Here is a 55,754-nt window from a genome sequence, read left to right as displayed (position 1 = left end):
TGGTAGCCGCGAACCTGGTGGGCGGTCTCCTCGGCCCTGTCGCCGTCGAACACCACTCCCCCGATCGGATACAGGGAGCGGTAGAGGCGCTGCCATCGCTCGTCGAAGAACGTCGAATGCTGTTCGACGCCCGCTCCGAGGCCCGGGTGCATGTTCTGCATCGACCCCGCCCACACGCCCTGCAGCATCCCGCGCCAGTCACCGAAGTACTTCCAGGTGAGCGAGTCGGGACCGAGTGGGACGGGTCGATCGAACTGACTACGCATGTTGTCAAAGTAGCCTCGACAACATGCGTAGTCAACAGTTGGAAGAGCGCAGATCCAAGCGATACGACGCGTTGCTCGATGCCGGGATCGAACTCCTCGGCGCGCAGGAGGGACCTGCAGTCAACGTGCGCGCCGTGTGCCGCGCAGCCGGTCTCACCGAGCGCTACTTCTACGAGAGCTTCACCGATCGCGACACGTTCGTTCGCGCGGTCTACGCCTGGGTAGGGGCCCGAGCGCAGGAGGCCCTGGAGAACGCCGTCGCCGGAGCATCACCGAAGGACGCTGTGGCCGCGCCCGTCCGGGCGTTCGTCGAAATCGTCGTCGACGAGCCTCGGATGGGACGAGTGCTGCTGATCGCTCCGTTGGCCGAACCTGCGCTGAGCCGACGCGGACTCGACCTGCTGCCCGGGTTCGTCGAACTGGTTCGTGCCCGGCTACCCGAGTCCGCCGAACGGCAGCTCGTCGCCGTCGGAACCGTCGGCGCGTTGACGGCTCTGTTCATCGGTTTTCTGGACGGCACCCTCGACGCCACTCGCGACGCTCTCGTCGCGCACTGTATTCGCATCCTCGAGCAGGCCGCCGTGCAAGGATGACGGCACCTACAGCCGAAGGAGCTCGTTCATGTCCGATCTCGACCAGTCGTTCGCCGATGCGCAGGTTGACGTCAAGAAGCTCACGTCCAAGCCGAGCAACGACGATCTGCTGCGCCTGTACTCGCTCTTCAAGCAAGGTTCGATCGGAGACGTGACGGGTAAGCGTCCCGGACGGCTGGACATGGTGAATCGGGCGAAGTTCGATGCATGGGCGAAGCTCGAAGGTACGAGCCAGGATTCAGCGAAACAGCAGTACGTGGATTTGGTGACCGCGCTCCTCGCCGGCTGAGCCTTCGGGCTATTGTCGGTTTTCGGGGGTAACGCAACGAAGGGACCCGCATGAGACGCACCGACAGCGACGTCGACGAGGCCGAGCTCGATATCGAGAAGCCGAAAACCCATGCGGCAGGTGCCACCGCCGTCGCGGTGTCGATGAAGCGCGCGCTGGGACACATGGGTCCCAAGCGCACCGCGCAGACGCTCCTCAAGCTGAACCAGGCCGAGGGCTTCGACTGCATGAGCTGCGCGTGGCCCGATCCCGATCCGGGTCATCGGCACGCCGCCGAGTTCTGCGAGAACGGTGCCAAGGCCGTCGCCGAGGAGGCGACGACCACGCGAGCCACTCCGGAGTTCTTCGCGCAGCACAGCATTGCCGAGCTCGATGCGCACACCGAACACTGGTTGGGTCAGCAGGGCCGCATCACGCATCCGATGATCAAGCTCCCCGGCGGCAGCCACTACGAGCCCATCGAATGGGACGATGCGTTCCGTCTGATCGGCGACGAGTTGAAGAGCCTGGCCAGCCCGGACGAGGCCATCTTCTACACCTCGGGTCGTGCGTCCAACGAGTCCGCGTTCATCTACCAGTTGTTCGCTCGGTCGTTCGGCACCAACAACATGCCCGACTGCTCCAACATGTGTCACGAGTCGACGTCCATCGCGCTGCAGGAATCCATCGGCATCGGCAAGGCCAGCGTCACGCTCGACGACGTTCACAACGCCGAACTGATCATCCTGGCCGGCCAGAATCCCGGCACGAATCATCCGCGCATGCTCTCCGCCCTCGAGCTGGCGAAGCAGAACGGCGCAAAGATTCTGTCCATCAATCCCCTTCGCGAAGCGGGACTGCTGAACTTCAAGAACCCCCAGACCCCGCGCGGCATGGTCGGTCCCGGTACCGATCTGTCGGATCTGCACCTGCCGATCAAGCTCAACGGCGACCTTGCTCTGTTCCAGGCCCTCGGGGCGCTGTTGGTGAAGTGGGACGCCCTCGATCACGAATTCCTCGGCGAGTACACCGTCGGATTCGACGAGTGGAAAGCACACGTTGCCGAGGTCGATTTCGATCTCGTCACCGAGGTCACCGGCCTGTCGATGCAGCAGATCACCGAGGCCGCCGAGATGCTGCGCGACTCCAAGGCCACCGTCTTCTGCTGGGCGATGGGTCTGACGCAGCATCGCAATGCCGTCGCCACCATCAAGGAAGTCACCAATCTTGCGTTCGCGCAAGGAAACATCGGTAAGGCCGGTGCCGGTTTGCTTCCCGTCCGTGGCCACTCGAACGTGCAGGGCGACCGAACGATGGGCATCTGGGAGCGCCCTCCGGTGGCCTTCCTCGACGCCATGGCGGCGGAGTTCGACTTCGAGCCGCCCCGTGAGCACGGCTTGGACACCGTCGACTCGATCCGCGCCATGCGCGACGGCAAGGCCCATTTCTTCCTCGGCCTCGGCGGCAACTTCGTACAGGCGACGCCCGACAGCGACGTCACGTTCGAGGCGCTGCGCAAGATGCGCATGACCGTGCAGATCTCCACGAAGATCAACCGTTCGCATCTCGTGTGCGGCGAGACGGCTCTCATTCTGCCGACCCTCGGACGCACCGAGAAGGACGTGCAAGCCAGTGGTGAGCAATGGATTTCGGTGGAGGACTCCACCTGCTCGGTGCACTCGTCACGAGGACCGCTGAAGCCCGCGAGCCCGTACCTGCGCTCGGAGGTCGCGATCGTCAGCGGAATCGCCGAGGCGACACTCGGTGATCGATACGGTCTCGATTGGAAGGGTTTCCGCGACGACTACCGCAACATTCGCACGCACATCTCGCGCGTCGTCGCCGGTTGCGAAGGGTACGAGGTCAATGTTCGACGACCCGGCGGCTTCGTCCTTCCGCATCCCCCTCGCGACAGCAGGACGTTCGAAACCAAGAGCGGCAAGGGCGAATTCGCCGTCTCGCCGATCGACGTGCTGCAGGTTCCGTCCGGCCATCTGATTCTGCAGACGCTGCGCAGCCACGATCAGTTCAACACGACGATCTACGGCCTCAGCGATCGCTACCGCGGAATCGAGAACGGCCGACGCGTCATCTTCGTGCACCGAGAAGACATCTCGACGCTCGGCTTCCGCGACGGCGACATGGTCGATCTCGTCACCAAGTGGGACGACGACGACGTGGAACGGTGCGCGCCGTCGTTCCGCATCGTCGAGTACGACACCCCGCGTGGGTCGGCTGCTGCGTACTACCCCGAGACCAATCCGCTGATTCCGTTGGATTCGACTGCGCTGCAGAGCAACTGCCCTACTTCGAAGTCGGTGATCATCTCGATGGTTCCGGCGGGAACAGGAGCGCAGGGCACGTCGAACGGTCATCAGGACAACGAGGGCTCGGACGAGGGGCACAAGTCGCACCCCCAGCCGCATCACCTGAGCTGAGCGGACTCAGCTGAACGATCGAACCAGGGTCGCTGCGTCGGTGAACTGATGTCGCATCAGTTCACCGGCGGCCCGGTGATCGGCTCGACGCATCGCCTCGATCAATTCCTCGTGGCCGCGTACCGCCCGTCGTCCCCAGTCGGTGTCGGACGCATGTAGATGCGTCGGGGTGTACTTGACGGCACCGAGCAGAAACCACGCCAATGTGGTGCCGCCTGCGATCTTGTTGATGGCGCGGTGAAACTCGAACTCGCACCGTTCGACGGCATCGGCGTCGGTGCGTGTCACGGCGTCGCGTAGGTCGTCGTTGAGGGTGGTCAACTGCTGGAGATGCTCCGCGGTGACCCGGCGGGATGCCCGCTCGGCCAAGGCCGCGGCGATCGTGCCCTGCAACCAGAAGATGTCGTCGATGTCCTGCCGTGTCAGTTCGACAACGCGGTAGCCCCGATGCGGGACCGATTCGAGCAACCCTTCGCCGCGCAACGACACCAGCGCCTCGCGTACCGGGGTGGCACTGACTCCCAACTCGGCTGCGGTCTCGTCGATGCGGACGAACGCCCCCGGCTTCAGCGCACCGGCGACGATCCTTCGGCGGATGCTCACTGCGACGTCCTCGGACAGCTGCGGTCGTCGCGCAATCGGCTGTTTCGAAGACGCCGTGCGTTTGAGATCGAGGCTCATTCCACATCTCCTGCACAGCGGGGCTGCGGGGGTTGTTGCAACGGTGGCGGGCGCATAGTGTGTCCTGGACAACATTGAATCACATCAAATATATGTGATGCGATCTGCTGGAGGATAGAGCCCGTGACGGACCAGATCGAACGAACGAACGAGAGCACCTTCGAAAGCCTCGATCCCAGAACGGGTCTCGCACTCGCCACGTACCCGATCGCCGACGCCGCCGAGGTCGAGATCGCCGTGACCCGCGCCCGCTCGGCCGCCCGGTGGTGGGACGCGCAGGGCTTCGAGGACCGCAAGCGGTGGCTCCTCGAATTCAAGACCGCGATCGCCCGCGACGCCGCGAGCCTCGCCGCCGTCATCGCCGCCGAAACCGGCAAGCCGGACGAGGACTCCCTGCTGGAAGTCATGTTGGGCGTCGAACACATCGATTGGGCGGCGCGCCACGCCGGCAAGACCCTCAAACAGCGCAGGGTCGGATCGGGTCTGCTCGCCATCAACCAGAAGGCCTACGTCAGCTACCGCCCGTTCGGCGTCGTCGGCGTCATCGGGCCGTGGAACTACCCGCTCTACACGCCGATGGGGTCGATCGCGTACGCCCTCGCCGCAGGCAACACCGTCGTCTTCAAGCCCAGCGAACTCACCCCGGGTGTCGGAGTCTGGTTGGCCGAGAAGTGGCAGTCGCTCGCCGCTCCCCACCCGGTGTTCCAGACGATCACCGGCGACGGTTCCACCGGCACTGCCCTGGTCGAAGCCGGCGTCGACAAGATCGCGTTCACCGGCTCGACCGCGACGGCCAAGAAAGTCATGGCCACGTGCGCGAAGTCGTTGACGCCGCTGATCGCCGAGTGCGGCGGTAAGGACGCGATGCTCGTCGACGCCGACGCCGATATCTCTGCGGCCGTGGAGTTCGCGACGTTCGGCGCGATGGGCAATGCCGGGCAGACCTGCGCCGGAGTCGAACGTATCTACGTCGCCGCCCCGGTGTACGACCGGTTCGTCGCCGAATTCACCAGGGCGGTCAAGGAATTGAAGCCCGGTGGATCGAAGACCTCGTCCTACGGCCCGATGACGCTGGGCAAGCAGAGCGACATCGTCCGCGGCCAGATCGAGGATGCGTTGGCCAAGGGCGGCACCGCATTGGTGGGAGGTCTCGACTCACTGCACGGGCCGTACATCGACCCCGTCGTCCTCACCGACGTTCCCGAGGATTCGACCGCGATCACCGAGGAGACGTTCGGGCCCACCGTCGTCGTCAACAAGGTCCGCGACCTGGACGAGGCCATCGCCCGTGCCAACGCGTCCTCCTACGGTCTGGGTGCATCGGTGTTCACCAAGGACACCGCGGTCGGTCGACGCGCCGCCGAGAAGCTCGATTGTGGTGTCGTGACGGTCAATTCGGTGCTGGGCTTCGCCGGCGTCCCGGCCCTACCGTTCGGCGGAACGGGCGACTCGGGCTTCGGGCGCATCCACGGCGACGACGGCCTTCGTGAATTCAGCACCGTCAAATCACTGACCGTGCAGGGCTTCGCGGCACCGATCGATCTGCTGACGATGAAGCGCAAAGCCCGGAACATGAAGCTGTCGGTGCTGGCGCTCAAACTCCGCCACGGACGAGGCTGACCATGGACATCGCGCCGGGTCGGGGTCGATACGGGTGGTTGCGCCGCGTCGAGGAACTCGACCCGGTCCGCGACTGTCACACCATTCACCGGATCACCGCGGGGTACGAGTTCCCCTGGGATTATCAGCGGGCCCTCGAATTCGCCTTGTTCCGAACCTATTGCGTGCCGACGATCTCCGCTCTGCTGGCCCGGACCGGCGAGTTCGAGAAGCGACCGCAAAAGCGGTACGACGACACCTCGCTGCTGATGTCGGAAATGGTCGAACACGGATACGACTCCGAACGAGGTCGCGAATCGTTGCGGACGGTCAATCGAATGCACGCGCAGTACGACATCTCCAACGACGACATGCTGTACGTGCTCACGACGTTCATCTACGAGCCCATCGAATGGATCGACACCTATGGGTGGCGTCGCCTGCATCCCAAGGAGCGGCTCGCAACCTTCCACTTCTACAGCGAAGTGGGTAAACGCATGGGCATCAAGGACATTCCGGAGTCGTACACCGAGTTCGCACAGTTCAAGCTCGATTACGAAGAACGCACGTTCCGCTTCAGCGAGGACAACCGTCGCATCGGCACCTACACCCTCGATCTGTACTGCTCGTGGTTTCCCGCCGCGCTCACCCCGGCCGTCCGGCAGGGCGTGTTCGCGTTGCTCGACGATCGGATGGCGAACGCATTCGGCTTCCCCGCCGGCTCACCCATGCTGGAACGGGCCGCGGTGCGGGCGCTGCGGACCAAGGCCCGCGTGGAGCGCTTCCTGCCGACGAGAAAACACTCACGCACGACAGCCGACGCGGGCAACAAGACCTACCCCGGCTATCCCGTCGGGTACAGCCCGAAAGATCTGGGCACCCAGGCCGCATCACCGATTCGCGGTTGTCCGGTAGCGACGACGTAACTGCGAACTCGACGGGTCAGAGTCCGTCCACCCACCGACCGAACGCATCGCGAAACTCCCCCGAGAGCGGCAGCGGTGCCAGGGCGGTGTTCGGATCGGCGGGCAGCGGGCCGAGCTCGCCCAGCATGTGCGAGCTGTTGGCGAAGTGCGCGAAGTGGAGATCGGTGTGGCCCAGGGCCACTCGCACGTTCTCGACCTGGCCGCAGGACACGTTCAGGTCCTTGTCCGAGCAGGTCAGGAACGAGGAGTACGAGTCCGGTAGCGCGGCAGCCAGATCCGCCGGGTCCGTGGCATCCGCTTCCCGCAGGAAGGTGGCGCTCTGCCGCAGTCCCAGACCGTCGACGATCGGGTCGGGTTCGGCAGACAGCGGTCGTCCCGCGCGAATATCGGCGACGGCCTGCGCGAAGCGATCCCGCGACGACGCGGCCTGCTCCTCGGTGAACTGGCCGACCGCCACGGCCTCGCCGATGTTGCGATCGACCTGCGCGGTCAGCAGATCCAGGTAACGGATCGACAACGGCTCGAGCAGGCCGACATGGGTGAACGCCGCGCTGTCGGCATCAGCAAGGCGCAGTGCCGTCAGTGCACCCTCGCTGTGCCCGATCACCGTCGTGCGATCCGCCCCGACACCGGTGCGCTGCTGCAGGAAAGCCAGTGCGTCCGCGGCATTGTCGACCTGCGCATCGAAGCCGGGCGGGTTGTTCGGATCCACCCCGGCCAGGCCGGTGCGGCCGCTCCCGAGCTTGTCGAAACGCAGGCTCGCAATACCGCGTCGGGACAACTCGTCGGCGACGTATGCGGTCGTGTTCAGCTGCAGATCACCCGAGTTCCCGTTGCGATCGGTCGGCCCGCTGCCCGGCAGCACCAATGCCACGCCGCGGGTCTCGCCGACCGGCATGCGAAGGCTGCCGTAGAAGGTGATGCCACCGGACTCGAAGCTGACCTCCGAATCGAGCGCGTCGTCGGGTGACCACGGAACGTTGATCGGAGCAGCGGCCGCGGTACCCGCGCCGACGAGCAGGAGCATCGATGCGGCCAGTCCGGCCAGCAGTCCTCGGGTGCGCATCATGCCGCCAGAATAACAATCCGACCGACCGTTCGGATATGGGTACGCTGCCCGTAACCCGCGGCACGGCACTCGACGTCGCCCCTCGAAAAACGCACGCGACCGCTCCCGACCGAGCCGGCTCGAGGCGTCGAACACCCAGCACACACCGGCTCCGGAAGGCCGAAGTGCTGGTCGGGGCACACCCCGAATCGGATAGGACGTAGCCTGGCGAGGGAGGTTCGGTGGTTCGACCGTGAATGACACCCGTGTTGTTCGGTTAGATTGGAAGAGCCACCAGGCACGATGCAAGAGGGTCGAGACCTGTCAACGAGCGACGGGTCACCACAATCGAGGAGAACAGGCCATGGCTTTACCAGTATTGACACCGGAACAGCGCACCGCGGCGCTGGCCAAGGCGGCCGAGGCACGCACTGCGCGGTCGAAGCTGCTCGCATCCGTCAAGTCCGGCGAACTGAGCGTCGCTGACGTCCTCGCCAAGGCGGAGAACGACGAGATCGTCAAGAAGACCAAGGTGTCCGCGCTGATCAAGGCCCTGCCGGGCGTTGGATCCGTGCGCGCCGCACAGCTGCTCGAGCAGCTGTCCATCGCAGATACGCGCCGCATCGGCGGCCTCGGCGCAAACCAGCGCGAAGCGCTGCTCGCTGCCGTCGCATCCTGATTCACATTTTCACGGGTCGTTCCTGCAGGCTCCACGCCTGATCCTGCGATAACGCGTTGCCTGCAGGGCTAGCATTTCGACCATGAACGTCGAAGTGACCCTGCTGCCCGGAATCGGGGTGCGGAAAGATTTTGCCCTCGCTTCCGGGCGCCGCATCGGCGTCATCACCCGCAAGGACGGCGCGAACGAGTTGATCGTTTCGCGCAAGGACGACCCCGATGCGACGCAGGCGTCCATCACCCTGAGCAATGAGGAAGCGGCGGCCCTGGGCAATCTGCTCGGGTCGCCGCAACTCATTGCTCAGCTCGGGGAAGAGCATCGCGATCTCCCCGGAATCAACACTCGTCAGCTCCCCATTCGCGCGAATTCACGGTTCGTCAGCCGCACACTCGGCGACACCGCCATGCGCACCAAGACCGGAGTATCCGTCGTCGCTGTCATGCGCGCCGGCCAGGTACAACCGTCACCCACCCCCGACTTCACGCTCGCCGCAGGTGACCTGCTGGTCGCCGTCGGCACCGCGGACGGACTGGACGCAGCAGCCAAGTTGCTCGGCAATGCCTGAGATCAGTCGGGGCTGACCCGTGGCCGAGAGCGCGCTCGCCCTCACCGAGCTGGGTGCCGTGTTCTTCGTTCTCGGACTTCTCGCTCGTCTCGCCGGCCGGATCGGCGTCTCCCCCATCCCGTTCTACCTGCTCGGCGGACTGGCCTTCGGCAACGGCGGATTCGTCAACCTCGGCGGCATCGACGAGTTCAGCGAGATCGCCAGCGAAATCGGCGTCATCCTGCTGTTGCTGCTGCTCGGCCTCGAATACACCGCAACCGAGCTCGTCACCGGCCTGCGTCGATCGTGGATGGCCGGTCTGGTCGACATCGTCCTCAACTTCGCGCCCGGTGCCGTCGTCGCGCTGCTGCTCGGCTGGGGCGGAGTCGGGGCGCTCGTGATGGGCGGCGTCACGTACATCTCGTCGTCGGGCATCATTGCCAAAGTTCTCACCGACCTGGGCCGACTGGGAAACCGCGAAACCCCGGTCGTGCTGTCGATCCTGGTGTTCGAGGACCTGGCCATGGCCATCTACCTCCCGATCCTCACCGCCGTCCTGAGCGGAGTCAGCTTCCTCGGCGGACTCGAAGCCCTCGGCATCTCACTGTTCGTCATCACCTTCGTGTTGGTCGTCGCGCTGAAATACGGCAGATTCGTCTCGGCGATCGTCGACAGTCCCGACCGTGAGGTCGTGCTGCTCAAAGTCCTCGGGTCCGCCCTGCTGGTGGCCGGCATCGCGTCGGAACTGCAGGTCTCGGCGGCCGTCGGCGCGTTCCTTCTGGGAATCGCGATCTCCGGCTCGACGGCCGACAACGCGACCCGCGTCCTCGAACCCCTACGCGACCTGTTCGCCGCGATGTTCTTCGTCGTGTTCGGCCTGGGCACCGACCCGTCGACCATCCCGCCAGTGTTGGGCTGGGCCGTCGTACTCGCCGTCACCACCGCCGCGACCAAGATCGCGACGGGCTGGTGGGCAGCAGGTCGGCAGGGAATCGGCAGGCCGGGACGACTACGCGCCGGTGCGGCTCTGGTGGCGCGCGGAGAGTTCTCCATCGTCATCGCCGGACTGGCCGTCGCCGCGGGAGCTGTCGAAGGCGAACTGGCGGCCCTGGCGACGGCGTACGTGCTGCTGATGGCCATCCTGGGGCCGATTGCTGCCCGCGTCGTCGAACCCGTCGCGAAGGTTGTGCTCCGGACCAAGCCCGCGGTGTGATTGGCTTTTCGACATGGCAGACAAGCGGACGGCTCTGAGGCGACGGCCGCAGTTGTCCGAGGAAGTCGCCAGCCACGTCCGGCACCTGGTGATGTCCGGAGAGGTGAGTCCGGGAGACTTCATCCGGCTCGACGAGACCGCAGCCCAGCTGGGCGTCAGCGTCACCCCGGTGCGTGAGGCGCTACTGACCCTGCGTGGTGAGGGCATCGTCGAGCTCGTCCCCCACCGCGGCTATGTGGTGTCTGCGCTGACGCCGAGCGACATCGTCGACATCTTCTGGCTGCAGGGTGAGATCGCGGTCGAACTCGTGCGCCGGGCGGCACCGAAGATCACCGAGGTCGAACTCGACAGGCTCGCCGAGCTGACCGCTGCCCTGTCGGTCGCCGTCGAGAACGGCCGGGCCGAGGACGTCGAGAATATCGAGTTCGAGTTCCATCGCGTGCTGAACCGTCTGGCCGAGTCGTCCAAATTGGCGTGGTTTCTCAACAACGCCACCCGCTACACCCCGACCCGTCTCTACGCCACCGACCGTGACTGGGGCCGAGCAGCCGTGCGCAATCACGAGGATCTGATCGCGGCCCTGGTTCGAAACGACATCGACGCCGCCTGCGAATTGATGAAGCAACAATTTACAGACGGCGCCGAGAGGTTGATCGCGCATCGCGGTTGAGTGCGCTACGCGCAGTGGTGTGGTTATGTGCGATGGGCGGCACATAACCACACCACTGCCTTGGCACTAGCGCAGCGAGGCGGGAACCTGGAAGCGATCGCCGTACTTCTTGGCCAATTCGTCTGCACGAGTGACGAATCCGGCCTGGCCACCCGGGTAGCCGACGACGTACTGGTGCACGCCACCCGTCCACGCCGGGAAGCCGATGCCGAAGATCGAGCCGATGTTGGCGTCGGCGGTGGTGTTCAGGACACCCTCGTCGAAGCACTTCTGCGTCTCGATGGCCTCGATGAACAGCATGCGTTCCTTGAGGTCCTCGAACGGGATGTCCGCCGAACCCGACTTGAACGCATCACGCAGTCCGGGCCACAGGCCGGCGCGCTTGCCGTCTTCGTACTCGTAGAAGCCCGCGCCCTTGGCCTTCGACGGACGCTCGAACTCGTCGACCATCTTGTCGATGACCTCGCCGGCCGGATCCTCCGGGGGCGTTCCACCGGCGGCCTTGATGGCGTCGTAGGTTTCCTTGCGGATCTTCTGCATCAGGTTGAGCGTGAGCTCGTCCGAAAGCTGCAGCGGCGCAGCCGGGTAACCGGCCTGCAGACCGGCCTGCTCGATGGTCGACGGCTCGACGCCCTCGCCCAGCATCGCGATGGCCTCGTTGATGAACGTACCGATCACGCGAGAGGTGAAGAATCCACGACTGTCGTTGACGACGATCGGGGTCTTCTTGATGAGCTGCACGAGGTCGAATGCCTTGGCCAAGGCCGCATCCGACGTTTTCTCGCCGCGAATGATCTCCACCAGCGGCATCTTGTCGACGGGTGAGAAGAAGTGGATGCCGATGAAGTCTTCCTGACGCTTGATGCCCTGAGCGAGGCTCGTGATGGGCAGCGTCGAGGTGTTGGAACCGAGCAGCGCCGTCGGATCGACGAGGTCCTCGATCTCCTGGAAGACCTTCTGCTTCAACTCTTCCGACTCGAAGACGGCCTCGATGACGAGGTCGGCACCTTCGACGTCCTTGGCATCGGCGGTCGGGTGGATGCGTGCGAGCAGAGCGTCCGACTTCTCCTGGGTGGTCTTGCCACGCGAGAGTGCCTTGGCCTCGATGGCCTCGGAGTACGCCTTGCCCTTCTGCGCCGACTCGATGGCAACGTCCTTGAGCACCACGTCGATTCCGGCCTTGGCACACACGTACGCGATGCCCGCGCCCATCATGCCTGCGCCGAGAACCGCGACCTTGGTGAAGGTGGTCTTCTCGATGCCGTCGGGACGAGACTTGCCGGCGTTGATCGCCTGCAGGTCGAAGAAGAACGCCTGAATCATGTTCTTGGACACCAGACCGGTGACCAACTCGGTGAAGTACCGCGACTCGATGGTGCACGCATTGTCGAAGTCGACCTGCGCACCCTCCACTGCCGCAGCGAGAATCGCGCGCGGAGCCGGCATCGGTGCGCCCTTGATCTGCTTGCGCAGGTTGGACGGGAAAGCAGGCAGGATCTGCGCGAGCTTCGGGTTCGACGGCGTGCCGCCGGGGATCTTGTAACCCTTGACGTCCCACGGTGCGACGCCACCCTCGGGGTTGGCCTTGATCCATGCCTTGGCGGTGGGCACCAATTCGTCGATACTGCCGACCAATTCGTGCACCAGACCGATTTCGAGAGCCTTGGCCGGACGGAACCGAGTGCCCTGAGCGAGGACCGTCATGAAGCCGGTCTGAATGCCGAGCAGTCGCGTGATGCGGGCAACGCCGCCGCCGCCGGGCAGGAGACCGAGCGAGACCTCGGGCAGACCGATCTGCACGCCGGGAACATCGGCCGCGATGCGGTGATGCGTCGCGAGCGCGATCTCGAGTCCGCCGCCGAGTGCCGCGCCGTTGATGGCGGACACGACCGGCTTACCGAGCTTCTCGAGCCGACGCAGCTGTCCCTTGACTTCCTGGACCTCGTCGAACACCCGCTGGGCGTCCTCGGGCTTGGCTTCGATGAGGGTGTGCAGATCACCGCCGGCGAAGAACGTCTTCTTGGCGGAGGTCAGCACAACTCCGGTGATGCTGTCCTTCTCGGCCTCGAGGCGGTCGACCGTCGCGCCCATCGAGTCCTTGTACAGCTGGTTCATCGTGTTGGCGCCCTGGTTGGGGTCGTCCATCGTCAGAACGACGATGCCGTCGGCGTCCTGGTCCCACTGAATCATGTTGTCAGACATCGTTCTACCTCAGACTCGCTCGATGATGGTGGCAACGCCCATGCCGCCGCCGATGCACAGGGTGATCAAGGCGTACCGGCCGCCGCGGCGCTCGAGCTCGTCGAGCACGGTGCCGGTGATCATGGCTCCGGTGGCACCGAGCGGGTGGCCCATGGCGATCGCGCCGCCGTTGACGTTGAGCTTCTCGTTCGGGATCTTCAGATCCTTCTGGAAACGCAGCACCACGGAAGCGAACGCCTCGTTGAGCTCGAACAGATCGATGTCGTCGACGGTCAGTCCTGCTGTGGCGAGAACCTTCTTCGACGCCGGGGTCGGTCCGGTCAGCATGATGGTCGTGTCGGCGCCACTGGTGGCCGTCGCGACGATGCGGGCGCGCGGGACCATGTTCAGGTCCTTGCCCGCCTGCTCGCTGCCGACGAGGACGAGGGCTGCGCCGTCGACGATGCCGGAGCTGTTTCCGCCGGTGTGGACGTGATCAATCTTCTCGATCCAGTGGTACTTCTGCAGCGCCACGTCGTCGAACCCGCCCATGGCCGCGATACCGGTGAATGCCGGGTTCAGCTTGCCGAGCGACTCGACGGTGCTGCCCGGACGCATGTGCTCGTCCTGATCGAGGATCAGCAGACCGTTCTGGTCGGTGACCGGAACGACGGACTTGGCGAAGTAACCACCGGACCACGCCGCTGCGGCGCGCTCCTGGGACTGGACGGCATACGCGTCGACGTCCTCGCGGGTGAATCCTTCGATGGTGGCGATCAGGTCGGCACCGATGCCCTGCGGGGCGAAGTAGGTGTCGTAGTTGGTGGCCGGGTCCATGGCCCAGGCGCCGCCGTCACTGCCCATCGGCACGCGAGACATCGACTCGACGCCGCCGGCGACAACCAGTTCGTCCCAGCCCGAGCGCACCTTCTGCGCGGCCAGGTTGACGGCCTCGAGGCCCGACGCGCAGAAGCGGTTGAGCTGGAAGCCGCCGACGGTGTCGGGCATCTTGGCTGCGAGCACGGCCGTGCGGGCGATGTCGGCACCCTGATCTCCGACGGGCGAGACCACGCCCAGGATGAGGTCGGAGATTCGGTTCTCGTCCATGTCGGGGAAACGTCGACGAAGCTCGTCGATCAGCCCGGTCACCAAGGAAATCGGCTTCACCGAATGCAGGGAGCCGTTCTTTCCTTTACCTCGGGGAGTCCTGATGGCCTCGTAAATGAATGCCTCTGTAGTCACAGCGCGCAGTTCCTTCCACATACTCGATCTTGTCGCGATCGCCGTGCCGGCCGATCGCGTCGGTGCGAGGCCATGACAGACCTCAGCTCATGCCACAGTAAGTTGGCATACCGATCCGACATAAGGACCGAAACGAGCGTTTCGCATGACCCACGATGCGGTTCAGGTTTGAACGACCCCGTCGTGGGAAATTACGATGCGTCAGATCGACCGAAGGCGAAAGAAGACCGACCATGGAAACCGACAACGAACCGACCGTGGGCGCTCGCGTCAAGGTACGCACTCGCAACGACGACAAGTCCGGAGCCGACAGTTCTGGATCCGACTCCTACGAGACCGGCGCGATCGTCGACGACTTCGGAGTCCAAGCGACCGACAGCACCTCGCGGGACTGGGCCGTCGCCAAGCGTTGGGCCGTCGCTCTCGACAGCGGCCGATTGGTATTCGTCGACACCGACGACCTCACGCTTGCTTGAGTCTCAGATCTCCTTGAGCGGTACCGCTCCGAGTTCGCTCACCAACAGCTCCATGGCGACGGTTTCCGGGTCCCGGCGAACCGACGGGTCCGCAGGCTCGGCCGCGGCCTTGAGCAGTTCTTCCTCGTCCTCCGGCGTCTCCGGAGGCGGCGGACCTACCGGCTCGGGATCATCGGGATAGTCCGGGGCCTCGGGCATCGGAATATCTGCGTCCGATCCATCGCCCGCTGAACCGAAACCGTCCGACGTCGGACGGGGAGCCCCTGCCTGGCTCGGCCTCGAGAACTTCGGCAGCGACGCGGGTTTCGCTGCCGGTTCATCTTTTTTTGCTGATGACGGTTCCGGTGGTGCCGCAGCACCCACCAGACAGACCACCGACCATTCGACGCCGAACACGTCACGCAACGCGTCCCGAATGACGTCGGCGTTGCGGGGTTCTTCGAGACGCTTCGCGAGCGGTGCCGAATCGTGGCCCAGAGTGATGGTGCCGTTCTCGACGGTGCGTACCGACGCACCGGACAACATCACCTCGACGGTTCTGCTTCGCTCTCGTACCTTGGTTCGCACCTCGGACCACACCGCGCGGACGGCCGCCGCATCGGGCTCGTTGGAGGCCGCCGCGGGTGCCGCGACAGGCTCGGGCTCGGATTCGTACACCGGCTCGGGCTCCGGGCCGTACTCGTCCTCGGGCTCCGGCGGAAAATCCTCGTGGGCGAGTGATTGTTCCGAATGCTGTTGCGCTGCAACGGGAGTCGTGACCGGTGCGGGCTCGGGTTCCGGTTCGGGGGTCGGGACCGGTTCGGGGGTCGGGACCGGTTCGGGGGTCGGAGCCGGTTCGGGGGTCGGAGCCGGTTCGGGGGTCGGAGCCGGTTCGGGGGCTGCAGGCTCGGGTGTGGGAGCGGGCTCGGGTGTCGGAGCTGGCTCAGGTGTGGGAGCGGGCTCGGGGGCTGCAGGCTCTGGCACCGGAGACGGTTCCGGGATCGCCTTGGGTTCGGGTGCCGCGGCAGGCGCGGGTGCCGGAGACGGAGCAGGAGCCGATGCTGGTGCCGCGGCTGCGGACTCTGCGGCCGGCTGTCGTTGGGACGGTCGCTGGAATTTGTTCACCGGGGGTGGGCCGGAGGGCGCAGGCTCGTCGGTCGCGGGCAGCTGTGGTCGTGTCGGGTCTGCGGCTGCCTGTGCCACTGCCGCCTGCTCACCGGCAGGGAGCGTGACGTCCAGGCGACGTTCGACGCGTTCGAGCCTCTGCAGTACGGCCGATTCCGCATCGGAGGCCGAGGGCAGCAGCATCCGTGCGCACATCACTTCGAGCAGCAGGCGCGGCGCGGTGGCCCCTCGCATTTCGCCGAGGCCCGAGTGCACGATTTCGGCGTAGCGAGTCAGCGTCGCCGAGCCGAGCAGGTCCGCCTCGTCGCGGAGCCGTTCGAGGACGTCGCCCGGCACGTCGACCAGGCCACGTTCACCGGCGTCGGGTACCGCCTTCATGAGGATCAGGTCTCGCATGCGGTCGAGAAGGTCGATGGCGAAGCGACGTGGGTCGTGGCCCGCGTCCATCACCTTGTCGACGGTGCCGAACAATGCGCCGCCGTCTCCCGCGGCCAGTGCGTCGACGGCCTCGTCGATCAGCGCGACGTCGGTGACGCCGAGCAGCGACAGAGCTCGCGGGTACGTGACGCCTTCCGGTCCGGCTCCGGCCAGCAACTGGTCCATGACCGACAGCGAGTCACGCGGAGAACCGCCACCCGCGCGGATGACGAGTGGATAGACCGCGTCCTCGACCGGTACCTGTTCCTGACCACAGATCTTCTCGAGCAGGCCGCGCATCGTCGACGGCGCGAGCAGTCGGAACGGGTAGTGGTGGGTTCGCGAGCGGATGGTGGGGAGCACCTTCTCGGGCTCGGTGGTCGCGAAGATGAAGACCAGGTGCTCCGGCGGTTCCTCGACGACCTTCAGCAGCGCGTTGAAGCCGGCCGGGGTGACCATGTGTGCCTCGTCGATGATGAAGATGACGTAGCGCGACTCGGCCGGGGCGTACACGGCTTTGTCTCGAAGATCGCGGGCATCGTCGACGCCACCGTGGCTGGCTGCGTCCATCTCGACGACGTCGAAGTTGCCGGGTCCGCCCGGTGCCAGTGCGACGCAGGAGTTGCACACACCGCAGGGGGTGGAGGTCGGTCCTTCGGCGCAGTTCAGCGATCGAGCGAGGATGCGCGCCGAGGACGTCTTTCCGCAGCCACGAGGGCCTGAGAAGAGATAGGCGTGGTTGATTCTGTTGGAATCGAGCGCCACGCTGATCGGTTCGGTGACGTGCTCCTGACCGACGACTTCGGCGAACGTCGCTGGACGGTACTTCCGGTAGAGGGCCACGCCCGAAAGGGTACCGGCGACCGACGACAAGGTTGCATCGCGCGTCGGTGTGCGCGACGGAACCCACGGCTCGGTTGCATCGTGCATCAGTGTGGACCGACGGACACCGCTCTGATGTTCATGATCGCGAAGCTTTCCCGGGCGCCGGTGGACGTCGACAGCGCGAGTAGCCAGTTGCCGTCCTGCAGCGCGTCCGAGATCGCGTGCCGCACGATTGCGCCTTTGGAGTTCTGATAGTCGATCGAGACGGGTGCGCCGCGCGCTGCGGCGTCGGTCAACGCATCGAGCTCCCGTGGCAGCAGTCTGCTGTGCGTGCTGAGTGCGGAACGCACCCGCGCGTCGTCGACGGTGCCGGAGTCGCCCGTCCGCAGCAGCTGTGCCAGCTCGCGTGATTCGCGTCGAACCGGTGCTGCGGGTGCGCTCGGGTGCGGGGTGCGGGTGGTGTTGGCGCGGACCTTGGTCGCGCTGGCCAGCTCGAGCCGGCCGGTGTCGGAATGTCGCACCGGGGAGTATCCATGCCTGCGCAGCACCGCGAGAGTGTCGATGGGTGTGGCAGAACTGATCAGGACTGTCGGCGCGAGCCGCTGGAACTTCAGCACCGCCAATGCCTCGTCCGTCTCGATGTTCGTCAGCAGTACGACGTCCTCGGAGACGATGGCACACGGGATCTTGCGCACGGCCAGTGCGCCGTAGGTGCGCCAACAGTCTCGGATCGTGTAGGCCAGGGCTTGGGGAACGTCGGTGGCGGCCATCTCGGCGAGGGCGTCGATCAACTCCTCCCCGGTACCACCGGTGTCGAAGAAGCTGCGGATCGTCGCCGGCGTGAAGCGCCAGACCGACGCCACTTCCCGCGACTCGGGTTGCGCGGCCGCACCGAGTATCGACGCCACCTCGGTGCTCGGCGGCCCGGTGACCACTGCGGTCGAATCGGGCAGCAGGCGCACCGAGAACGGCACCCATTCGGCCAGATCCTGTAGCTGCGTTGCCAGCGCGGAGGCGATCTGGCGCGGATCGCCGTCTCGACCCACTCGGAAGTCCGTCAGGGTGGCGCACAGATCTGTCGGTGCGCCGTCGACCAGAACTCCGAGGCGGGTGGCCTCGGCCCAGAGTGCGCGCACGTGGCCAGGCCCGGCGCTCGTCGAGACGACCGGAATATGCCACTCGAGGTAGCGGGCGAATTCGTCGGGATCGGACAACACCGGCGTCGGGCTGTCGGATCCGCCGAGGCGCAGAAGAGCCGCCAAGGCAGTCGAACGCACGTCTGCGGCTGCGGGATCGTCGAGCATCTTCTTGAGTACCGGCGAGGTCTTCTGGGAGGATCTCGGCACCCGATGGGTCGGCGTGAAGGGCGAGCACCACCACGCGGCCAGCAATGCTGCCGCTTGCTCGGATCGCGAGCTCGTCGACCATGTTTCGTACGTCGAGGTCAATGCGATACCGGTCTTTCCCCGGTCGGCGAGCAAACCGGCTTCGCGCGCCAGCATCAGCATCAGCACGGTGTGATGCTCGTCGGCGAATCCCAGACGAGCAGTCAGCGCACGGAGTTCTTTGGCGCTGAGGCCACCGGTCTTCATCATTGCCAGGCCATCGGTGTCGATTGCCGTCAACAACGCCTGCGTGTGCTCACAGAACTGCAGCAAGGCGATGGAGCGCGCTCGCCGCGAGTCATTGTGTGACAGAACACGAGTGGCGAATTCCGGCGGCCTGAGCTCGATGGGCAATCGCCACCCGTCTCCTCGCAGCGCGATGCTCACTTCTAACGGCATCTCGACGCGATGCCCATCCAATCGATACAGCAGCCCGCGCTCGAAGGCGGCCGTACCTGCGGTCGGCGGCACATCGAAGATCAATGACGCCGGTTGTCCATCGACGAAGCGAGACAACATCTCTCGCATTTCGGGTGGGCCGTCGTCGTACAAGGCTCGGATACGTTCGGGGGTCATCGCGGCCGCGACGGCGTCGGCGCGTTCGGCTCGATCGAGCGAGGAGTCGACTCCGAGGCGGGTCAGCAAAGCGAGTCGGTCCTGCTCGACGGCGCAGTGCAAGAACAACTTTCGCTGCCTGCGGGCAAGTCCGAACGGATGCGAGAACACGCCGGACAGATCGACGGGGCGGTACTCGACCGCGTCCGAGCCCCCTGCCGTGTGCGGCCAGATCAGGCCGAAGGCCATCAGAGTGTTCAGGGCTGCATCGATGTGCTGCGTCTCGTTCGAGATTCCCTCGCCCGTCCAGTGTCCGATCTCGGCGCGGCTGAGATCTTCCATGAGCGCGAACAACTCGAGCAGGTCGAGCGCACCTCTGTCGAGTTTTCGAGGAAGTGCCGCCACCCGCCAGGGCGAACCGAGGAGTTGCGCGAGCAACCCGAACGAGCGGGGTGGCGGGTCGGTCGCCACATCCGGTCGACGTCGCAGCAGATCCGTCAGTGCGTCCTCGTCGAGCGAGGCCAGCCACCCCTCGTACGTCCCGATCTTCTCGGTCATCTCGTCCCCCCGGTGCAAGTTCTGCCACAACGTACCGACGGGCACCGACAGACTTATTTGTTCTTGGCTGCCGCTTTCGCTGCCTTCTTGAATTCGCGTACCTCGAGCAGGGACTTCTCGTCGACGACATCGGCGATGGATCGACGTGCACCCTCGTCGCCGTACGCTCCGGCGGCCTTTCGCCACCCGTCGGGCGTCACGCCCATCTGCTTGCCGAGCAGCGCGAGGAAGATGCGCGCCTTCTGATCGCCGTAGCCGGGAAGTGCTTTGAGACGCTTCAGAACCTCGGCACCGTCGGGGTCGTCGCGGGTCCAGATTTCCTGCGGCTTACCGTCGTAGTTCTCGACCAGAAATGCGGCGAGTCCCTGGATGCGCTTGGCCATCGAGCCGGGAAAACGATGCACGGCCGGGGTCTGCGCACACAATGCGGCGAAGTCGTCCGGATCGGCGTCGGCGACGGTATCCACCTTCAGATCACCGAGGCGGTCGACGAGCTTCTTCGGCCCGGCGAAGGCGGATTCCATCGGCACCTGCTGATCGAGAAGCATGCCGATCAACAGCGCGAACGGATCCTCGGCGAGCAATGCATCGGCCTCCGGATCGCCGACGAGGTTCAGAGTGCGAGACATGGCCTCGATCCTGCCATGCACCGTCCCCATTGATGAAAGGCTCGACTCATGACTATCAGCGAGATTTCGCAGACCCAATTCGAGTGGGCGGATGAGGATGACCGCTTCGACCTGGGCCTGTGTTTCACGCTCGTGCGCTCGACGGATCCCGAGGCTGTGCTAGCAGTGTTCGCGTCGGTCAACCCCACGAGATCTCGCAAGCCGGCCGACACGGATGTCGACGACTGGTCCGATTCGCTCCCTGACAGTGACATGGCGAGGCGCTACGCCGGCGTATCAGGCGACTGGGTCTGGGTACTCGAAGAGTTCACCATCTCAGGCGCACTCCCCCCTGTTCCAGAGAAGCTGTCCGACGCATTCGGCACCAGCATCACCGTGCACTGGGATGTGAATGCACTCTCTACCTTCGTGTACGCAGTCGACGGGGCAATTGAGCGACAGTTCGAGCTCGGCCGGGAAGCCGACCCCACCGACCGATCTGCTCCCGCCGGATACCTCGAGGAGGAGGACGGAATCGACTGGGAGAAGTGGATGTCCGGTGGTCTCTGCCTGCAGGCACGGCTTGCCGGAGTGGTTGCGTTGACAGCTGATCCGATCGATGCGGCGATCGTCGAAACGTGCAGTGAAGACTAGGTGAACCGCGTGCCAGAGTTCAGTCGACCGAACCGGCTACAGCCAACGCGATTGCCTGCAGAAGTGGTCGGTCGACACTGGTTGCGCGAGCCGCGATCTGCACGTCCACTCGGGTGCCCGACGGTTTGACCAACGTGACGTCCTCGATCGGATCACCGTCGAGAGTCATTGCACTCGCGCCTGGGTTGTCGTCGCGGAATTGCGATCCGTCAGGCAATGTCAGCGCACCCCAGGGGTTTTCGGAGGGCTCGTAGTCCGCGTCGATCACTCTGATCGTCAGGGTGCCGTCGCCGACCATCACGGCTCCGCACGCTCCGGCCGATCCCGACGGGGAGGTTCGCATCGAGCCCAGCGGTCTGTCGAGTTCGATTGGAAGCTGGGCCGCTCGCCAGAACTCGTCCAGAGACGCGTTGAGGCGATCGACGGACTGAGACGAGAACTGCCCTGCGCCCTCGGAATTGGTGTCGCATGAAATCGGGAGCGGAGGCGTGTCGATCGGAACCGGTGTGGACCACAGCAACTCCGGCCGCAGCGCTATCGAGCGCAACTCCTCGATCGACAGTGGCACGGTACCGGTGGTCTCGAAATCGGCGTTTTGGTCGGATGATGACGCGACGACGACGGAACCATCGGGTGCGTACACGCGCGCGAAGTTGGTATGGGAGCGGTCTCCGTCGAATTCGTCCCAGGTGTCCCGCGTGTCGACGACAGTTCCGTCGGAGAGTGTTTCGCGAGCATCGAGCCAGCCGGCCTGGCAGGGCTTCGGACCGTCGTCGACGCGGGTGACGTTGACCGTCAGCGAACCTTCGACACCGTCGCGTGTGACCACCGCGTCCGCGGAGGTGCCGGGGTCGTATGCCGCGTCCGCGCTGGCTACCGGCTGGAAGACCAGCGGATCACCGCCGGGCGAGAACGACGAACCGGCAACGAGGGAAACCTGCGAGGGGAGAGCGCCGCGCACTGCGATCGACATTGCGTGCGCCTTCTTCGACGTCAGCCAAGGGTAAGCGGGATTGTCGTAGTTCTCCTGGCCTGATGTGAATACACCGTAGAACTGCTCTTCCTCGGGCGGCTCCACGGATTCGCACCCCGGAATGTCCACAGGGTATTCGACAGGCTCACTGACATATCCTGACTGCCCCATCGGCTGGTGGGTGAGACCTGCGGCAACGACACCGACGGCTACGACCACGCCGACGACGATCGCATCGGTCCACACACCACCACGCCGCAACGACATTCGCACGGGCCGCAGCCTAACGCGCCTCGAAGCGACCGGATCAGGTGATCGACACCAATTGGGTGATGTCGTCGAAGGGCAGCGGCCCATCCACGACGGCTCCGACGACAGCGCTGTTGAGGATGATCGATCCGCCGTGATTGTCGAGGAATGCGGTATCGGCTGCGTCGCGTCCGGTTGCGATACGCACCAGGGTCGATCGCGGCGCGAGGCAGGTGGCGTCGACCACTCGCCATTGTCCTTCGACGAAGGCTTCGGCGACTGCGTGGAAGTCCATCGGATCGCAGCCCGGCGCGTACACGGCCACGAGTCGAGCGGGCACGTTCACTGCGCGGAGCAGTGCGACGACGAGGTGGGTGTAGTCGCGGCATACTCCGGCACCGGCGAGGAGGGTGTCGACGGCACCGTCGATGGGGTCGCTGCTTCCGGGAACGTAGCTCAGCCGAGCTCCCACCCAGGACGACACCTCGGCGAGAAGCTTCTCCGACGGCGGGTACGAGCCGAATTCCGTTGCTGCGAAACCGAAGAACTTGTCTGCCTCGGCGTAGCGGCTCGGCCGCAGATACAGCGACAGGTCGTAATCGGACACCGGTGCCGGGTCGGTGTTGCCGTAGATCGTCGCCGAGTACGACGCTTCGAGCTTGCCGACGCCGGCGTGCAGCTTGTGGATGCGGGTGCCGTGCGCGCCACTGATTTCCTGCGCTTCGACGGGCTGGCCGTCGAGTGTGAACGAGAGTGCTTCCCACACTTCGGTTCCTGGATGCGGCGCGATCGCGATCTGAAACTCGAGGGTGCTGGCCTCGGTCACATCGACATCGAGGTACGCGGAGACGTCACGTTTCATCGTGCCGATCCTGCCATCTCCGAGCGGTTCTCGCAGACTAAGACTCGTCGGTGGGGCGCGCTCCGGTCACCAGGAAGATGACCCGTTTCGCGACCTCGACGGTGTGGTCGGAATACCGCTCGTAGAAGCGGCCGAGCAACGTGATGTCGACGGCGGCCGGTACACCGTGCGGCCAGTCGGGCGCGGAGGTCAACATGAACAGGCTGCGGTGCAGAGCGTCCATCTCCTCGTCCTGCGTTCGCAGACTCGCGGCGAGTTCGGCGTCCCGCGTCTCGAGCACCCGTTGGGTCGCCTCCGCTTGAGCGATGGCTACCCGACCCATCTCGGTGAACACGCCCTCGACCTCGGGCGGCAGCACATGCGCGGGGTGACGGCGGCGGGCCAGCTCCGCGATGTGCACCGCGAGTCCACCCATGCGCTGGAGGTCCGCCACGATGTTGATCCCGGATACGACACGGCGCAGATCGTGAGCAACCGGCGACTGTCGAGCGAGGAAAGCGAAGGCCTCGTGTTCCCATTCGACGGCGAGAGTGTCGATCTCTTCGCGGTACTCGATCGTCTGCTCGGCGAGCACGATGTCGGCGGTGAGCAGCGCGCGCGTGGCGTCAGCCATCGCTCGTTCCGCGATTCTCGACATTTCGGACAGCTCCGACGCCAACGTGTCGAGCGCCTCCGTGTAACTGTCCCGCATGTTCACTCACCCCAACCGCTCGACAGCCCAACCTCAGGGCATTGCAGGGCAGTACCCTGCTGCGCATCCTTCTACACCCTCACACCGCTGTGGGCTCGTTGGAGAACTCGACGGTGTGACGTCGGTCATGCCTGCTGAAAACGAATCGATGGCCGACATGGGAGGGAACGCCGAACGGCCCGCGCTCGGTGAGCGCGGGCCGTTCGATCATCGGTTGCCGATCAGCAATTCGACGGGGCGGGCACTCCGTAGAAGCGATCCTTGATCCAGCTCTGAGCTTCGCCGAGACCGAGGATGTCCGGGATCAGATGCCCGGCACCGGAACCCGGCACGATAGCCGGGACCTGCGCGGAACTGAGCTGCACTGTTGCACCCTTGCCGCACCAGTCGCCGGCCAGTTCGACGGCCTGACCGTGGGGCACAATGTCGTCGGAGGTTCCGGACTGGATCAGTACCGGGGCGTTCGGCGTACGCTCACCGATCTTGTTCTTGGCCAGGATTTCCTGCGCGACAGGCAACCTGTCCAGCACGACCGACAGCGGCTCGCCGGTCTTGGTGTACTCGTTGGTGCGGTGCAGCCCGACGTTCAGAATCGTCTCTCCGACACACTGATTCGCGACCAGGTTGAGCATGGCCTTGCCTGCGTCGTTGATGTTCTCGTCGACGATCGGCTGCAGACCGGGGTCGGAATTGAGTAGGCCGTTGAGGGTGTAGCCGATCACGCCGGTGAGGATGGTGCCGTCGACCTGTTCGAGGGTCTTCTTCAGATCCGCGGGCGGTGCTCCTGCGTAGGTGCCGACCAGGTCGAGTTCCGGGGCGTATTCGTCGGCGATCTCGGCCGCCGCTGCGGCAGCTCCGCCGCCCTGCGAGTAGCCGTAGGCCGCGACCGGGCCGTCGCCGGAGATCTTGGTGCCCTGCAGCTGCTGAGCTGCGCGGGCCGCGTCGAGCACGGCGTGGGCCTCGGACGCGCGGTTCACATAGGTGTGCGCGCCCGGCGTGCCGAGACCCTCGTAATCGGTGATCACGACGCCATAGCCCTGGGAGAGAAGCGAATACGCGGCCAGTACCTCGTACTCGACCATGAATCCGAGCGGCGGGGTGTAGGTGATGACGTTGTTGAGCATCTTCGACGGCGCGCACTGATCGCCCTGCCCCTGCGTTCCCGGTGCCAACACCACGAGCGGGCGCGGCCCCGGACCGGTCCACGGCGCGGCCGGGTCGATGTAGGTACCCGTGACGGCGTTGGCGTCGTCGTTGGAATCGGTGCTGCGGTACATGATTCGGGTTGCCTCACCCGGCAGGGTGCCGCCGATGCCCGGCACCGACAGCGCGAGATGCGAAGGCTCGGAACGAATCACGTCGCCCGCCGCGCCTGCAGGCAGCGGGCTCGGCGGAATGTAGAAGTCGGATTCGACGGTCGAACCCGTCGACGGTGCTGCCGACACGGCCGGCGCAGTCACCCCCATGAACACTGCCATCACTGCCACGGCCGAACCGAAGACACGCGTCGAACGCAAATCGAACCCCCAACGTCTGAACACCTGCTGCCAGGTGTGCGCTACCCCGCGTAGCACTTACCGTGACGCACCTTACGTGACGGCGCACACAACGTACAGACCGAAGTTGGACGAATCACCAGTCAGCGGCGGCGACCGTGCATGGCCGCCTTCGCCGTATCCACTTCGTCGTCGGTGAAGGGACGTCCGGGGAGATCCGATCGGGGTACCGAATCACCGCGCAGGCCGTCGAGCAGCACCGTGAAGTACCGACGCCAGTTCGCGGGATCGACATGACTGGAGAATTCGACGGTCGAGCCGATCATCCCCAGCACCGGATAGAAGTCGGTGACGGCCACATCGGGACGCAGCTGACCGGATTCGAGGGCGCGATCGACGATTTTCGCGAAGAACGGATCGATCCGTCGGCGCATCTCCGCGATGCCGCGGCACCCCTCGTCCGACCCGAGGACCACATCACCGAGGCCGCGGTCGGACGCCATTTCCTCGCATACGTCCGAGAGAAAGCCCACCAACCCACTCCAGGGATCTTCCGCTTCGAGGGCGCGTTCGGCACTGGCGAGCATTCCTTCGAGGCGCTGCTCGAAGACGCCGTCGATGAGCTCTTCCTTGCACGAGAAGCGGCGATAGACGGTGCCGACGCCCACCTTGGCGTGCGCGGCGACGTCGTCGAGCGTGATGTCGATACCGCGGGAAGCGAACAGCTCGCGAGCCGCGTCCACGATGCGGCGTCGGTTGCGTTCGGCATCTGCCCGTAGGGGCTTCGATGCCGCTGTGTCCGCTCTCACACTCATTCGATGTCCGTTTCACCCGATAAGCGGAGGACATTCCTCCACTTAGCTGCTACCTTTGCCCTACAACCGGAGGATACACCTCCGCATAGTCGAACCGAGGACACCATGACCACCCTTTCATCGGAGAACGTGGACGGCGCAACGTCGACCACGACGCCGGCGGACGAGCGTGCGCACCGGAATCGCTGGTTGATTCTCGCCACTCTCGGACTGGCCCAGCTCATGGTCGTGCTCGACGCGACCATCGTGAACATCGCACTCCCCGCCGCCCAGCTCGATCTGGGCTTCGACAACGCCGACCGCTCCTGGGTCGTCACCGCCTACGCACTCGCGTTCGGCAGCCTGTTGCTCCTCGGTGGACGCCTGAGCGACCTCTTCGGTCGACGAAACACCTTCCTCATCGGCCTCGTCGGCTTCGCGCTGATGTCGGCAGTGGGCGGCGCGGCCGTCAACTTCGGCATGCTCGTCGCAGCCCGCGCCGGTCAGGGCGTCTTCGGCGCACTGCTGGCACCCGCGGCTCTGTCACTGCTGGCCACCACCTTCACCGACACCAAGGAACGCGCCAAGGCCTTCGGCATCTTCGGTGCCATCGCCGGCGGCGGCGGCGCACTGGGTCTGCTGCTCGGCGGCATGCTCACCGAGTGGGCCAACTGGCGCTGGAGCCTGTACGTCAACCTGATCTTCGCTGCGCTCGCCTTCGTCGGAGCCTTCCTGTTCCTGGCCAAGCACAAGGTCGACGTCCGACCCAAGCTCGACATCCCCGGAACGATCGCCGTCTCCGCCGCGCTGTTCTCGATCGTCTACGGCTTCGCCCACGCCGAGTCCGACGGCTGGAGCAACCCCGTCACCCTCGGCTTCCTCGCGGCAGGTGTCGTTCTTCTCGCCGTCTTCGTAACCATCCAGAATCGCGTCGAACACCCCCTGCTGCCGTTGCGCATCGTTCTGGACCGCACCCGGGCCGGATCATTCCTCGCGGTGTTCGTCACCGGCGCAGGCATGTTCGCGGTGTTCCTGTTCCTGACCTACTACCTGCAGAGCACGCTGAAGTACACCCCGATCACCACCGGGTTCGCGTTCATGCCGATGATCGCGTCGCTGATCCTCACCGCGACACTGTCGACGGCACTGATCCTCCCCCGGTTCGGGCCGCGCATCCTGATGACAACCGGCCTGGTCGTCGCGTCGATCGGCATGGGACTGCTCACCCAGATTGATCTGGACAGCAGCTACGTCACCCACATCCTGCCCGGCTTGATCATCATGGGTCTCGGACTCGGTGCCACCATGGCACCGGCCATGCAGGGCGCAATCTCCGGCGTCGCTCCGGACGACTCCGGCGTCGCGTCGGCAACGGTGAACACCATGCAACAGGTGGGCGGCTCGATCGGTACGGCACTGCTCAGCACCGTGGCAGCCAACGCCGCCACCAGCTACGTCAGCTCCAACATGGCGACGGCAACCGATGCAGCTCTGCTGCAGGCCAACGCCGAAATCGCCAGCTACACGACCACCTTCTGGTGGGCGTCGGGCATCTTCCTACTGGGCGCGGTGCTCTCGGCCACGCTCCTGAAGAAGGGGCCGTTGCCCTCCGCTCCCGAGGGTGCGGTCGTCGTCGGGCATTAGTGCGCTCCGCGCAGTGGTGTGGTTATGCGCCCCCTGAGGCACATAACCACACCACTAGCCTTCGAGCAGCTTCTCCGTCGCGGCCAGCAGAACGCAGGTTGCGACGCCGTCCATCGACTTCTCCAGCTCACCGAGCGACGGGAAGCTCGGGGCGAGGCGAATGTTCTTGTCTTCCGGATCTTTTCCGTACGGGAAGGCCGAGCCGGCGGCCGTCAGAGCAATTCCGGCGTCCTTGGCCAGCGCGATCGACCGCGCGGCCGTGCCTTCGAGCACGTCGAGGCTGATGAAGTAACCACCCTTGGGTTCGGTCCACGACGCGATCTTCGAGGCACCGAGCCGGTCCTCGAGAATCTGCTGCACCAGCGCGAACTTGGGCTTCAGAATCTCGCGATGCTTGGCCATGTGAGCCCGCACCCCCTCGGCGTCACCGAAGAATCGCAGGTGCCGTAGCTGGTTGAGCTTGTCCGGTCCGATGCTCTTCTTACCGAGGTGCTTCTGATACCAGGCAAGGTTCTCCTCGGAACTGCCGAAGAAGCTGACGCCCGCACCGGCGAACGTGACCTTCGACGTCGAGGCGAACACGAACGCGCGATTGGGGAAACCGGCCTCCGCCGCCATCCCGATGACGTCATGGGACGGCGCGAACTCCTCGGTCAGCGGATGCACCGCGTAGGCGTTGTCCCAGAACAGACGGAAATCAGGCGCAGCAGCAGGCATGGTGGCCAGCGCGCGAACGACTTCCTCCGAGTAGACGGCTCCGGTGGGGTTGGCGTAGTTCGGCACCACCCACATGCCCTTGATCTGCGGATCCGACGCCACCAAGTTGGCAATCTCGTGCACATCGGGTCCGTCGGGACCCATCGGCACCGAAATCATCTCGATGCCGAAGCTCTCGGTGATCGCGAAGTGACGGTCGTAGCCGGGGGCCGGGCACAGGAAGCGAACGTTCGGCTCCGCCGACCACGGGCGCGGCGAATCCGACAGCCCGTGCAGCAGAGCCCAGACCACCAGGTCCTGCATGATCTCGAGGCTGGCGTTGTTACCGGCCACCAGGTTCTTCACCGGGATGCCGAGCAACTCGCCGAAGATGGCACGCAATTCCGGCAGACCCGCAAGGCCACCGTAGTTGCGGCAATCGGTGCCGTTGCCGTCCTTGTAGTCCGCGCCGGGGAGCGTCAACAGCTCGGCAGCGAGATCGAGCTGCTCGGGCGACGGCTTGCCGCGGGTGAGATCCAGCTTCAGATTCTCGGCTTTGAGCTGCGTGTACTTCGCGCTCTGCCGCTCGTGCTCGGAGGCGAGCTCCTCATGGTTCATCAGACCCAACTGGGTTTGCGCTGGCATGCGGAGCGGCCTCTCGGTGACTGGGTTCCCCGGACAGTGTCTATGTCACTGAAATAAAGGGGACCCCGCGCACCCGGCAGAGCCCATTGACCCTTGCTGCCTTCCGGCCCTGGGGGAGTTCACAGGATGCGCGCCGCGCGGGATCCGTTAGGAAGTGTAGCCGCCTCCCGTCGGGCAACGCATCACCACCCTTCGCGCCTCCCGATTTGGGAGTTGGTGGGGGTAACCGGGTAAGCTCCCCCACGGAGGATTCGCCTAGTGGCCTATGGCGCTCGCCTGGAACGCGGGTTGGGTTAACGCCCTCAGGGGTTCAAATCCCCTATCCTCCGCCAAAGAAGCCCCCGTGACCTGTCACGGGGGCTTCTTGCTGTTCGGGGAGGGGTGCTCCGGCTCGCGCCCACCCGTCTCCCGATCAGCCCACCCGTCTCCGGATCAATGGGCGTTCGAGTCCGTCTGAGTGCAACAAAGCCGCATTCATCCGGTGGGGTGCGGCGACCCGATCCGGATGAATGCGGCTTTGTTGCAATCTGAGCGACTGAAACCCACATTGATCCCAAAGTGGGGGGCGCAGCAGACGGGCGGCACCGAATTCAACGAGCCGACCAACCACCGTCCATGGTGTACGACGCCCCGGTGACCATTCCTGCGTTCTCGGAGGTCAGCCATCCCACCAGTGAGGCGACTTCGGCGGGTTCGACGAGTCTTTTGATGGCGGCCTCGGTCAGCAGCACCTTTTCGAGTACTTCGTCCTCGGGGATGTCGTGCGCCTTGGCTTGATCGGCGATCTGTTTTTCGACCAGCGGTGTGCGGACGTATCCCGGGTTGACGCAGTTGCTCGTCACGCCGTGCGCGGCACCTTCGAGGGCTGTCACTTTCGACAGTCCTTCGAGTGCGTGTTTGGCGGTGACGTAGGCGACCTTGAATTCCGATGCGCGCAGTCCGTGTACCGACGACAGATTGATGACTCGGCCGAACCGGCGTGCATACATCCCAGGCAGCGCCGCACGAATCAGCAGGAACGGTGCCTCCACCATCAGCGTCTGAATGCGGCGGAACGCGCCCGGGTCGAAGTCGACGATCGGTGCGACGGTTTGGATACCCGCATTGTTGACGAGAATGTCGACGTCCAACCGAAGGTCGTCCAGCGCGGTGGTGTCGAGCAGATCGACCGACCACACCTCGCCGTCGAGCTCGGCCGCCAATTCCTTTGCTGCGACGTCGTTCACGTCGGCGATGGTGACGCGGGCACCGCGGCCGGCGAGCTCACGCGCGCACGCGGCCCCGATGCCGGACGCTCCCCCGGTGACGAGGGCGGAGCGTCCGGTCAGGTCGGTCACCGCTTTACACTCGGATCGAGCAGACCGGCCTTCGCCAGCTCGGCTTCGGTGGCCAGGTTCTTGGCGTCGGCAATGTCGATGCTTTCGAGCGCCAATCCCTTTGTCTCCCTGGCTACGACGACGGCAACCACGGTGATCGCGCAGGCCACGGCCAAGTACACCGCGATCGGCACGGACGAGCCGTAGATGTCGAGCAGCTTCACCGCGATGATCGGGGCCAGCGAGCCGGCGACGATCGAGGTGACCTGATAGCCGAGGGACACACCGGAATACCGCATCCGCGTCGGGAACATCTCGGCCATGATGGCCGGCTGCGTGGCGTACATGAAGGCGTGGAACATCAAGCCGATGATGATGGCCAGCAAGATCACGACGTTGTGGCCGCTGTTCATCATCGGGAAGGCGAAGAAGCCCCACGTTGCCGCGGTGAGGGCACCGGCGAAGTACACCGGACGGCGGCCGATGCGGTCGGCGAGCCTGCCCACCAACGGAATTGTGCAGAAGTGGATCGCGTGGGCGATGAGCATCCACCACAGGATCGTGGAGGTGTCGGTGCCGACCTCCACCTTGAGGTAGGTGATGGAGAAGGTGACGACGAGGTAGTACATGACGTTCTCACCGAAGCGCAGGCCCATTGCGGTGAATACGCCGCGCGGGTAACGCTTGACGACCTCGAAGACGCCGTACGACGCGGCCTTGATGACCTCGGCCTGCTTGTGTGCCTCGATGAAGATCGGGGCGTCGGAGACCTTGGTGCGGATGTAGTAGCCGACGAAAACGATGACGGCAGAGAGCCAGAACGCGACGCGCCAGCCCCAGCTGAGGAACGCTTCGTCGGACAGGGTTGTCGTCAGGACGAGCAGTGCGACGGTGGCGAGGAGGTTACCGGCGGGCACGCCTGCCTGCGGCCAGCTGGCCCAGAATCCGCGGCTCTTGTTCGGGCTGTGTTCTGCGACAAGGAGAACCGCGCCGCCCCATTCGCCGCCGACGGCGAAGCCCTGAATGAATCGCAGGGTGACCAGCAGTGCCGGTGCCCAGTAGCCGATGGCCTCGAATGTCGGTAGGCAGCCCATGAGGAACGTGGCTCCGCCGACGAGGACGAGGCTGAACTGCAGCAGCTTCTTTCGGCCGTACTTGTCGCCGTAGTGTCCGAAGACGATGCCGCCCAGGGGTCGTGCGACGAAGCCGACGGCGTAGGTGACGAAGGCCGCGAGGATGGCGTCGAGCTCACTGGTTCCGGCCGCGAAGAAGATCTTGCTGAACACCAGTGTGGCGGCGGTTCCGTAGAGAAAGAACTCGTACCACTCGACGATGGTGCCGGCCATCGATGCTCCGACGACCTTCTTCAGGCCGGTGGGGGTGGCATCGGGGTCCGGCTCGGACCTTTCTGCCAGCGGTCGGTCGACGCTCATAGCTTCTCCTGTGTTGCTCGGCACTGCGTGCTCGTGTTTGTGACAGACCACACATGTAGCGGGGTTGGTCTGAGTATTGGTGCAGATCTTTTTCTGCGCAAGAGGCATGGACGCAGGTTCGATCTGCAAAACTGCACACATGACACGCGGTGACGGGAAGGTTCCCAGTGCCGACGACCTGCTGGTGCTGCTCGCCGTCAGTCGAACCGGACGCTACAGCTCCGCTGCCGACGACCTCGGCATCAACCACACGACCATCTCCCGACGCATCGCCGCACTCGAGGACACCCTCGGCGGACGAGTGCTCACCCGTGCCGGCGGAGGTTGGGAACTGACCCAACTGGGGCACGGCGCACTGGCCGCTGCCGAGGCCGTCGAAAACGCGCTGCAGACGCTGGTCTCGAGCGACGCGGGCGCGCTGAAGGGCGTCGTACGCATCTCGGCCACGGACGGTTTCAGTGCTTACATCGCAGCTCCTGCGGCTGCTCGCGTGCAACGCACCCATCCGCTGGTGTCGGTGGAGATCGTCGCCACCACCAGACGTGCGTCGAGGCAACGGTCCGGACTGGACATCGAGATCGTCGTCGGACAACCGCAGGTGCATCGCGCGGAGGCCATCCGGCTCGGCGACTACGTGCTGGGTCTGTACGCGTCGCAGACCTACGTGGACGAGCACGGCACGCCGCAGGTGCCGGCCGACCTCGCCGCCCATCCCTTCATCTACTTCATCGACTCGATGCTGCACGTCGACGATCTGGATCTGGCCCCCAACTTCACTCCGACGATGCGCGAATCGGTGACGTCGACCAACGTCTTCGTCCACGTCGAGGCCACACGAGCCTCGGCGGGCATCGGATTGTTGCCGTGTTTCATGGCCGACCGACATCCCGACCTGCAACGAATCCTGCCCGACGCCATCGCGGTGACACTGACCTACTGGCTCGTCACCCGCACCGAAACTCTCAGACGCCCCGAAGTGTCCGCGGTGATCGACGCGATTCGTGCGGTGGTCACCGAACAACGCTCGGCTCTGCTGGGTGAGAAATGAACGCACGAAACCTACGTCCGACTAGGAGAGTCCCCTGATGTCCGATATCGACTTCTATTTCGATCCGGTATGCCCGTTCGCGTGGATGACCAGTAAATGGGTTCGCAAGGTTCAAGCCCAGCGCGATTACACCGTCGACTGGCGGTTCATCTCGCTTCGCCTGCTCAACTCCCACATCGACTACGACGCCCATTTCCCGCCCGAGTACGAAGCCGGCCACACCGCGGGTCTGCGACTGTTGCGGGCCGCTGCCTCTGTTCGTCGTGAGCATGGGTCGGACGCTGTCGGGCCGCTGTATCAGGCCCTCGGAACGCACATCTTCGACACCGAGGCGGTGCCCGACGACGCTGCGAGCCACGGACATCGCGGCACCGCGGCATTCCTCGGGCCGGTCCTCGAGGAAGTCGGGCTGCCCACCCATCACACTGCAGCACTGGACGATTCCACGATCGACGACGAGATCCGGGCCGAAACCGATCATGCGCTGTCGCTGACCGGTAAGGACGTCGGCACACCCATCATCGCCTTCGAGCCGCCGGACGGTGTCGCATTCTTCGGCCCGGTGATCAGCCGACTACCCAGCGACGAAGAAGCAGTACTGCTGTGGGACAACGTGATCGGACTCGCACGATTCCCTGGATTTGCCGAGATGAAGCGCAGCATGCGTGAACTCCCCCAGTTGAAGGCACTGGGGGTGACGGAGGACGAGGTTGGCGTGCAACAGGATTGGCACGGCGGGAGCCGACGGCAGAAGAAGTGAATTGCCCTCCGATCTAGTCGGTCAGTACGTCGTCCATGTTGCCGACGTCCGGGGTCCCGGTGTCGAGGCCGTACCGCAGGTAGACGGTGCCCTTGCCGTCGACGGCCGGTGGCTCGAGCAGCGTCAGATTGCTGGGCACGGTGCCGTCGGCGAACACCTTCTTTCCCACTCCGAGAAGGATGGGATGCACCCACAGATCGAGTCGATCGAAGAGCTTCTCGCGCAACAGGGTCTGCACCAGATCGAGACTTCCGACCACCTTGATATTGTCGTGTCGATCTCGGATCTCACGCACGGCTCCGGCCAGGTCCGGTCCGAGCTGGGTCGAACCGTTCCACAGCAGATCGGGTGTGCCGCGGGAGGCCACGTATTTCGGGATCGTGTTGAACAACGTTGCGAACGAATCGTGTTGGTGCGGCCAGTACGCGGCGAAGATGTCGTAGGTGCGCCGCCCGAGCAGGAGCGCATCCGTGCCCTCGTAAGCGGCGGCGACCTGCGCCCCCGAAACCTGGTCGAGCAGAGGAGCCTGCCAGCCGCCGAAGGGAAAGTTCTCGGGGTCTTCCTCTGGGCTTCCGGGTGATTGCGCGACGAGGTCGAGGGTGGCGAACAGCTCCAACGTGATGAGGCCCATGATTACTCCTGGTTCTGTAGGACGAAAGCTTCTTCAGCTCAATACTTTCCGAAGTTTTTCGGCAAATTCGGTCGGCTTTCCCATCTGACCGAATTCACCGCCGAGGAAGCCCGAGTGGCCACCGGGAAAAACGATCGGCTCCGATCCGAGGGTCGATGCAGTGGAATATGCTGCGCGAGCGGCGATGTGACCGTCCTCGGGACCGCCGGATTCTTCGCCGACTCCGATCACGACCGTGGTGGGAGCAGCACGCACCGCGTCGACGTCGGGCGCGAACTCGACTCCGCCGCCTCGCATGTTGGACATCAGGGCGTCGTCGCGGGTTCCGTCGTCCTCGGCCGAGAAGCCGAACTGCGCCGGGTCCGGTGCCGGGCGATCGAAGAACGTGTTGTCGATGGGGCCTGCGTGCATGAGCAACGCCATGAACTGGGCCATGGCCGGACCGCGGCCGTGAGCGTCGTATGCGGCCACCATGTTTGCGCACACGGTCGCGATGTTCTCGCGGTCCGGCAGGGTGCCTCCGGCGGGTGGTTCGTGGGCCACCAACATCCGAACGTCGGACGGGTATCTGCTGACGAGTACCAGCGCATTGACCGCACCCCCGCTCGAGGCGAATACATCGACCGGCCCATGGCCGACGGCGGTGAGCACTGCGTGCAGGTCGTCGGCATGCTGGCCGAAGGTGACCGCGGCGGTCGTGTCGTCTCGTCGACTGCGTCCGACATTTCTCGGGTCGTACGTGACGACCACTCGGTCGCGGAAGTGCGATGCCAACGTCCCGAACCCGCTCGCATCCATCGGTGAGCCGATCAGCACCAAGGGAGTGACCCCGGGCTCGAGTTCGCCGATCACGTCGTACGTCAGGGTCGCACCGGGAACGGAAACTGTCTGTGTCGTCATGCTGGTGTGGACCTGGGTCTGCGCGAAAACTCACCGGCTAGTCGTAGAGAACCGCAGTTCCCGTCTGTCTCAACTTCTCCAGACCGTCTCGGAAACGCTGCAGGTACTCGGGCGAGCCCGGGACCAGAAAATCACCGGAGCCCAGGATCATGCGTTGCTGAACGCGCCGATCAGCGCGGTGGCCACCTCGTCGAGGTACGCCGAATCCACCTCGACTCCACGCACGGCAAAGCGCCAATAGACAGTGCCTGCAAGAAGATCGAGCGCCAGCTCGAGATCGAACCCGGCCGCCATCTCCCCGCGGTCGATCGCTCGCTCGAACACTCTGATCGCACGCTCACGTCGTGGAATTCCGATCAGCTCCATGTGCAACTGTGCCAGCCTCGGAGTCCGAGCCGATTCTGCGACGAGATCAGGAAAAATCCGGGCGAATCTCGGGTCTCCTATCCACTCCATCAGGTTGTCGAGCGTCGCGCGCAGGTCTCCGTACAGCGAGCCGGTGTCGGGAATCCGAGAAATGTCGACGCTGAACTCGGATAACACCGACACCACCATGTCAACTTTGGACGGCCAACGTCTATACAACGCACTCTTACCGACGCCCGCGCGCTTGGCGACGCCTTCCATCGACAGTCGCCCGAACCCGAGTTCGGCGAATTCATCGAGCACCGCTTCCGTGATCGCACGGGTCACATCCGGCTGAAACACCGCGGCACCCGTCGCCTTCCGTGGACTCATACGACCAACTGTAACAAATGGACGATACGGTACCGTCCAGTGTACGTTTGGATGAGACGCAACCGTATCGTCCACTGAAGGAGACCCATGAAACCTACCGACGTCGTCCACACTGCGTTGCAGCACTTGCAGGCGCACGACATGAGTGCGTTCGCCGACCTGTGGGCGGTCGACGGCGTCATCGTCTTTCCTTTTGCAGCAGCGGGATACCCGCGCCGCGTAGAAGGTCGCGCCGCAATTCACGAATACATGCGTGGATATCCCGAAATTCTCGACATACGGACAATCACGTCGCCGACGATCCATGAAACCGCCGACGCGGAGGTAGTCGTGGTCGAGTTCGAGGCTGCCGGCGTCGTTCCTGCGACAGGTAAGCCGTACGAACTCGCATACATCGCTGTCATCACCGTGCGCGACGGCGCAATCACCACGTACAAGGACTATTGGAGTCCACTCGCCGCCGCGGAAGCCCTCGGTTCGGTCGACGACGTCACAGCGGCCTTCGCGGGTGACCGCGCATGAGCGACGTCCTGGTTCTCGGCTCGACGGGAACGACCGGAAGCCGGGTTACTCAGCTTCTCCACGAGCGAGGGGCGCAGTATCGAGCGGCGTCTCGTACACCCACGTCCGCAGAACAGATCGAATTCGACTGGCTCGACCACGGTACCCATGCAGCTGCATTGGACGGCGTCCGAGCGGTCTATCTCGTTGCGCCCGTCGGTGTAGCCGATCCACTACCTCTCGTTCGACAATTCCTGAAACAGGCTCTGCAACAGGGTGTTCGACGCGTCGTCGCGCTGAGCTCGTCCGCACTCGATCGTGGTGCGCCCGGACTCGGCAAGATTCACGACGCGGTGGCGACCGAGATACCCGAATGGGCAGTCCTCCGACCGAGCTGGTTCATGCAGAACTTCCGCGGCAGCAGCGCTCTCGCGGCAGGAGTCAGTGCGGGCGAGACCGTATCCGCAACCGGGGACGGACGGATCGGCTTCGTCGATGCGGGCGACATCGCCGCCGTCGCCGTGCACGCACTGCTGGACGAGCAGTCGCACAACACCGACCACATCATCACTGGACCCGAGGCGCTCAGTTACTCCGACGCGGCGCGAATCATCGCCAACCACACCGGAAAACCTCTGCGCCACAGATCGATCTCCGTCGACGAGTTGGCACAGCTACACATCGACGGCGGCCTCCCTCCCGAGTACGCGCCGATCCTGGCGGCGCTGGATGCGGCCATCGCAACGGGCTCCGAGGATCGCGTCACCGATGTCGTCGCACGCATCGCCGGCAGAGCGCCGCGTAGCTTCGAGCACTTCGTCGCGGGAACATTCCCACCCTTCGGCCGCAGCCCGGGTCGTCGGCCATGAGCACGGTCCGAGCTGTAGCGCAGCCTGCGTCAGCTACCCAACTGAAGGCAACGCAGGCGAGCACCGCTCAGGATTTCCGCTCCCCGGGGCGGGCACCGACAGTCCCGACGCGAATCTGGATATGGCCTCCGCGGACAGTGCGGGCCGAAAGATTTTGCAGCAGTGGCGTCATCGCCGTCCATGGATGCGCCTCGATATCCGCCCCTCCCAGTCGACACGCAAGCTTCGCGAGCGGCGTCCACGCAGCGGCTCGTCCGACGGGCCGCTGCATGTCGACGACGGCCACGACGCCGCCCACCCGTGTAGCCGAGATCATCGATTCGAGCGCCGCCTGCCATGGCGCCATCAATGACAGCGCGTAGGTGCTCAACGCCGCATCGAACGGGACCTGCTCCCCCAGATCAGCGGACGTCAGGGCGGTGGCGTCGGCGGGGATCAATGTGACATTCATCCACCCCGCGCGGGCAGCTCGAAGTCGCGCCTGTTCGAGCATCTGCGGGCTGGCGTCGATTCCGGTGATCGAGCCGGTCGGGCCGATCATCCGCTGCAACCCGGCGAAGTTCAGCCCCGTCCCGCAGCCGAGGTCCAGAACATGGCTCCCTACAGGCAGATTCATCAGCTCGAACGCCGCCTCCCGTCCGGCTCGATACACCGGCCATTCGGCGGAGATCACGTCGTACAGGCGCGCCGAGAAGGTGTACTTGGTCGGTCGTCTCATCTCGGGTCTCTCCAAGGCGGGCATAGTGGGAGGTATGGGAATTCGTCGTTCGTCTTCGAGTGTGCCCGAGAGCCGCGCCGACGTGGTCGTGGTGGGCGGCGGTACCGCCGGCATCGTGGCAGCGAAGACCGCGGCCGGCTTCGGCGTTCGCGTCGTGTTGATCGAACGGGACCGCACCGGCGGCGACTGCCTCTGGACCGGATGCGTGCCGTCGAAGGCTCTGCTCGCGGCGGCCTCGGTGGCACAGACGGTTCGATCCGCGTCCCGGTTCGGCATCGACACCCAGCCACCGCGCGTGGATTTTGCACGCGTGATGCAGCACGTGCACGGGTCGATCGCCGAGATCGCGCCGATCGATTCACCGGAGGCACTCACTGCGGCCGGGGTCGACGTTATCAGCGGTAACGCCGTGTTCACCGGTCCGAACACGGTGAATGTTGGCACGCGGATGCTGCATTTCGGTCAGGCGATCGTGACCACCGGCGCGCATCCCACAGTGCCGGCGATCGACGGCATCGAGCACGTGGACTACCTGACCAGCGACACCCTGTGGGATCTGAAGGACTTACCGCAGCGACTGCTGATCGTCGGTGCCGGGTCGGTGGGTTGCGAAATGGCGCAGGCGTTTTCGCGCCTCGGTTCGGACGTGACTCTGGTCGGACGGTCAGCGACGATCCTTCCCCGCGAGCACCCTGAGGCCTCGTCGATACTGACGCAGGCCCTGACCGACGAGGGCGTGCAGGTCCTGACCTCCACCGCCGTCGTGCGCATCGACGACGGTTCGGCCACCACCGAAACGGGCGTCGAGATCGCTTTCGATCGGGTGCTCGTCGCCACCGGGCGGACCCCACGAACCGCTTCGCTCGGGTTGGACAGGGCCGGTGTGGAAGTGGACGACGACGGATTCGTGCGGGTCGACGAGCATCTGCGGACCATCAACCCACGCATCTGGGCAGCCGGAGATCTCACCGGCCATCCGCAGTTCACCCACACCGCCGGTGTGCACGGCAGCCTGGCCGCGAGCAACGCGGCGCTCGGCCTGAACCGAAAGGTGAGTACGACGGGGATGCCGCGGGTGACGTTCACCGATCCCGAGATCGCTTCGGCCGGAATCGATGTGCGGACTGCGCGGCAGCGTGGACTTCGATTGCAGACGCTCGATCACCATCACGTCGATCGAGCCGTCACCGAGGGCAGAACTACCGGATCGACGACCCTCGTTCTCGACGCGAAGCGTCGGATCGTGGGAGCGTGTGTGGTGGGACCGCGAGCGGGCGAGACTATCGGGGAGCTGATCATCGCCATCGAGCAGGGTTTGCGTACCCGCGACCTCGCCGGGGCCACGCACCCGTATCCGACGTACAACGACGGGCCGTGGAATGCGGCGATCGCAGATGTGAAGGCGCAGTTGGGTTCTCCCGTTGTTTCCCGAGTAACGGCCACACTGGCGAAGGCGCGCGGCGCGTGGATCAGGAAAGCGCGCGATACCCGGCGATGATCCGTTGGGTGGAGCTCACGGCGACCACCGCCGCCCAGACCACCGCGATCTGCCACGAGATGCCGGGCAACAGTAGCCAGAGACTGTGCACCGCTATCGTTTCCGCACCCTCGGCCAGGCCCCCGAGGAACGACAGCGAGCGGCCGTCGTCGATGGTGCGACCGGTGCGTTCGGCAATCGAGGAGAACGCAAGAAACGCGGTCCCGTTGATGTAGTACGCCAACAGCACCAGCAGGAACGGCCACCAGGGGGCGTCGTACGCGGCCGAGGCGCCGACCGCGACGCCCACCACCGTCGTTCCGTAGACCACGAAATCGGCGGTAATGTCGAAGAATCCGCCGGCACCGCCCGTAGTGGAACGCCTACGCGCGAGAGGCCCGTCCAGACCGTCGGCGATTCTGGAGACGATCCACAACACCAACGCGAGCCACCAGAATTGCAGGCCTGCGGCCAGTGCACTACCCAGGCCGAGCACGAGTCCCACGGCGGTGATCCGGTCCGGGGTGATTGCGGGGCGGTCGAGCGCGCGGGCGCACCGGTCGAGCGGGCCTTCGAGGTGGCGGCGCAGAAAGCTGTCGATCATTCGGCTGCACCGGTGAGTCCCAGGCGGCGTGCCAACAGGGCCGAACCGGCCGCGATAGCCAGCACCGCGAGCAGTGCGATGGCGAACGGCCACGACAGCGGCGACGTTCCGTACGCACCGAGCGCGGTGTAGGCGACGGTCGCGGGCACGATCCCGATCATGGTGCCCACCACGTAGTCACGTTGCCCCACCGCGCTGACTCCGGCCGCGTAGTTGACCAAGGAGAACGGCAGCGGCACCAGTCGCACGAGCAACACCGACAGCAATCCGCGTCGCCCGAGCATGGCGTCGAGCCGGCGCAGCCTGTCCCATTCGGTGCGGGCCACCTGGCCGCGGCCCAGCGCCCGCGCTCCCCAGTACCCGAGATATGCCCCCATCGTGGCGGCGAACACCACGACGGTTGCGCCCACCGCCAATCCGAACAGCAGTCCCGACGCGATGGTCAACGTGCTGGCGGGGAATGGGGTGGCCGACAGGACGGCATAGAGCACGACGAACAACGCGATGCCCCACGGCCCGGCCGACGCCACGCGATCGCGGATGAACGACGGATCGGGAAGATCGACGGTGCTCAGCACGATCACCACAGCGATGACGATCACGGCAGCCACGAGCAATTTCAGGGTCGTGCCGCGGCGACTACGCGTCGGGCGGTCCTGCGTCACGGTGTGTGCCTCTCGTCCGGCGGTCAGGATCCATTGTGCACACGACCGGTCTGCCCGCGTGTTCAGCGGTTGTCGCATTCGACCGATTACGGTGGTGAGGGCAGCGTCGACGACGGCTGTTTCGGTTGATCTGGAGGCCCCCGGTGATTCGTTCAGTACGGTGCGCAGTAGCGATTGCGGCGAGCGCAGGGCTGCTGCTTACCTCCTGTGCTGCGCCATCATCGGAGGCTCCGCGCGCCGACGACCTGTCCTGGAGCGAGATCCAGGAGCAGGCGCAAGGACAGACCGTCTCTCTGTGGATGTACGGCGGCGACGAGCAGGGCAACGCCTACGTCGACGACGTGCTCACCCCCGCGGCCGCCGAAGAAGGCGTCACGCTGCGCCGAGTGCCGGTGGAATCGACAACCGATGCCGTCAATCGCATCCTGTCCGAGCGGCAGGCCGGGGTCACCGACGGCGAGGTGGACCTGGTGTGGGTCAACGGCGCGAACTTCGGCACCGGTAAGCAGGCCGGCGCGTGGCTGTGCGGGTGGACGCAGAATCTACCGAACATGGAATTCACCGATCCCGAGGATCCGCTGTTACTCGACGACTTCGGCACTTCGGTCGAGAACTGCGAATCACCCTGGCACAAGGCGCAATTCACGTTGGTCTACAACGCGGCTGCCATCCCCGATCCGCCGACGACATTCGACGGCGTGCTCGACTGGGCGCGGGCGAACCCGGGCCGCTTCACCTACCCTGCTCCCCCGGACTTCACCGGCTCGGTGTTCGTGCGTGAGGCGTTGATCAACGCCTCCGGCGGTGTCGACGAGGTTCCCGCACAGTTCGATCAGGACTCCTACGACCGACTCGCCCCGGCATTGTTCGATCAGTTGAACGAGCTCGCCCCGGCACTGTGGCGCGAAGGAACCACGTATCCGCAGTCCTCCTCCGAGCTCGACGCCCTCTACGCCGGTGGCCAGGTCGACATGACCATGACGTACGGCCCCGCGACCCTCCCGAAACTCGTCGCCGACGGCACCTTCCCGCCGGAGACCCGCGTCCTGACTCTCGACGAGGGAACCGTCGGGAATGCGAGTTTCCTTGCCATTCCGTCGACGTCGGGGAAGTCGGCCGCGGCGCAGGTGGTTGCCAATCTCGCGTTGTCGCCCGAGCAACAACTTGCAAAGGCGACGCCGGACGTGTGGGGCCAGTTCACTGCGTTGGACATCGCGCGGTTGACCCCGGAGGAGCGGGCGCAGTTCGAGCAGCTCCCGTCCTCGCCGGTGGTTCCTTCGTACGAGGTGATCTCGGCGAACGCACACCCGGAGCTGTCCGCCGAGTGGGTCACCCCGCTCGACGAGGGATGGCGTCGAAGCGTACTCGCCGGTCAGTGAGCCCGTCCACGAGGAGCTTTCGCGGCACAGCGGCGGTCCTCCCCGCCGTCGTCTTGGTCGTGCTGGTCGTCGGCGGCGGTCTCGGAACCGTGGTGCTGCAGAGCCTGGGTCTGATGCCGTTGGTCGGAACCCCCGAACTATCGGTCGACGCGTACTCCGCTCTGGGCGGTGACCTATGGCGCTCGGTGGTGCTGACGCTGTCGATTGCCATCGTCTCGACGGCATTGGCCACGGTGATCGGGCTTGCCGCGGCACTGACGGCGTTGTCGGGTGGACGCGCCGCGTTGGTCGCTGCGGGGTTGACCGTCACGGTTCCGCACCTGATCGGGGCGGCGGCGATGGCATTGCTGCTGGCAGATTCAGGGATGCTGCCTCGTATTCTCGGTATGACCGACGGTAGCTGGCCGGAGTTGGTCGGTGGGAAGTGGTGGTTCGCCGTCGTCGCCGAATACGCCTGGAAGGAATCGGCTTTCGTAGCCGTCGTCGTGGCCGGGACGCTCGCCACCCGAGTAGCGGCATTCGACGAGACGGCCGCGACCTTGGGTGCCGGCCGGTGGGCTCGGCTCCGTTTGGTCACGCTGCCGTTGGCTCGGCCCGCACTGATCGCGTCGGCGGCCATCGCGTTCGCCTACACCGTCGGCTCGTACGAGGTGGCCCGGCTTCTGGGCCGACCGTATCCGGAGCCGTTGTCGGTGATGGCAATTCGCCTGTTCACGTCGATCGATCTTCAGACGCGTCCGCAGGCAGCCGCTGCCGCGACGATCGCTACCGCTCTCACGGTGGTCGTAGCCGCAGTGGCGCTGCACTTTCTGCGCAGATCGGCAGCGTGGAAATGAACAAGGTTGCTCCCACTGTCGGCAGGTCCATTCCGGTCCTGTGGTTCCTGCTGCCGCTGATTCCGGTTGTCTTGTGGGCCATCAGCAACCGCTGGTCGTTTCCCGGTTCGGTTCCGCAGGAATGGGGATTCGACGGCGTCCGCAGCGCCCTCGATGCCGGGGGCGGCGATGCGTTCGTGCGCTCGACCCTGCTCGCTCTCGCTGTCGCCGCCATCGCAACACCATTGGGTGCGTTGGCCGCTCGCGCCCTGGTGAACGGGACTGTGCGCTTTCCCGCTTTTGTGGCCGGAGTTCTCTTCGCGCCGCTGGCCCTGCCCCCGTTCGCTGTGGCATTGGGGCTCGATGTCCTGGTGCTGCGCTCGCGCATTCCGAGCACGGTCGCGGTGATCGCTCTGCTGACCGTCGCGGCGATCCCATACACGACGTATCTGATGCGAGTGGCGTTCGGCGCGTACGACATCGGCTACGAGGAAGAAGCTCGGACTCTCGGTGCGTCGAGTGCCATGGTGCTGCGGCGGATTCGCATTCCCCTACTGGCTCCGGCGTTGGCGGGGGCTGCGTTGCTCGCGTTCCTCGTGGCGTGGAGCGACTACGTGATCACCTTGTTGATCGGTGGAGGCAGACTGGTCACCGTGCCGATTCTCGTCGCCTCGTTCGCTGCCGGGACCGGTAATGATTCGGTGGTGGCTGCGCTGTCGGTCGCCGCCGTCGTACCGCCGTTGTTACTGGTGCTCATGCTCGCCCGGCTGCGTCGTAGGAGTGCACGATGAGCGTCGAACTGTCCGTTCACGGACTCACGAAAGTCCATGCCGGTCAATCGGTTGCGGCTCTGGATTTGTTGGATCTCACAGTGCCACCGGGTTCGTGCACAGCGATTCTCGGGCCGTCGGGCTCGGGCAAGAGCACTGCACTGCGGCTCATTGCCGGCCTCGATTCACCCACTGCCGGCACGGTGCGCATCGACGGGCGCGAGGTGAACGGCGTTGCGGCCGAGAACCGCGGCGTCGGGATGGTGTTCCAGCGTCCGATGTTGTTCCCGCACATATCGGTACTCGACAACATCGGTTTCGCCTACCGCGCTGCCGGGGAGAGTCGCAAGCGTTCGCGCGAGCGGGCCCGGGAGTACCTCGACCTGGTGCACCTCGGTGACATCGGTGATCGTGCGGTGTCCGAGGTGTCGGGCGGGCAGGCCCAGCGGGTGGCGTTGGCGCGTTCACTCGCCGGATCCCCGCGAGTGTTGTTGCTGGACGAGCCCTTCAGTGCGCTCGACCCGGTGTTGCGCACCGAAATGCACGACCTGGTGCGCGAATTGCGTTCGACGTTGGATCAGACTCTGCTGCTCGTCACCCATGATCAGCAGGAAGCGGCGGTGCTGGCCGATTCGGTCGCAGTACTCATCGACGGCCGACTGGAACATCACTCCGATATCGCGACGGCCTACACGCGTCCGAGCACGCTCGCAGTGTCGCGACTGATGGGTGGGATGAACGAAATCGAGGGGCAGTGGGACGGGGTTGGGGTGCATCGCTCCGAGCTCGGGGAGCTGGAGGTCGAAGGAGTTTCTTTGCCGGCTGGGCGTGCCGTGCTACTGCTTCGACATGAGTTGATCACATTGAATGACAACGGGATTCGTGGGGTTGTTTCTGCCTCGAGGCCTACCGGATTTCGCAGCATCGCCGATGTGACGGTGGGATCGACAGTGCTGAAGGTGGAGCTGGCGGCGGGATCTGCTGTGCGGGTCGGGGACGCCGTGGGATTGCAGATTCCGGGTGGGGCGAGGTTTGTCACGGGTTGAGGTCGAAGATGTGGCTGTTCGCAGTTCTCGCACTCCGGAGCCGGCCGAAGTCCCCATACCGCTGAGATGGTCGGCAGATCGGGCGTACCGGTCGCCGTAAGGTGAAATAGCTACCCCTTGTGGTGTTCGATCCGACGTGTCGCAGGCCGGGTCTTCGAACTCGGTCGTCAGGGCTCGCGATCGAGGTCTGACCGTTCTCACAGCCGTCTTTCTGCCTGTCCGGTCCTCAACGGCTGTTCGAGTGGAGTTGTGAGCTGACGGCTCGTAGCGAGGACAGGTACGCGAACAGGGCGTTGGCCGCAATGACGCCGACTGCCAGCGACAGCGTTGCGGGCAGGCCGATCGGACCCACGAGGGCTCCGGCGAGGCCGGCACCGATGGGTTGTCCGCCCCACGCCAGCATTCGGGCCGTGGTGTTGACGCGGCCCTGAAGTTCGTCCGGGGTCACCAGGTGGCGGACGGTGATGCCGTTGATGATCACCGTCGATGCTGCTGCTTGGAAGACGACCAACGCGCACACTCCCAGCACCGGTTCGGTGGCCAGAATCCACACGCTGATCGCGCCTGCTTGTGCGAGCAAACCGGCGATGGCGATCGTCCCAGCTGTGAACTTTCGGGACAGGCGCGGTAGTAATGCTGTCGAGATCAGGGTTCCAACGCCGAGGGCTGCGAAGAACAGACCCAACTCGCCGCCGCCCTCGTCGACACCATACCGCTCGACGGCGGTGACGACGAGGAGGCCGGTCATGATGCCGCCGGCCACACTGTTGCCGGTCCCAATCAGGGTGAGCAGGCGGACAAGTGGGTGACCGTAGACGAAGCGCACCCCGTTGCCGATATCGCGCCACAAGTGGGGTTGTTCCGTCCGCGGCGCGGATGTGGGTTCACGTACCCACAGAAGCAGGATCGCGGTCACTGCGAACGTGGCCGCGTTGAGGGCCAGCGCGGCGAACGGCGAGGATGCGGCAATAAGCACACCACCCAGTGCGGGCCCGGCCATAGTGATGACCGTTGCCATCGCAGTTTGTCGCCCGACCGCGTCGGCCAGTCGAGCGCGTGGCACCAGTGAGGGCAGCAAACCGAAGCCGGCGGCGTCGAAGAACACCATAGCGGCGGCGCTGACGAACGCTGCAACGAACACGTGTGCCGTCGACAGAGTCGCCATCCAATACGCAGCCGGTATGGATGCCGTTGCAGCGCATGCGGCGAGCGCGGTGACGACCATCGTCGGGCGACGCCGCCAGCGGTCGGCAACGGCACCGGCGAACAGCCCGAACAGCAGGTACGGTGCCGATTCGACAGCGGTGAGAAGCGCAGTGGCCGCGGCACTTCCGGTGGTGCGGTAGATGACGAGCGGGAAGGCGACCAACGCGACGGCGGTTCCGAACCATGCGACGGTGCGCGCGAGCACCATCAGCCGGAACGCGGCCCCCAGCGACGTCCGAGCGGTCGTCGAGCTCACTTGCCGAACACGTTGTCCGCGGTGTTCTCGATGGCGTCGACGATGCGGACTCCGGCAGCCTGGAAGTCGGCTTCGTTCTGCGGGTACACCCGGGAGTTCCGCACCGCTGGTGAGTTCGCGAGCAGAGCCGATATATCTGTCACGGCGGCCGCGGCGGCCGCTTCCGATCCGGCGTACTGCACCAGGACGACGTCGGGTGCAGCGCTCAAGGCTGCTTCGGGAGTGATTTCGGCAAAATTGCCGTCGATGTCGGCGAATTCGTTGGTCATGCCGAGTGCGTCGACCACTGCGCTGTAGTAAGACCCACTCAAGGCGTAGAGCTTGCCGTCGAAGCTTTGGACAACTGCTGCCGACAGCGGCGCACTGTCGGTGTTCTTCGCTCGCGCTGCGGTGACGCGATCGCGCAGCGAGGTCACGACCTCTGCGGCTTTGTCCGGGACGCCGTAGATGGTGCCGAGGTTGTCCACGTCGGTGTAGACCGCGTCGATTGTCGTGGGCGCGAGCGTGTTCTGGCAGTATTCGCCGAGGACGTAAAGGTTGCCGCCTGCAGTGGTCAGGTCATCGGAGCTCGCCGATCCTTGGCCGCCGAGTTGCCCTTGGTCGTTGGACAGGAACAGATCCGGTGAGGCCCCGATAAGGAATTCGCGTGAGGGTGCATAGTCGTCGGTGTTGGAGGTCAGGCCCGAGAATCGGTCGAGTCCGTCGAATGCGTAACTGCCGTTGGTGTATCCGATCGCGCTGTCGGCGACGCCGAGTGCATCGAGCGTGGCGATGACTCCCGGAGCTCCGAGGAGTACCCGCTCGGGTGGGGCGTCGTAGGTGTAGTCGACGCCGCAGCTGGCCACGGTCACCGGGTATGCCGAGGTGCCGCTGTCGGTCTCGGTGCCTGCGGCAGTGGGTTCGGCCTGTCCGCTCGCGCAGGCGGACAATAGGAGAATGGTTGCGGCGGCGCAAGTTCCGGTTCGTACGGCGATCTTCATGGTTGGCTACTTTCGGTGCGGGTGTCGAAATTGGGTTGAGTAGCGGTGCAGCTCGCGGTGGATGGGCGGTGCGAGGTGGCGGGTCCGAAATGGACGCACGGTCGGCCGGTGATCGGGTTGACGGCGATGACCGAATCGACGCCGTAGACCTCGCGAAGCATGTCCGTTGTCAAGACGTCGGTGGGAGTTCCGTGGGCGACGAGGGCACCGGATTTCATGACGAACAGGCTGTCGCAGTAGGCGGCAGCGAGGTCGATGTCGTGTAGTGCGACGACAACGGTGGCTTCGGTTGCGGTGAGCAGTTCGAGGAGGTCGAGCTGCGCCGAGATGTCGAGGTGATTGGTGGGTTCGTCGAGGATCAGTATCGGAGCTTGTTGCGCGAGGGCCCGAGCTACGAAGACGCGTTGCCGCTCGCCGCCGGACAGGGTCGAGATCTGACGGTCGACGAGGTGCGCGATCCCGGCGGCCATCACGGCGGCGTCCACTGCGGCGACATCGACCGCGCCGAAGCGTCGCAGACCGGTGTTGTGCGGGATGCGTCCGAGTTCGATGATCTCCCGTGCGGTGAACTCGAATTCCGGTGAATCATCCTGCAGGACAACCGCAGTCCTGGTCGCCGATTCACGAGCGCTGAGGCGGCGAAGGTCGTCCTCGCCCAGCACGATCGTTCCACCTGAGGGTATGAGGGCCCGGTAGAGCGTGCGTAGCAGCGTCGACTTTCCGCTGCCGTTCGGTCCGAGAAGTCCTACAATCGAGCCTGATTCGGCGTGTATTACGCCGTCGGTGAGAATCTTGGTGCCGTCGATGGCGACGGCGACGCCCTGTGCGTCGAGTTTCATCGAGCCCTCGCCGTCCGCCCGGAGGAGACCAGCAGGTACAGGAAGAACGGAGCGCCGATGGCCGAGGTGACCACCCCGATCGGAAGTTCGGCGGGGGCGCGGAGCACGCGGGCGGCGATGTCCGAGAGCGGTAGGAAGCATGCGCCGAGCAGTGTTGCGGTGACGACGACGCGGCGGTGATCGGCACCGACGAGCAGTCGCGCTATGTGCGGGATGACCAGGCCGACGAACCCGATACCGCCTACTTCGGCAACGATGACGCCTGTCAGGACCGACACCACCACCATCAGCGTCATTTGGAATCGCGCGACGTCGATGCCGAGGGAGTAGCCGAGGTCGGTGCCGGAAGCCAGGGCGTTCAGACGGGCACTGTTCCACATCAGCCACGTCGTGGCCGCCGCAATGACGATCGCGGGAAGCAGCAGGCTCGCCCACGATGCTCCGGCGATCGAACCGAGACTCCAGAACAGCACGCGCTGAGATTGATTGGGAGTGGCGATGGTTTGAAAGAAGAACGTGAACGAGGAGACGAGGTACCCGACGGCGACCCCTGCCAGCACGAGCCGGGTCGGTGGCCATTGCCCTCCGCGGCGGGCGAGGACGAACACCAGCGCGAACGCCAGGAGGCCGCCGATGAAGGCAGCCGCGGACAGCGATACGCCGCCGAGTACCCCGGCGCCGAAGACGATGACGATAACTGCGCCCAGGCTCGCGCCCGGCACGATCCCGATCAGGTAGGGGTCGCCCAACGGGTTACGCACAACGACTTGGATGACCACGCCCGCTATCGCCAGACCCGCGCCGACGACGATGGCGAGAATTGTGCGCGGGACGCGGACCTGCCAGACGATCTGATCGTTGACCGGTGTCGAGGTGTGCGTGCCCGCCATGCCGAGGTGTTGGGCGACCGAACCCCAGATGTCTCCGAGTCCGATGGTGACAGCGCCGATGCTGACCGACGCCACCGCGATGACCACGATGGCGAAGCCCGAGATCGCCAGCAACACGCGAAAGCGTTGGGGCGAGGCGAAGGGCGGTGCGCCCGTGCTGCGCACCGCAGTGGCCGGCGATCGTTTCATCAGGTCTACATCCCGACAGCTAGTTGTTAATGACAATCAGTGTCGATACAGTAGCGAACACAGTGCGGAGACGACACCTCGGGCTGTGCGTACTGGTGAAGGAGCCGACCCTGATGCACACGGAGATCGCCTCTCTCAGGGAGATTCACGATCGGCTCAACGGCGCAGTCGATCCTGCGCCGACTCAGAGACCCATGAATCGAAACGGTGCCTGGATTCACCTCCCGAAGCCACGCACACTCGACTCGCCGTTCACAGCGCTGGTCCACGCCCGGCGTTCGCGGTACGACTTCGACCCGAGTGGCGAACTGAGGGTGGATTCGGTCGGAACCCTGCTCGGTACTGCGCTCGGACTCGGACGCCGGATCGAGGCCTACGGCGACCGCGAATACCCGCTGAGCGTGGCACCGACCGCAGGCGGCCTCCGCACCCGCGACACGTTCCTGTTCGCAACCCGCATCGCCGGCATCCGGCCGGGAATCTACCGATACGACATGGCCGATCACTCTTTGCAGCTCGTGTCCGCGGTGGACCCTGCCGTTGCACTGGCCGAGCTGTACGCCCAGAGCGAGTTCGCGGCGTTGCCGGCGGCGAGCCTCGCTCTGACTGCAAGGCTGGATGTCGCGCTGGCCAAATACCCACCGCGCCACTACCGCACGGTGCACGTCGATGCCGGCATCGGGGTCCAGAATCTGTATTTGACCGCCACAGCGATGGGCATGGCGTGCTGCGCAGTCTCGGGTTTTTCCGATCCGGCGGCGGAATCGGTGCTCGGACTCGATGCTGCGGCGATAGTGACGATGCTGGTGGCTGTTGGGCCGCCGCGCATCACCGGGCTGGAAGAATCGTCGGTGTAGGAGTTGGTCTCAGTGTGGGAGGGGCGTAGTCGGCAGCGTGGTGCCCGCGGCGGCTGCGGCGGCGACAGCAGCAGGCATACGGCTCCCGCCGAGGAACGGAAGGCCGATCGGCGAGCTCGAATACAGCCCGGTGGCAACGACCCGAACTACGTGTAGTCCGGCCGCTCTCACGTCCGCGGTGGTGACATCGACTTCGACGACACGGTGCCCAGCGCTGTTCAAGACCTTGACCAATGCCGCGATTCGGTCGGTTGTCGGTGCGGCGTCGGCCGTGTCGAGGTCCGACAGGTCGACCGAACCGAGTGTGGCGGCGGCAAGTTCACGACGGAACTGTTCTTGCACTTCGGGATCGAGGTGTATCTGGAGGTGGCAGACGTAGTCGACCAGATCGCGCCGATCGCTTCGATAGGACATTCCGTAGGCGCGGTCCTCGCGCCAGGGTTTGAGCGGGCTGGTCGGTGACTGCGCTGCCTGCATATAAGCCGAGGTCGGGTCGTCGTATTCGGAGACGAACAGTTGGAGTTGCAGGGCTTCGGCGTATGCCTTTTCCGCAGCGCGCACCGCGTCTGTTCCCACACCCATCCCGAGCGTCAGAAATTCCGTCGAGCGGTCGTGCACCAAAGACCCGAGTACCGGAATGCCGAATTCGGTGGTGAACGAATAGAAACGAGTGTCGAGTCGCCCCTGTGGCCCCCTCGCGAACTGGCGTAGCCACGTCGGTACGGACACTTCGTGAACGCCTTGTCCGCCGTACCAGGACAGTGTCATCGCATCACGTTCGAGTATTTCGCATAGTGCGCCCCAGCAGGCGAATTCACTGCTGGGGCCCGCGGCGAGACCTGCCTGGACGATCGGGTTCGTCAGCGGGCGGTCCTCGTCCACCGGGCGTGTGCGCGATCCGAAGTACGAGGGCCACACCAGTGACGCCGGCACCCACACCGAGCTCCCGGTCGAGAGGTCGGTGCCGTCGATCCATTCGACGTCGAGGCTTCCGGTGAACTCGGATGCAGGGAAGCGCGGTGCCGCATGCTGTTCGGCGGAGTACAGGCACACCGTGGCGGGGTCGAGAGCGTCGACACCCTCGGCGGTCAGAGAGAGGTAGCTGCCGCGGCGGAGGCCGTCCGGAACGAGGTTGCCGCAGTACCGTTCGACGCCTTCGCCGATTGCTGCGCCCAGCACGCGGTCCGGGGAGCCGAAGCCGTAGCCGGCTCCGGAATTGTCCGCCGGCCAGTCGCTGAATCGGCTGATGTCGCTGATACGGGAGTGGGTCAGGGCGAAGGAGGAGGGAAAGTGCTCGGGAATGCAGCGGGGGTCCAGTCGGGTGAGAACTCCGAACCGGGGGTCGACCAACGCGTCGTACATGTCTTCCTTCTCGTTGCAGTCGGTCACAGGGCAAGCAATACTAGGCAAGCGGTAGGGGGACTCTGACCAGGTCAGAGCTGTTGCGCGGGTGCACGTTCCACCCGAGAGCGGTGGGTACCTCGAGTAGACGCGGCGACCCGTGGAGCGGGAATGCCGGCGGGCCGTTGCCGACCAGTTGGGGTGTCAGCACTCGAACCACCGTCAGACCGGATTGCGCGATGTCGTCGGTGGTGAGATCGACGACGACCGCGTCGATGCCGTGGCGTGCGAGCGCAGCGAGGTAGGTTTCCCGCACCGAGCCCGTGACCGCGGGGATCTCGTCCATCGCGACCCGGTCGCGAGGTTCGAGGCGAAGGAGCGCGGTGCCGGCCTGCATGCGCCGGTCCTGGTAGAGCTGTGCGACGGCGGGTAGGTCGACCAGGTTGCGGAAGTTCTTTCCGGCCGCGTCGAGGTAGTTGCGATCCGCGCGGTACGGAAGGAAGACGTGGTCTGGCATCGCGCCGGTACGGACGGACTGCCAGGTCTCACTGTCCGGGTCGGCGAGTTGACGGGAGAGTTGCATCGATCCCAGCGCTTCGACGAGCGCTTTCGTCGCAGCGGCATGCGGGGTGGCGCGGCAGGCGCTGCCGAAGGCGACGAGTTCGCGGGCACGGTCGCGGACCAGTGCCCCGACGACGGGCACACCGAATTGCGACGGGATGTGAATCAAAGTCACGTCGAGGTCGAATCCTTCGGCGGGGCAGCCCATCTGGCCTATGACCCGTCCCCCGTCGTCGAGTCGGTGAGCGTCGGTACCGCTGGCCCACCAGATCGTTGTGGCATCGCGCTCGAGCAGCTCCTCGATGGCGGATTGCTCGGCCCGCTGCCGGCTCGTACCGGTGGCGATACCGGAGTACATCAACGAGTGCAGCGGCGGCTCCGACGTGCGGGAGCCACGAATGTAGTTGAGATAGACCGATCCTGCCGGGGCTCGTACGGCCCGGCCGTCGTGCATGTCAACGCCTTCGACCCATTCGACAGGGGTATCGGCCGTGAACGGTACGAACGGGAAACCACGGCTTGCGTATTGCTCGGGTGAGTACAACGCGAAGGTGCCGGGATCGAGCGCGTCGATTCCGCGGGCGCGCAGTTCGCGGTAGCTCGCACGGTCGAGATGCGGGGGAACAGCATTGCCGCAATACCGTTCGACGGCTTCCCCTATCGCGGCACCACGTGCCGCTCCGTGATCTCCGAACGAGGCACCGAAGCCGATCGGGTCGGCGACCCAGTCGACGACCCGATCCATGCATGCGACATGGGCGCGGTAGCCCACCCACGCACTGGGCAGCTCGACATCTCGTTCGAGCGGACCCACACCGGTGAGGACGCCGAGCCGGGATCCATGAAGGCTCGATCCGTGAACGCTCATTGCTTTTCCTGTCGGATAGGGAGACGCACGAAGGTACGGGTGGCACCGACATGCACTGTTTGCGTTGCCTTTTCGATTGTCGTGCCGATGTAGCGGTTGCCGCTGTTCAAGTTCCGCGTGAGGGCGGGGAAGTCGCTGCCGGTGATGTGCAGGATCAGCTCCGACCCGCGTTCGAGATGTACAGCCGTGCGAGAGAGAGGAACGCGCACGGCGTCGGCGCTGGCACCGGTCACCGCGACGGCGTAGCCGATTTGGTGCAGCGAACCGCCGGCGCTGCGGTGGAGCAGCCGCACGACCCAGTCGGCTTCCGGTGCTGTGGTCGATGCGGTCAGGTGTGCTTCTGGGATGCCGTCGATGTGCAGGTCGGCTGCCAGCGGGCCGGTCGTGAAGTCGACGAAGTCACTGCGGACGACAGCACTGCGGTCGTGGTGGGCGGGGATGGTGGGGTACGGGTCGTCGGGGTTGTACTCGAAAGACAGTGCGGCTGAGCCGGACTGGGGCGCGGGTTCGAGCCGGCGACGGTCGTGTGCGTACAGCAGGATCGACGATTCCGGTTCTGCGCGTGTCTCGTTGTCGATCCACGTATCGACCCCCCGGTGAAAGATCGACACGGACGCCGATCTGGATTCGGCGGCGCGGTGCCCGAGGACCGAATGCAGCCACTGCACGCATATCTTCCCCCACTCGATCGACGCGACCGGGCCGTGGCGGCCGGTCGGATCGACGAACAGCTCGTGGGTCCACGGCCCGATCATCAGCCGCCGGGCCGGGCGCGGTTCGACGTTGGAACCGACAAGGTCGAAATGGGCGACCGACGTCTCGGTCACCAGGTCGTACCACCCTCCGACGTGAAACGAAGGCACCGTCAATTCGGCCAGTTCGTTGTCGGTGATGCGTTGATCGTCGAGATGGTCCGGGCCTCGATCGAGTACCCCGCCCCACGTCGGGAGGTGCACCCCGGTGGTGTCGGGTAGCTGGGTGACCGGAAGTGCGAGATACGACGCGAGGCCGGGTAGAGCGTTGCCCGGCATGTCCGTCCGGCTCAACCGGGCGTCGCCGTGCTGCAACCACCACCCCAGGTGCTCGTACAGGCGCAGAATGCCGGACGGGTCGAATTTGGTGCGAGCGAGTTCCATCGAGGGACACAGGCTCACCACCGCCCGGACCGCGATCGGGCGTTCTACGGCCATCGCCCATGCGGTGTAGGCGGAGTAAGAGCCGCCGTATGCGACGACGCCGCCGTTCGACCATGGTTGACCGCATACGAAGTCGACCAGTGCTGCGCCGTCGTCTCGTTCCGAGCGGTAGGGGGTGAAGGTTCCGTCGGAGTCGTACCGTCCGCGTACGTCGGCGACGATGTAGGCGAAGCCGTTGCGCGCCCAGCCGAGGCCCTCGGAGCGGTGGTGCGATCGTCCGTACATCGTGCGTGTGATGACAGCGGTGACCGGGAAAAATCCTGGCTCAGGAAGGTAGATGTCTGCGACGCAACACGTTCCGTCGCCGTTCGACACGCGCAGGTTGTGCTGCGAGCGTGGATTGTTCGTCACAGCGTAGCGGTGCCGCGCCGAAACGGGATGGGCAGAACGGGATGATGAACGATGTGCGCCGATGCCGGGTCGACGTCGAGTTGCACCGAGCCGATCGCAGTGTCGCCCGTTGCGAGGTATGCGCGCACCTCGGCGGCGATGACACCGGCGACGACGGCGATACCGCTGCGGTGGGGCCACCGAACGGGAGGCAGGATCGAGTGGGGATCGTCGAGGTAGCGCCAATGATCGAGGAGTTGGTCGGCGACACCGGACGCGGCGAGACGGCGACCCCGGACGTCGTGGTAGTCGGCATTGTTCGATGCCGGTGACCACAGCGGACCGATGAAGAACCGTTCGCCTTCGGCGTGGCAGCGGTGCCATGCCGTTCGGTGGGCAGTGCACCAGTTCTGCAGTTGCGACCAGCGGGCGTCGGGCAGCCATGTAGCGCAGCTGACCACGACGTCCGCCGTCGACACCGAGCCCTCGTCTGCAATCCCCACCGTCACATCGCCGCAGTCCTCGAGCAGAGAAGCCACCGCCTCGGCGATCGGTGTGTCTCCGTCGACGAGAACAGACGACGCCGTCGATACAGATGAAGCTGTCGACTCCTCCGCAAGAATGCCACGCTCATCCAGTAGTGCGATGAGCTGCCGAGTCAGGTCGGCATCGTCGCCGAGCGAGTCGATATCGATTTCCCTCCCCATGTGAGCCGACTCCTGCACGAGTTTCACCACATGAGGTGGCCCGCTGAGGCGGACGAAGCGATCTCCCGGTCTCGAGCACAACCAGGTGCCGTCGACAGCCGGATACAGATGATGTCCGGCGGCAATACTTGGCATGACAAGCTCCGTCAGAGTGGGCCCGCGATCACAGGCGTGAGTAGTTCGGTGTCAGTTCAGTTGTCCACGAACGTGTGTCAGTCCTCGAAGGCGAACGGATTGTGCACGATCGAATTGGTGGTCGGGCTCTGCGGGGCGCTCTGCGCAGCCGACGACTCGATCTCCTCGAAGGCGAACGGATTGTGCACGATCGAGTTCGTGGTCGGACCCTGCAGTGCGCTCGTCGTGGGAGCGCCGGCGATATCGGTTGCGGTGAAGTTGGACATTACGCATACCTTCTTCCATTGTTGAACATGATTGTCGTTGTCGATCGACTTACGCATCATCCGACGCTCGGTCACGGTTGTCAAGGTTGCGACACTGCATACGTGTACCGCTACGTGATCCGGGGCAGACAAAAAGCAACCGGCACAATACAATCGGTCGACGCCGAAGGCGACGCCCTACCCGAACCAAGGCCACCGAAAGAAGCGCGGATCCGGCAGGACGCGACAATGGGTCCAACCCAGCCGACCTGGGCCCGTCAGCCACTGCCGCCCCGCACCTACCGAAGTCTTCGCGGCCGATACTCCGATACCGCAATCGGTCGGTGAGTTATGAACACCCTGAAACTAAGCTGTTCCCATGCCCGCCGGACGCTTCGCTCCCAGTCCCTCCGGCGATCTCCATCTCGGCAATCTCCGCACAGGACTGCTGGCCTGGCTCTTCGCCCGCTCCACCGAACGGCGTTTCGTGATGCGCGTCGAAGA

54 protein-coding genes, 1 tRNA gene and 1 other RNA gene (2 of these 56 cut by a window edge) are annotated in these 55,754 nt (G+C 65.0%); 24 read left to right on the top strand and 32 right to left on the bottom strand.

The features are described 5' to 3' along the window. Positions 1-266, bottom strand: the start of a protein-coding gene (locus JLZ96_RS16330; protein WP_201010593.1) for an oxygenase MpaB family protein. It extends 667 nt beyond the left edge of the window; only the first 266 of its 933 coding nucleotides appear in the window; its start codon is at positions 264-266; the stop codon falls past the left edge of the window. A 23-nt stretch (positions 267-289) separates the two neighbouring features. Between JLZ96_RS16330 and JLZ96_RS16325 the strand changes: the two genes are divergently transcribed. From JLZ96_RS16325 to JLZ96_RS16315, 3 genes are read left to right on the top strand one after another with little or no spacing between them, the layout of a single operon-like run. After that, a complete protein-coding gene (locus JLZ96_RS16325; RefSeq protein ID WP_201010592.1) occupies positions 290-859 on the top strand; it encodes a TetR/AcrR family transcriptional regulator in 570 nt (189 codons plus the stop codon). Between the two features lie 28 nt (positions 860-887). Beyond that, positions 888-1,148 (top strand): acyl-CoA-binding protein, encoded by a 261-nt coding sequence (locus JLZ96_RS16320; protein WP_032364582.1) that lies wholly within the window; start codon positions 888-890, stop codon positions 1,146-1,148. 50 nt (positions 1,149-1,198) lie between these two features. After that, the gene (locus JLZ96_RS16315; protein WP_032399298.1) at positions 1,199-3,565 is read left to right on the top strand and encodes an FdhF/YdeP family oxidoreductase; all 2,367 of its coding nucleotides are present in this window, start codon (positions 1,199-1,201) and stop codon (positions 3,563-3,565) included. A 6-nt stretch (positions 3,566-3,571) separates the two neighbouring features. Here the strand turns inward: JLZ96_RS16315 and JLZ96_RS16310 are convergent, their stop codons facing one another. After that, positions 3,572-4,246 carry a GntR family transcriptional regulator gene (locus tag JLZ96_RS16310; RefSeq protein ID WP_201010591.1) on the bottom strand — a complete coding sequence of 225 codons (675 nt, stop codon included), beginning with the start codon at positions 4,244-4,246 and terminating at the stop codon, positions 3,572-3,574. A 102-nt stretch (positions 4,247-4,348) separates the two neighbouring features. Here JLZ96_RS16310 and JLZ96_RS16305 point away from each other — a divergent pair, with 102 nt between their 5' ends. Both JLZ96_RS16305 and JLZ96_RS16300 read left to right on the top strand, forming a co-directional pair. After that, on the top strand, positions 4,349-5,866 hold the full coding sequence (locus tag JLZ96_RS16305) for an aldehyde dehydrogenase family protein (protein WP_374758052.1): 1,518 nt from the start codon (positions 4,349-4,351) through the stop codon (positions 5,864-5,866). 2 nt (positions 5,867-5,868) lie between these two features. Next, entirely contained in the window at positions 5,869-6,771 is a 903-nt protein-coding gene (locus JLZ96_RS16300) for an oxygenase MpaB family protein (RefSeq protein ID WP_201010589.1), read from the top strand. A gap of 16 nt (positions 6,772-6,787) precedes the next feature. On the opposite strand, the gene JLZ96_RS16295 is transcribed toward JLZ96_RS16300, so the two are convergent. Beyond that, positions 6,788-7,840 carry an alpha/beta hydrolase gene (locus JLZ96_RS16295; RefSeq protein WP_052073582.1) on the bottom strand — a complete coding sequence of 351 codons (1,053 nt, stop codon included), beginning with the start codon at positions 7,838-7,840 and terminating at the stop codon, positions 6,788-6,790. A gap of 343 nt (positions 7,841-8,183) precedes the next feature. On the opposite strand from JLZ96_RS16295, the gene mihF reads away from it, so the two are divergent. The 4 genes from mihF to JLZ96_RS16275 all read left to right on the top strand — a co-directional run bounded on the left by mihF (position 8,184) and on the right by JLZ96_RS16275 (position 10,925). After that, complete coding sequence (mihF, locus tag JLZ96_RS16290) at positions 8,184-8,498, top strand: integration host factor, actinobacterial type (protein WP_008712632.1); 315 nt, start codon at positions 8,184-8,186, stop codon at positions 8,496-8,498. Positions 8,499-8,580: 82 nt separating this feature from the next. Then, positions 8,581-9,063, top strand: coding sequence for a cation:proton antiporter regulatory subunit (locus JLZ96_RS16285; RefSeq protein WP_027494547.1), 483 nt, complete (start codon positions 8,581-8,583; stop codon positions 9,061-9,063). A 19-nt stretch (positions 9,064-9,082) separates the two neighbouring features. Beyond that, positions 9,083-10,255: a cation:proton antiporter gene (locus JLZ96_RS16280; RefSeq protein ID WP_032408441.1), complete on the top strand. Its 1,173-nt coding sequence runs from the start codon at positions 9,083-9,085 to the stop codon at positions 10,253-10,255. Between the two features lie 13 nt (positions 10,256-10,268). Next, entirely contained in the window at positions 10,269-10,925 is a 657-nt protein-coding gene (locus JLZ96_RS16275; protein ID WP_179273880.1) for a GntR family transcriptional regulator, read from the top strand. A gap of 66 nt (positions 10,926-10,991) precedes the next feature. Here the strand turns inward: JLZ96_RS16275 and JLZ96_RS16270 are convergent, their stop codons facing one another. Together JLZ96_RS16270 and JLZ96_RS16265 are read right to left on the bottom strand one after the other, a co-directional pair. Then, positions 10,992-13,127: a 3-hydroxyacyl-CoA dehydrogenase NAD-binding domain-containing protein gene (locus tag JLZ96_RS16270; RefSeq protein WP_201010588.1), complete on the bottom strand. Its 2,136-nt coding sequence runs from the start codon at positions 13,125-13,127 to the stop codon at positions 10,992-10,994. A gap of 9 nt (positions 13,128-13,136) precedes the next feature. Next, the gene (locus JLZ96_RS16265; protein ID WP_027494551.1) at positions 13,137-14,348 is read right to left on the bottom strand and encodes an acetyl-CoA C-acetyltransferase; all 1,212 of its coding nucleotides are present in this window, start codon (positions 14,346-14,348) and stop codon (positions 13,137-13,139) included. A 233-nt stretch (positions 14,349-14,581) separates the two neighbouring features. Here JLZ96_RS16265 and JLZ96_RS16260 point away from each other — a divergent pair, with 233 nt between their 5' ends. Further along, on the top strand, positions 14,582-14,824 hold the full coding sequence (locus JLZ96_RS16260) for a hypothetical protein (protein ID WP_201010587.1): 243 nt from the start codon (positions 14,582-14,584) through the stop codon (positions 14,822-14,824). Between the two features lie 3 nt (positions 14,825-14,827). Here JLZ96_RS16260 and JLZ96_RS16255 read toward each other — a convergent pair whose 3' ends face one another. From JLZ96_RS16255 to JLZ96_RS16245, 3 genes are all read right to left on the bottom strand, one after another. Next, entirely contained in the window at positions 14,828-17,188 is a 2,361-nt protein-coding gene (locus JLZ96_RS16255; protein ID WP_201010586.1) for a DNA polymerase III subunit gamma and tau, read from the bottom strand. 86 nt (positions 17,189-17,274) lie between these two features. After that, entirely contained in the window at positions 17,275-19,668 is a 2,394-nt protein-coding gene (locus JLZ96_RS16250) for a helicase-associated domain-containing protein (protein WP_201010585.1), read from the bottom strand. A 53-nt stretch (positions 19,669-19,721) separates the two neighbouring features. Beyond that, the gene (locus JLZ96_RS16245) at positions 19,722-20,297 is read right to left on the bottom strand and encodes an HhH-GPD-type base excision DNA repair protein (protein ID WP_027494555.1); all 576 of its coding nucleotides are present in this window, start codon (positions 20,295-20,297) and stop codon (positions 19,722-19,724) included. Between the two features lie 48 nt (positions 20,298-20,345). Here JLZ96_RS16245 and JLZ96_RS16240 point away from each other — a divergent pair, with 48 nt between their 5' ends. After that, complete coding sequence (locus tag JLZ96_RS16240; protein WP_032392803.1) at positions 20,346-20,930, top strand: DUF6461 domain-containing protein; 585 nt, start codon at positions 20,346-20,348, stop codon at positions 20,928-20,930. Positions 20,931-20,949: 19 nt separating this feature from the next. Here JLZ96_RS16240 and JLZ96_RS16235 read toward each other — a convergent pair whose 3' ends face one another. From JLZ96_RS16235 to JLZ96_RS16215, 5 genes are all read right to left on the bottom strand, one after another. Further along, positions 20,950-22,176: a hypothetical protein gene (locus JLZ96_RS16235; protein WP_152530349.1), complete on the bottom strand. Its 1,227-nt coding sequence runs from the start codon at positions 22,174-22,176 to the stop codon at positions 20,950-20,952. Between the two features lie 34 nt (positions 22,177-22,210). Then, the gene (locus JLZ96_RS16230) at positions 22,211-23,014 is read right to left on the bottom strand and encodes a transglutaminase family protein (RefSeq protein WP_027494558.1); all 804 of its coding nucleotides are present in this window, start codon (positions 23,012-23,014) and stop codon (positions 22,211-22,213) included. 37 nt (positions 23,015-23,051) lie between these two features. Further along, a complete protein-coding gene (gene phoU, locus JLZ96_RS16225) occupies positions 23,052-23,705 on the bottom strand; it encodes a phosphate signaling complex protein PhoU (RefSeq protein ID WP_027494559.1) in 654 nt (217 codons plus the stop codon). A gap of 221 nt (positions 23,706-23,926) precedes the next feature. Then, positions 23,927-25,183: a lipase family protein gene (locus JLZ96_RS16220; protein ID WP_236254122.1), complete on the bottom strand. Its 1,257-nt coding sequence runs from the start codon at positions 25,181-25,183 to the stop codon at positions 23,927-23,929. A 161-nt stretch (positions 25,184-25,344) separates the two neighbouring features. Continuing rightward, positions 25,345-26,016: a TetR/AcrR family transcriptional regulator gene (locus JLZ96_RS16215; RefSeq protein WP_032392805.1), complete on the bottom strand. Its 672-nt coding sequence runs from the start codon at positions 26,014-26,016 to the stop codon at positions 25,345-25,347. 105 nt (positions 26,017-26,121) lie between these two features. Here JLZ96_RS16215 and JLZ96_RS16210 point away from each other — a divergent pair, with 105 nt between their 5' ends. Next, positions 26,122-27,639, top strand: a complete 1,518-nt coding sequence (locus JLZ96_RS16210) for a DHA2 family efflux MFS transporter permease subunit (RefSeq protein WP_032364593.1) — start codon at positions 26,122-26,124, stop codon at positions 27,637-27,639. A gap of 54 nt (positions 27,640-27,693) precedes the next feature. On the opposite strand, the gene JLZ96_RS16205 is transcribed toward JLZ96_RS16210, so the two are convergent. Together JLZ96_RS16205 and ffs are read right to left on the bottom strand one after the other, a co-directional pair. After that, a complete protein-coding gene (locus JLZ96_RS16205; protein WP_201010583.1) occupies positions 27,694-28,980 on the bottom strand; it encodes an aminotransferase class I/II-fold pyridoxal phosphate-dependent enzyme in 1,287 nt (428 codons plus the stop codon). A gap of 54 nt (positions 28,981-29,034) precedes the next feature. After that, positions 29,035-29,129, bottom strand: an RNA gene (gene ffs / locus JLZ96_RS16200) — signal recognition particle sRNA small type. Positions 29,130-29,224: 95 nt separating this feature from the next. Here ffs and JLZ96_RS16195 point away from each other — a divergent pair. After that, positions 29,225-29,312 (top strand) — tRNA-Ser (locus tag JLZ96_RS16195). A 258-nt stretch (positions 29,313-29,570) separates the two neighbouring features. Here JLZ96_RS16195 and JLZ96_RS16190 read toward each other — a convergent pair. Both JLZ96_RS16190 and JLZ96_RS16185 read right to left on the bottom strand, forming a co-directional pair. Then, positions 29,571-30,317 (bottom strand): 3-hydroxybutyrate dehydrogenase, encoded by a 747-nt coding sequence (locus JLZ96_RS16190; protein ID WP_032364595.1) that lies wholly within the window; start codon positions 30,315-30,317, stop codon positions 29,571-29,573. Beyond that, on the bottom strand, positions 30,314-31,729 hold the full coding sequence (locus tag JLZ96_RS16185; protein ID WP_027494565.1) for an MFS transporter: 1,416 nt from the start codon (positions 31,727-31,729) through the stop codon (positions 30,314-30,316). The genes JLZ96_RS16190 and JLZ96_RS16185 overlap by 4 nt, the downstream gene beginning before the upstream one ends. A gap of 139 nt (positions 31,730-31,868) precedes the next feature. Here JLZ96_RS16185 and JLZ96_RS16180 point away from each other — a divergent pair, with 139 nt between their 5' ends. Together JLZ96_RS16180 and JLZ96_RS16175 are read left to right on the top strand one after the other, a co-directional pair. Next, positions 31,869-32,777 (top strand): LysR family transcriptional regulator, encoded by a 909-nt coding sequence (locus JLZ96_RS16180; protein ID WP_094644222.1) that lies wholly within the window; start codon positions 31,869-31,871, stop codon positions 32,775-32,777. 37 nt (positions 32,778-32,814) lie between these two features. After that, positions 32,815-33,537: a hypothetical protein gene (locus JLZ96_RS16175; RefSeq protein ID WP_201010582.1), complete on the top strand. Its 723-nt coding sequence runs from the start codon at positions 32,815-32,817 to the stop codon at positions 33,535-33,537. Between the two features lie 13 nt (positions 33,538-33,550). Here JLZ96_RS16175 and JLZ96_RS16170 read toward each other — a convergent pair whose 3' ends face one another. The 3 genes from JLZ96_RS16170 to JLZ96_RS16160 all read right to left on the bottom strand — a co-directional run bounded on the left by JLZ96_RS16170 (position 33,551) and on the right by JLZ96_RS16160 (position 35,806). Further along, complete coding sequence (locus tag JLZ96_RS16170; RefSeq protein ID WP_032384115.1) at positions 33,551-34,168, bottom strand: dihydrofolate reductase family protein; 618 nt, start codon at positions 34,166-34,168, stop codon at positions 33,551-33,553. 33 nt (positions 34,169-34,201) lie between these two features. Further along, positions 34,202-35,068: an alpha/beta fold hydrolase gene (locus JLZ96_RS16165; RefSeq protein ID WP_201010581.1), complete on the bottom strand. Its 867-nt coding sequence runs from the start codon at positions 35,066-35,068 to the stop codon at positions 34,202-34,204. Positions 35,069-35,215: 147 nt separating this feature from the next. Then, complete coding sequence (locus tag JLZ96_RS16160; RefSeq protein ID WP_201010580.1) at positions 35,216-35,806, bottom strand: TetR/AcrR family transcriptional regulator; 591 nt, start codon at positions 35,804-35,806, stop codon at positions 35,216-35,218. 87 nt (positions 35,807-35,893) lie between these two features. Between JLZ96_RS16160 and JLZ96_RS16155 the strand changes: the two genes are divergently transcribed. Together JLZ96_RS16155 and JLZ96_RS16150 are read left to right on the top strand one after the other, a co-directional pair. Then, positions 35,894-36,328: a nuclear transport factor 2 family protein gene (locus JLZ96_RS16155; protein ID WP_048316833.1), complete on the top strand. Its 435-nt coding sequence runs from the start codon at positions 35,894-35,896 to the stop codon at positions 36,326-36,328. Further along, entirely contained in the window at positions 36,325-37,176 is an 852-nt protein-coding gene (locus JLZ96_RS16150) for an NAD(P)H-binding protein (RefSeq protein ID WP_201010579.1), read from the top strand. The genes JLZ96_RS16155 and JLZ96_RS16150 overlap by 4 nt, the downstream gene beginning before the upstream one ends. A gap of 67 nt (positions 37,177-37,243) precedes the next feature. Here JLZ96_RS16150 and JLZ96_RS16145 read toward each other — a convergent pair whose 3' ends face one another. Continuing rightward, positions 37,244-37,894: a class I SAM-dependent methyltransferase gene (locus tag JLZ96_RS16145; RefSeq protein WP_201010578.1), complete on the bottom strand. Its 651-nt coding sequence runs from the start codon at positions 37,892-37,894 to the stop codon at positions 37,244-37,246. 34 nt (positions 37,895-37,928) lie between these two features. On the opposite strand from JLZ96_RS16145, the gene JLZ96_RS16140 reads away from it, so the two are divergent. Continuing rightward, positions 37,929-39,392 (top strand): NAD(P)/FAD-dependent oxidoreductase, encoded by a 1,464-nt coding sequence (locus tag JLZ96_RS16140; RefSeq protein WP_201010577.1) that lies wholly within the window; start codon positions 37,929-37,931, stop codon positions 39,390-39,392. Here JLZ96_RS16140 and JLZ96_RS16135 read toward each other — a convergent pair. Together JLZ96_RS16135 and JLZ96_RS16130 are read right to left on the bottom strand one after the other, a co-directional pair. Beyond that, positions 39,364-39,975 (bottom strand): CDP-alcohol phosphatidyltransferase family protein, encoded by a 612-nt coding sequence (locus JLZ96_RS16135; RefSeq protein ID WP_201010576.1) that lies wholly within the window; start codon positions 39,973-39,975, stop codon positions 39,364-39,366. The genes JLZ96_RS16140 and JLZ96_RS16135 overlap by 29 nt on opposite strands. Then, positions 39,972-40,640, bottom strand: a complete 669-nt coding sequence (locus JLZ96_RS16130) for a TVP38/TMEM64 family protein (protein ID WP_236254023.1) — start codon at positions 40,638-40,640, stop codon at positions 39,972-39,974. Before JLZ96_RS16130 ends, JLZ96_RS16135 begins: the two co-directional genes overlap by 4 nt. Before the next feature lie 143 nt (positions 40,641-40,783). Between JLZ96_RS16130 and JLZ96_RS16125 the strand changes: the two genes are divergently transcribed. From JLZ96_RS16125 to JLZ96_RS16110, 4 genes are read left to right on the top strand one after another with little or no spacing between them, the layout of a single operon-like run. Continuing rightward, entirely contained in the window at positions 40,784-42,019 is a 1,236-nt protein-coding gene (locus tag JLZ96_RS16125) for an ABC transporter substrate-binding protein (protein ID WP_201010575.1), read from the top strand. Beyond that, positions 42,016-42,855 (top strand): ABC transporter permease, encoded by an 840-nt coding sequence (locus JLZ96_RS16120; RefSeq protein WP_201010574.1) that lies wholly within the window; start codon positions 42,016-42,018, stop codon positions 42,853-42,855. Before JLZ96_RS16125 ends, JLZ96_RS16120 begins: the two co-directional genes overlap by 4 nt. Further along, a complete protein-coding gene (locus JLZ96_RS16115) occupies positions 42,852-43,625 on the top strand; it encodes an ABC transporter permease (RefSeq protein ID WP_201010573.1) in 774 nt (257 codons plus the stop codon). The genes JLZ96_RS16120 and JLZ96_RS16115 overlap by 4 nt, the downstream gene beginning before the upstream one ends. Further along, the gene (locus tag JLZ96_RS16110) at positions 43,622-44,650 is read left to right on the top strand and encodes an ABC transporter ATP-binding protein (RefSeq protein WP_201010572.1); all 1,029 of its coding nucleotides are present in this window, start codon (positions 43,622-43,624) and stop codon (positions 44,648-44,650) included. The genes JLZ96_RS16115 and JLZ96_RS16110 overlap by 4 nt, the downstream gene beginning before the upstream one ends. A gap of 226 nt (positions 44,651-44,876) precedes the next feature. On the opposite strand, the gene JLZ96_RS16105 is transcribed toward JLZ96_RS16110, so the two are convergent. The 4 genes from JLZ96_RS16105 to JLZ96_RS16090 are packed head-to-tail and all read right to left on the bottom strand — an operon-like array spanning position 44,877 to position 49,010. Continuing rightward, positions 44,877-46,112, bottom strand: coding sequence for an MFS transporter (locus JLZ96_RS16105; RefSeq protein WP_051364905.1), 1,236 nt, complete (start codon positions 46,110-46,112; stop codon positions 44,877-44,879). Continuing rightward, positions 46,109-47,092, bottom strand: coding sequence for an ABC transporter substrate-binding protein (locus JLZ96_RS16100; RefSeq protein ID WP_027494581.1), 984 nt, complete (start codon positions 47,090-47,092; stop codon positions 46,109-46,111). The genes JLZ96_RS16105 and JLZ96_RS16100 overlap by 4 nt, the downstream gene beginning before the upstream one ends. Beyond that, positions 47,089-47,931, bottom strand: a complete 843-nt coding sequence (locus JLZ96_RS16095; protein ID WP_201010571.1) for an ABC transporter ATP-binding protein — start codon at positions 47,929-47,931, stop codon at positions 47,089-47,091. Before JLZ96_RS16095 ends, JLZ96_RS16100 begins: the two co-directional genes overlap by 4 nt. Then, positions 47,928-49,010: an iron ABC transporter permease gene (locus JLZ96_RS16090; protein WP_081371253.1), complete on the bottom strand. Its 1,083-nt coding sequence runs from the start codon at positions 49,008-49,010 to the stop codon at positions 47,928-47,930. The genes JLZ96_RS16095 and JLZ96_RS16090 overlap by 4 nt, the downstream gene beginning before the upstream one ends. A 113-nt stretch (positions 49,011-49,123) precedes the next feature. Between JLZ96_RS16090 and JLZ96_RS16085 the strand changes: the two genes are divergently transcribed. Then, positions 49,124-49,867 (top strand): SagB family peptide dehydrogenase, encoded by a 744-nt coding sequence (locus tag JLZ96_RS16085; RefSeq protein ID WP_201010570.1) that lies wholly within the window; start codon positions 49,124-49,126, stop codon positions 49,865-49,867. A 9-nt stretch (positions 49,868-49,876) separates the two neighbouring features. Here the strand turns inward: JLZ96_RS16085 and JLZ96_RS16080 are convergent, their stop codons facing one another. From JLZ96_RS16080 to JLZ96_RS16060, 5 genes are all read right to left on the bottom strand, one after another. Beyond that, a complete protein-coding gene (locus tag JLZ96_RS16080) occupies positions 49,877-51,256 on the bottom strand; it encodes a YcaO-like family protein (protein ID WP_236254022.1) in 1,380 nt (459 codons plus the stop codon). Between the two features lie 13 nt (positions 51,257-51,269). Beyond that, positions 51,270-52,637 carry a YcaO-like family protein gene (locus tag JLZ96_RS16075; protein ID WP_201010569.1) on the bottom strand — a complete coding sequence of 456 codons (1,368 nt, stop codon included), beginning with the start codon at positions 52,635-52,637 and terminating at the stop codon, positions 51,270-51,272. Further along, positions 52,634-54,184, bottom strand: a complete 1,551-nt coding sequence (locus tag JLZ96_RS16070) for a CocE/NonD family hydrolase (protein WP_201010568.1) — start codon at positions 54,182-54,184, stop codon at positions 52,634-52,636. Before JLZ96_RS16070 ends, JLZ96_RS16075 begins: the two co-directional genes overlap by 4 nt. Continuing rightward, on the bottom strand, positions 54,181-55,005 hold the full coding sequence (locus tag JLZ96_RS16065; protein WP_201010567.1) for a hypothetical protein: 825 nt from the start codon (positions 55,003-55,005) through the stop codon (positions 54,181-54,183). The genes JLZ96_RS16070 and JLZ96_RS16065 overlap by 4 nt, the downstream gene beginning before the upstream one ends. 77 nt (positions 55,006-55,082) lie before the next feature. Further along, entirely contained in the window at positions 55,083-55,346 is a 264-nt protein-coding gene (locus JLZ96_RS16060) for a streptamidine-related RiPP repeat protein (RefSeq protein WP_268963055.1), read from the bottom strand. Between the two features lie 283 nt (positions 55,347-55,629). On the opposite strand from JLZ96_RS16060, the gene gluQRS reads away from it, so the two are divergent. Beyond that, positions 55,630-55,754 carry the 5' portion of a tRNA glutamyl-Q(34) synthetase GluQRS gene (gluQRS, locus tag JLZ96_RS16055; protein WP_201010566.1) on the top strand. Its footprint extends 736 nt past the window's final position, so 125 of the gene's 861 nt are visible here — the first part of the coding sequence; it begins with the start codon at positions 55,630-55,632; its stop codon lies off the right edge, out of view.

It is taken from the genome of Rhodococcus sp. NKCM2511 (genome assembly GCF_014905595.1).
In the GTDB taxonomy this organism is placed as follows: domain Bacteria; phylum Actinomycetota; class Actinomycetes; order Mycobacteriales; family Mycobacteriaceae; genus Rhodococcoides; species Rhodococcoides fascians.
The sequence above is the reverse complement of the archived record's forward strand: the minus strand, read 5'-3'. Positions and strand labels throughout refer to the sequence as shown.

Excerpts from the sequence above, each read along its gene's own strand:
- JLZ96_RS16325 (WP_201010592.1), top strand. The coding sequence starts at position 290 with ATGCGTAGTCAACAGTTGGAAGAGCGCAGATCCAAGCGATACGACGCG.
- JLZ96_RS16320 (WP_032364582.1), top strand. The coding sequence starts at position 888 with ATGTCCGATCTCGACCAGTCGTTCGCCGATGCGCAGGTTGACGTCAAG.
- JLZ96_RS16315 (WP_032399298.1), top strand. The coding sequence starts at position 1,199 with ATGAGACGCACCGACAGCGACGTCGACGAGGCCGAGCTCGATATCGAG.
- JLZ96_RS16310 (WP_201010591.1), bottom strand. The coding sequence starts at position 4,246 with ATGAGCCTCGATCTCAAACGCACGGCGTCTTCGAAACAGCCGATTGCG.
- JLZ96_RS16300 (WP_201010589.1), top strand. The coding sequence starts at position 5,869 with ATGGACATCGCGCCGGGTCGGGGTCGATACGGGTGGTTGCGCCGCGTC.
- JLZ96_RS16295 (WP_052073582.1), bottom strand. The coding sequence starts at position 7,840 with ATGATGCGCACCCGAGGACTGCTGGCCGGACTGGCCGCATCGATGCTC.
- mihF (WP_008712632.1), top strand. The coding sequence starts at position 8,184 with ATGGCTTTACCAGTATTGACACCGGAACAGCGCACCGCGGCGCTGGCC.
- JLZ96_RS16285 (WP_027494547.1), top strand. The coding sequence starts at position 8,581 with ATGAACGTCGAAGTGACCCTGCTGCCCGGAATCGGGGTGCGGAAAGAT.
- JLZ96_RS16275 (WP_179273880.1), top strand. The coding sequence starts at position 10,269 with ATGGCAGACAAGCGGACGGCTCTGAGGCGACGGCCGCAGTTGTCCGAG.
- JLZ96_RS16270 (WP_201010588.1), bottom strand. The coding sequence starts at position 13,127 with ATGTCTGACAACATGATTCAGTGGGACCAGGACGCCGACGGCATCGTC.
- JLZ96_RS16260 (WP_201010587.1), top strand. The coding sequence starts at position 14,582 with ATGGAAACCGACAACGAACCGACCGTGGGCGCTCGCGTCAAGGTACGC.
- JLZ96_RS16250 (WP_201010585.1), bottom strand. The coding sequence starts at position 19,668 with ATGACCGAGAAGATCGGGACGTACGAGGGGTGGCTGGCCTCGCTCGAC.
- JLZ96_RS16245 (WP_027494555.1), bottom strand. The coding sequence starts at position 20,297 with ATGTCTCGCACTCTGAACCTCGTCGGCGATCCGGAGGCCGATGCATTG.
- JLZ96_RS16240 (WP_032392803.1), top strand. The coding sequence starts at position 20,346 with ATGACTATCAGCGAGATTTCGCAGACCCAATTCGAGTGGGCGGATGAG.
- JLZ96_RS16230 (WP_027494558.1), bottom strand. The coding sequence starts at position 23,014 with ATGAAACGTGACGTCTCCGCGTACCTCGATGTCGATGTGACCGAGGCC.
- phoU (WP_027494559.1), bottom strand. The coding sequence starts at position 23,705 with ATGCGGGACAGTTACACGGAGGCGCTCGACACGTTGGCGTCGGAGCTG.
- JLZ96_RS16220 (WP_236254122.1), bottom strand. The coding sequence starts at position 25,183 with ATGGCAGTGTTCATGGGGGTGACTGCGCCGGCCGTGTCGGCAGCACCG.
- JLZ96_RS16215 (WP_032392805.1), bottom strand. The coding sequence starts at position 26,016 with ATGAGTGTGAGAGCGGACACAGCGGCATCGAAGCCCCTACGGGCAGAT.
- JLZ96_RS16210 (WP_032364593.1), top strand. The coding sequence starts at position 26,122 with ATGACCACCCTTTCATCGGAGAACGTGGACGGCGCAACGTCGACCACG.
- JLZ96_RS16205 (WP_201010583.1), bottom strand. The coding sequence starts at position 28,980 with ATGCCAGCGCAAACCCAGTTGGGTCTGATGAACCATGAGGAGCTCGCC.
- JLZ96_RS16185 (WP_027494565.1), bottom strand. The coding sequence starts at position 31,729 with ATGAGCGTCGACCGACCGCTGGCAGAAAGGTCCGAGCCGGACCCCGAT.
- JLZ96_RS16180 (WP_094644222.1), top strand. The coding sequence starts at position 31,869 with ATGACACGCGGTGACGGGAAGGTTCCCAGTGCCGACGACCTGCTGGTG.
- JLZ96_RS16175 (WP_201010582.1), top strand. The coding sequence starts at position 32,815 with ATGTCCGATATCGACTTCTATTTCGATCCGGTATGCCCGTTCGCGTGG.
- JLZ96_RS16170 (WP_032384115.1), bottom strand. The coding sequence starts at position 34,168 with ATGGGCCTCATCACGTTGGAGCTGTTCGCCACCCTCGACCTCGTCGCG.
- JLZ96_RS16165 (WP_201010581.1), bottom strand. The coding sequence starts at position 35,068 with ATGACGACACAGACAGTTTCCGTTCCCGGTGCGACCCTGACGTACGAC.
- JLZ96_RS16160 (WP_201010580.1), bottom strand. The coding sequence starts at position 35,806 with ATGAGTCCACGGAAGGCGACGGGTGCCGCGGTGTTTCAGCCGGATGTG.
- JLZ96_RS16155 (WP_048316833.1), top strand. The coding sequence starts at position 35,894 with ATGAAACCTACCGACGTCGTCCACACTGCGTTGCAGCACTTGCAGGCG.
- JLZ96_RS16150 (WP_201010579.1), top strand. The coding sequence starts at position 36,325 with ATGAGCGACGTCCTGGTTCTCGGCTCGACGGGAACGACCGGAAGCCGG.
- JLZ96_RS16145 (WP_201010578.1), bottom strand. The coding sequence starts at position 37,894 with ATGAGACGACCGACCAAGTACACCTTCTCGGCGCGCCTGTACGACGTG.
- JLZ96_RS16140 (WP_201010577.1), top strand. The coding sequence starts at position 37,929 with ATGGGAATTCGTCGTTCGTCTTCGAGTGTGCCCGAGAGCCGCGCCGAC.
- JLZ96_RS16135 (WP_201010576.1), bottom strand. The coding sequence starts at position 39,975 with ATGATCGACAGCTTTCTGCGCCGCCACCTCGAAGGCCCGCTCGACCGG.
- JLZ96_RS16115 (WP_201010573.1), top strand. The coding sequence starts at position 42,852 with ATGAACAAGGTTGCTCCCACTGTCGGCAGGTCCATTCCGGTCCTGTGG.
- JLZ96_RS16110 (WP_201010572.1), top strand. The coding sequence starts at position 43,622 with ATGAGCGTCGAACTGTCCGTTCACGGACTCACGAAAGTCCATGCCGGT.
- JLZ96_RS16100 (WP_027494581.1), bottom strand. The coding sequence starts at position 47,092 with ATGAAGATCGCCGTACGAACCGGAACTTGCGCCGCCGCAACCATTCTC.
- JLZ96_RS16095 (WP_201010571.1), bottom strand. The coding sequence starts at position 47,931 with ATGAAACTCGACGCACAGGGCGTCGCCGTCGCCATCGACGGCACCAAG.
- JLZ96_RS16090 (WP_081371253.1), bottom strand. The coding sequence starts at position 49,010 with ATGAAACGATCGCCGGCCACTGCGGTGCGCAGCACGGGCGCACCGCCC.
- JLZ96_RS16085 (WP_201010570.1), top strand. The coding sequence starts at position 49,124 with ATGCACACGGAGATCGCCTCTCTCAGGGAGATTCACGATCGGCTCAAC.
- JLZ96_RS16075 (WP_201010569.1), bottom strand. The coding sequence starts at position 52,637 with ATGAGCGTTCACGGATCGAGCCTTCATGGATCCCGGCTCGGCGTCCTC.
- JLZ96_RS16065 (WP_201010567.1), bottom strand. The coding sequence starts at position 55,005 with ATGCCAAGTATTGCCGCCGGACATCATCTGTATCCGGCTGTCGACGGC.